Origin of the sequence: Streptococcus caprae (assembly GCF_042649745.1) — a bacterium.
Classification (GTDB): domain Bacteria; phylum Bacillota; class Bacilli; order Lactobacillales; family Streptococcaceae; genus Streptococcus; species Streptococcus caprae.
Window position 1 is genome coordinate 278,583 of the sequence record NZ_JBHRZV010000049.1, and the last position, 57,671, is coordinate 336,253.

Annotated in this window: 56 protein-coding genes, 1 tRNA gene, 2 pseudogenes and 1 other annotated feature (1 of these 60 only partly in view); of the genes and pseudogenes, 49 read left to right on the top strand and 10 right to left on the bottom strand. The window is 42.5% G+C overall.

Translation table 11 applies throughout. The features are described from left to right. Window positions 1–379: 379 nt before the first annotated feature. Window positions 380–709: a helix-turn-helix domain-containing protein gene (locus ACFORF_RS07605; protein WP_380426954.1), complete on the top strand. Its 330-nt coding sequence runs from the start codon at window positions 380–382 to the stop codon at window positions 707–709. Window positions 710–766: 57 nt separating this feature from the next. After that, complete coding sequence (locus ACFORF_RS07610) at window positions 767–1,909, top strand: site-specific integrase (RefSeq protein WP_380426956.1); 1,143 nt, start codon at window positions 767–769, stop codon at window positions 1,907–1,909. A 100-nt stretch (window positions 1,910–2,009) separates the two neighbouring features. Here ACFORF_RS07610 and ACFORF_RS07615 read toward each other — a convergent pair whose 3' ends face one another. The 3 genes and pseudogenes from ACFORF_RS07615 to ACFORF_RS07625 all read right to left on the bottom strand — a co-directional run. Next, entirely contained in the window at window positions 2,010–2,252 is a 243-nt protein-coding gene (locus ACFORF_RS07615; RefSeq protein WP_380426958.1) for a type B 50S ribosomal protein L31, read from the bottom strand. A 123-nt stretch (window positions 2,253–2,375) separates the two neighbouring features. Next, a complete protein-coding gene (locus ACFORF_RS07620) occupies window positions 2,376–3,311 on the bottom strand; it encodes a DHH family phosphoesterase (protein ID WP_380427099.1) in 936 nt (311 codons plus the stop codon). 57 nt (window positions 3,312–3,368) lie between these two features. Further along, a pseudogene (locus ACFORF_RS07625) lies at window positions 3,369–3,782 on the bottom strand (GNAT family N-acetyltransferase); the annotation flags it as partial. A 301-nt stretch (window positions 3,783–4,083) separates the two neighbouring features. Between ACFORF_RS07625 and add the strand changes: the two are divergent. The 4 genes and pseudogenes from add to ACFORF_RS07645 all read left to right on the top strand — a co-directional run bounded on the left by add (window position 4,084) and on the right by ACFORF_RS07645 (window position 6,613). Beyond that, a pseudogene (add, locus tag ACFORF_RS07630) lies at window positions 4,084–5,102 on the top strand (adenosine deaminase). Window positions 5,103–5,143: 41 nt separating this feature from the next. Further along, window positions 5,144–5,587, top strand: coding sequence for a flavodoxin (locus tag ACFORF_RS07635; RefSeq protein ID WP_380426960.1), 444 nt, complete (start codon window positions 5,144–5,146; stop codon window positions 5,585–5,587). 62 nt (window positions 5,588–5,649) lie between these two features. Further along, window positions 5,650–6,357, top strand: coding sequence for a TVP38/TMEM64 family protein (locus ACFORF_RS07640; RefSeq protein WP_380426961.1), 708 nt, complete (start codon window positions 5,650–5,652; stop codon window positions 6,355–6,357). Continuing rightward, window positions 6,338–6,613: a chorismate mutase gene (locus ACFORF_RS07645; protein WP_380426963.1), complete on the top strand. Its 276-nt coding sequence runs from the start codon at window positions 6,338–6,340 to the stop codon at window positions 6,611–6,613. Before ACFORF_RS07640 ends, ACFORF_RS07645 begins: the two co-directional genes overlap by 20 nt. 121 nt (window positions 6,614–6,734) lie before the next feature. Here the strand turns inward: ACFORF_RS07645 and ACFORF_RS07650 are convergent, their stop codons facing one another. Continuing rightward, window positions 6,735–7,589 carry an excalibur calcium-binding domain-containing protein gene (locus ACFORF_RS07650; protein WP_380426965.1) on the bottom strand — a complete coding sequence of 285 codons (855 nt, stop codon included), beginning with the start codon at window positions 7,587–7,589 and terminating at the stop codon, window positions 6,735–6,737. A gap of 94 nt (window positions 7,590–7,683) precedes the next feature. Here ACFORF_RS07650 and ACFORF_RS07655 point away from each other — a divergent pair, with 94 nt between their 5' ends. The 13 genes from ACFORF_RS07655 (at window position 7,684) to ACFORF_RS07715 (ending at window position 21,705) form a co-directional block, all read left to right on the top strand. Beyond that, complete coding sequence (locus tag ACFORF_RS07655; protein ID WP_380426967.1) at window positions 7,684–8,790, top strand: MmcQ/YjbR family DNA-binding protein; 1,107 nt, start codon at window positions 7,684–7,686, stop codon at window positions 8,788–8,790. Between the two features lie 89 nt (window positions 8,791–8,879). After that, window positions 8,880–9,872: an aspartate--ammonia ligase gene (gene asnA / locus ACFORF_RS07660; RefSeq protein ID WP_380426969.1), complete on the top strand. Its 993-nt coding sequence runs from the start codon at window positions 8,880–8,882 to the stop codon at window positions 9,870–9,872. A gap of 136 nt (window positions 9,873–10,008) precedes the next feature. Further along, a complete protein-coding gene (gene rsmD, locus ACFORF_RS07665) occupies window positions 10,009–10,548 on the top strand; it encodes a 16S rRNA (guanine(966)-N(2))-methyltransferase RsmD (protein WP_380426971.1) in 540 nt (179 codons plus the stop codon). Beyond that, window positions 10,538–11,038: a pantetheine-phosphate adenylyltransferase gene (gene coaD / locus ACFORF_RS07670; RefSeq protein ID WP_380426973.1), complete on the top strand. Its 501-nt coding sequence runs from the start codon at window positions 10,538–10,540 to the stop codon at window positions 11,036–11,038. The genes rsmD and coaD overlap by 11 nt, the downstream gene beginning before the upstream one ends. Before the next feature lie 34 nt (window positions 11,039–11,072). Further along, complete coding sequence (locus ACFORF_RS07675) at window positions 11,073–12,086, top strand: SepM family pheromone-processing serine protease (RefSeq protein WP_380427101.1); 1,014 nt, start codon at window positions 11,073–11,075, stop codon at window positions 12,084–12,086. Between the two features lie 181 nt (window positions 12,087–12,267). Next, window positions 12,268–12,915 carry a YutD family protein gene (locus tag ACFORF_RS07680; RefSeq protein ID WP_380426975.1) on the top strand — a complete coding sequence of 216 codons (648 nt, stop codon included), beginning with the start codon at window positions 12,268–12,270 and terminating at the stop codon, window positions 12,913–12,915. Between the two features lie 3 nt (window positions 12,916–12,918). After that, window positions 12,919–14,007 (top strand): 23S rRNA (adenine(2503)-C(2))-methyltransferase RlmN, encoded by a 1,089-nt coding sequence (gene rlmN / locus ACFORF_RS07685; protein ID WP_380426977.1) that lies wholly within the window; start codon window positions 12,919–12,921, stop codon window positions 14,005–14,007. A gap of 1 nt (window position 14,008) precedes the next feature. After that, window positions 14,009–14,542 carry a VanZ family protein gene (locus ACFORF_RS07690; RefSeq protein WP_380427103.1) on the top strand — a complete coding sequence of 178 codons (534 nt, stop codon included), beginning with the start codon at window positions 14,009–14,011 and terminating at the stop codon, window positions 14,540–14,542. A 310-nt stretch (window positions 14,543–14,852) separates the two neighbouring features. Beyond that, complete coding sequence (locus tag ACFORF_RS07695) at window positions 14,853–16,604, top strand: ABC transporter ATP-binding protein (protein ID WP_380426979.1); 1,752 nt, start codon at window positions 14,853–14,855, stop codon at window positions 16,602–16,604. Beyond that, on the top strand, window positions 16,594–18,339 hold the full coding sequence (locus ACFORF_RS07700) for an ABC transporter ATP-binding protein (RefSeq protein ID WP_380426981.1): 1,746 nt from the start codon (window positions 16,594–16,596) through the stop codon (window positions 18,337–18,339). Before ACFORF_RS07695 ends, ACFORF_RS07700 begins: the two co-directional genes overlap by 11 nt. A gap of 732 nt (window positions 18,340–19,071) precedes the next feature. Continuing rightward, on the top strand, window positions 19,072–20,262 hold the full coding sequence (trpB, locus tag ACFORF_RS07705) for a tryptophan synthase subunit beta (protein WP_380426983.1): 1,191 nt from the start codon (window positions 19,072–19,074) through the stop codon (window positions 20,260–20,262). Window positions 20,263–20,284: 22 nt separating this feature from the next. Beyond that, complete coding sequence (gene trpX, locus ACFORF_RS07710; RefSeq protein WP_380426985.1) at window positions 20,285–21,283, top strand: tryptophan ABC transporter substrate-binding protein; 999 nt, start codon at window positions 20,285–20,287, stop codon at window positions 21,281–21,283. Window positions 21,284–21,501: 218 nt separating this feature from the next. Then, window positions 21,502–21,705: a hypothetical protein gene (locus ACFORF_RS07715; protein WP_380426987.1), complete on the top strand. Its 204-nt coding sequence runs from the start codon at window positions 21,502–21,504 to the stop codon at window positions 21,703–21,705. An 89-nt stretch (window positions 21,706–21,794) separates the two neighbouring features. Here the strand turns inward: ACFORF_RS07715 and ACFORF_RS07720 are convergent, their stop codons facing one another. Then, complete coding sequence (locus ACFORF_RS07720) at window positions 21,795–22,448, bottom strand: prepilin peptidase (protein ID WP_380426989.1); 654 nt, start codon at window positions 22,446–22,448, stop codon at window positions 21,795–21,797. A 165-nt stretch (window positions 22,449–22,613) separates the two neighbouring features. On the opposite strand from ACFORF_RS07720, the gene ACFORF_RS07725 reads away from it, so the two are divergent. The 13 genes from ACFORF_RS07725 to ezrA all read left to right on the top strand — a co-directional run bounded on the left by ACFORF_RS07725 (window position 22,614) and on the right by ezrA (window position 36,110). After that, window positions 22,614–23,312 carry an N-acetylmannosamine-6-phosphate 2-epimerase gene (locus tag ACFORF_RS07725; protein ID WP_380426991.1) on the top strand — a complete coding sequence of 233 codons (699 nt, stop codon included), beginning with the start codon at window positions 22,614–22,616 and terminating at the stop codon, window positions 23,310–23,312. A gap of 110 nt (window positions 23,313–23,422) precedes the next feature. Continuing rightward, a complete protein-coding gene (locus ACFORF_RS07730; protein WP_380426993.1) occupies window positions 23,423–24,739 on the top strand; it encodes an ABC transporter substrate-binding protein in 1,317 nt (438 codons plus the stop codon). 291 nt (window positions 24,740–25,030) lie between these two features. Then, entirely contained in the window at window positions 25,031–25,897 is an 867-nt protein-coding gene (locus ACFORF_RS07735) for a carbohydrate ABC transporter permease (protein ID WP_380427105.1), read from the top strand. 14 nt (window positions 25,898–25,911) lie between these two features. Beyond that, window positions 25,912–26,742, top strand: a complete 831-nt coding sequence (locus tag ACFORF_RS07740; RefSeq protein ID WP_380426995.1) for a carbohydrate ABC transporter permease — start codon at window positions 25,912–25,914, stop codon at window positions 26,740–26,742. Between the two features lie 101 nt (window positions 26,743–26,843). Then, window positions 26,844–27,290 (top strand): YhcH/YjgK/YiaL family protein, encoded by a 447-nt coding sequence (locus ACFORF_RS07745; RefSeq protein WP_380426997.1) that lies wholly within the window; start codon window positions 26,844–26,846, stop codon window positions 27,288–27,290. A gap of 32 nt (window positions 27,291–27,322) precedes the next feature. Then, on the top strand, window positions 27,323–27,973 hold the full coding sequence (locus tag ACFORF_RS07750) for a YesL family protein (RefSeq protein ID WP_380426999.1): 651 nt from the start codon (window positions 27,323–27,325) through the stop codon (window positions 27,971–27,973). 20 nt (window positions 27,974–27,993) lie between these two features. Next, window positions 27,994–28,911, top strand: a complete 918-nt coding sequence (locus tag ACFORF_RS07755) for a dihydrodipicolinate synthase family protein (RefSeq protein WP_380427001.1) — start codon at window positions 27,994–27,996, stop codon at window positions 28,909–28,911. A gap of 15 nt (window positions 28,912–28,926) precedes the next feature. After that, on the top strand, window positions 28,927–29,823 hold the full coding sequence (locus tag ACFORF_RS07760) for an ROK family protein (RefSeq protein ID WP_380427003.1): 897 nt from the start codon (window positions 28,927–28,929) through the stop codon (window positions 29,821–29,823). Window positions 29,824–30,094: 271 nt separating this feature from the next. Further along, window positions 30,095–30,442, top strand: coding sequence for a 50S ribosomal protein L19 (gene rplS / locus ACFORF_RS07765; protein WP_380427005.1), 348 nt, complete (start codon window positions 30,095–30,097; stop codon window positions 30,440–30,442). Between the two features lie 218 nt (window positions 30,443–30,660). Further along, window positions 30,661–30,732 (top strand) — tRNA-Arg (locus tag ACFORF_RS07770). A gap of 123 nt (window positions 30,733–30,855) precedes the next feature. Further along, on the top strand, window positions 30,856–32,022 hold the full coding sequence (locus ACFORF_RS07775; protein WP_380427007.1) for an FtsW/RodA/SpoVE family cell cycle protein: 1,167 nt from the start codon (window positions 30,856–30,858) through the stop codon (window positions 32,020–32,022). A 230-nt stretch (window positions 32,023–32,252) separates the two neighbouring features. Continuing rightward, a complete protein-coding gene (gyrB, locus tag ACFORF_RS07780) occupies window positions 32,253–34,205 on the top strand; it encodes a DNA topoisomerase (ATP-hydrolyzing) subunit B (protein WP_380427009.1) in 1,953 nt (650 codons plus the stop codon). A 180-nt stretch (window positions 34,206–34,385) separates the two neighbouring features. Beyond that, entirely contained in the window at window positions 34,386–36,110 is a 1,725-nt protein-coding gene (gene ezrA, locus ACFORF_RS07785) for a septation ring formation regulator EzrA (protein WP_380427010.1), read from the top strand. A gap of 111 nt (window positions 36,111–36,221) precedes the next feature. Here ezrA and ACFORF_RS07790 read toward each other — a convergent pair whose 3' ends face one another. Further along, window positions 36,222–36,728 (bottom strand): NUDIX hydrolase, encoded by a 507-nt coding sequence (locus ACFORF_RS07790; RefSeq protein ID WP_380427012.1) that lies wholly within the window; start codon window positions 36,726–36,728, stop codon window positions 36,222–36,224. 64 nt (window positions 36,729–36,792) lie between these two features. On the opposite strand from ACFORF_RS07790, the gene ACFORF_RS07795 reads away from it, so the two are divergent. Beyond that, window positions 36,793–37,914, top strand: coding sequence for a glycerate kinase (locus ACFORF_RS07795; RefSeq protein WP_380427014.1), 1,122 nt, complete (start codon window positions 36,793–36,795; stop codon window positions 37,912–37,914). Here the strand turns inward: ACFORF_RS07795 and ACFORF_RS07800 are convergent. Continuing rightward, on the bottom strand, window positions 37,911–38,357 hold the full coding sequence (locus tag ACFORF_RS07800) for a YueI family protein (protein ID WP_380427016.1): 447 nt from the start codon (window positions 38,355–38,357) through the stop codon (window positions 37,911–37,913). The two genes, ACFORF_RS07795 and ACFORF_RS07800, sit on opposite strands and share 4 nt — an antisense overlap. A gap of 195 nt (window positions 38,358–38,552) precedes the next feature. Here ACFORF_RS07800 and eno point away from each other — a divergent pair, with 195 nt between their 5' ends. The 4 genes from eno (at window position 38,553) to ACFORF_RS07820 (ending at window position 44,906) form a co-directional block, all read left to right on the top strand. Continuing rightward, window positions 38,553–39,860 (top strand): surface-displayed alpha-enolase, encoded by a 1,308-nt coding sequence (gene eno / locus ACFORF_RS07805; RefSeq protein WP_380427018.1) that lies wholly within the window; start codon window positions 38,553–38,555, stop codon window positions 39,858–39,860. 296 nt (window positions 39,861–40,156) lie between these two features. Next, entirely contained in the window at window positions 40,157–42,919 is a 2,763-nt protein-coding gene (locus ACFORF_RS07810) for a GBS Bsp-like repeat-containing protein (RefSeq protein WP_380427020.1), read from the top strand. Between the two features lie 134 nt (window positions 42,920–43,053). Next, window positions 43,054–44,280, top strand: coding sequence for a peptidase T (gene pepT / locus ACFORF_RS07815; protein WP_380427021.1), 1,227 nt, complete (start codon window positions 43,054–43,056; stop codon window positions 44,278–44,280). Between the two features lie 137 nt (window positions 44,281–44,417). Next, a complete protein-coding gene (locus tag ACFORF_RS07820) occupies window positions 44,418–44,906 on the top strand; it encodes an EbsA family protein (RefSeq protein WP_380427023.1) in 489 nt (162 codons plus the stop codon). Here the strand turns inward: ACFORF_RS07820 and ACFORF_RS07825 are convergent. After that, on the bottom strand, window positions 44,901–45,092 hold the full coding sequence (locus ACFORF_RS07825) for a ferredoxin (RefSeq protein ID WP_380427025.1): 192 nt from the start codon (window positions 45,090–45,092) through the stop codon (window positions 44,901–44,903). The genes ACFORF_RS07820 and ACFORF_RS07825 overlap by 6 nt on opposite strands. Before the next feature lie 45 nt (window positions 45,093–45,137). Here ACFORF_RS07825 and ACFORF_RS07830 point away from each other — a divergent pair, with 45 nt between their 5' ends. From ACFORF_RS07830 to ACFORF_RS07870, 9 genes are all read left to right on the top strand, one after another. Continuing rightward, window positions 45,138–45,650 (top strand): SAG1386/EF1546 family surface-associated protein, encoded by a 513-nt coding sequence (locus ACFORF_RS07830; protein ID WP_380427027.1) that lies wholly within the window; start codon window positions 45,138–45,140, stop codon window positions 45,648–45,650. An 11-nt stretch (window positions 45,651–45,661) separates the two neighbouring features. After that, window positions 45,662–46,351 (top strand): (d)CMP kinase, encoded by a 690-nt coding sequence (cmk, locus tag ACFORF_RS07835; protein WP_380427029.1) that lies wholly within the window; start codon window positions 45,662–45,664, stop codon window positions 46,349–46,351. 44 nt (window positions 46,352–46,395) lie between these two features. After that, window positions 46,396–46,521, top strand: a sequence feature (ribosomal protein L20 leader region). A gap of 14 nt (window positions 46,522–46,535) precedes the next feature. Next, window positions 46,536–47,066: a translation initiation factor IF-3 gene (infC, locus tag ACFORF_RS07840; RefSeq protein ID WP_380427031.1), complete on the top strand. Its 531-nt coding sequence runs from the start codon at window positions 46,536–46,538 to the stop codon at window positions 47,064–47,066. A 34-nt stretch (window positions 47,067–47,100) separates the two neighbouring features. Continuing rightward, the gene (gene rpmI, locus ACFORF_RS07845; RefSeq protein ID WP_380427033.1) at window positions 47,101–47,301 is read left to right on the top strand and encodes a 50S ribosomal protein L35; all 201 of its coding nucleotides are present in this window, start codon (window positions 47,101–47,103) and stop codon (window positions 47,299–47,301) included. Between the two features lie 49 nt (window positions 47,302–47,350). Further along, window positions 47,351–47,710 (top strand): 50S ribosomal protein L20, encoded by a 360-nt coding sequence (gene rplT / locus ACFORF_RS07850; protein ID WP_380427035.1) that lies wholly within the window; start codon window positions 47,351–47,353, stop codon window positions 47,708–47,710. A 523-nt stretch (window positions 47,711–48,233) separates the two neighbouring features. Continuing rightward, entirely contained in the window at window positions 48,234–49,193 is a 960-nt protein-coding gene (locus ACFORF_RS07855) for an ABC transporter substrate-binding protein (RefSeq protein ID WP_380427037.1), read from the top strand. A 20-nt stretch (window positions 49,194–49,213) separates the two neighbouring features. After that, window positions 49,214–50,188: an ABC transporter substrate binding protein gene (locus ACFORF_RS07860; protein ID WP_380427039.1), complete on the top strand. Its 975-nt coding sequence runs from the start codon at window positions 49,214–49,216 to the stop codon at window positions 50,186–50,188. A 120-nt stretch (window positions 50,189–50,308) separates the two neighbouring features. Beyond that, window positions 50,309–51,199: an ABC transporter permease gene (locus tag ACFORF_RS07865; protein WP_380427041.1), complete on the top strand. Its 891-nt coding sequence runs from the start codon at window positions 50,309–50,311 to the stop codon at window positions 51,197–51,199. Between the two features lie 15 nt (window positions 51,200–51,214). Further along, window positions 51,215–52,021, top strand: a complete 807-nt coding sequence (locus ACFORF_RS07870; protein WP_380427042.1) for an ABC transporter ATP-binding protein — start codon at window positions 51,215–51,217, stop codon at window positions 52,019–52,021. 40 nt (window positions 52,022–52,061) lie between these two features. Here ACFORF_RS07870 and ACFORF_RS07875 read toward each other — a convergent pair whose 3' ends face one another. Both ACFORF_RS07875 and ACFORF_RS07880 read right to left on the bottom strand, forming a co-directional pair. After that, a complete protein-coding gene (locus ACFORF_RS07875) occupies window positions 52,062–52,892 on the bottom strand; it encodes an amino acid ABC transporter substrate-binding protein (protein ID WP_380427044.1) in 831 nt (276 codons plus the stop codon). A gap of 166 nt (window positions 52,893–53,058) precedes the next feature. Continuing rightward, window positions 53,059–55,230 carry an LTA synthase family protein gene (locus ACFORF_RS07880; RefSeq protein WP_380427046.1) on the bottom strand — a complete coding sequence of 724 codons (2,172 nt, stop codon included), beginning with the start codon at window positions 55,228–55,230 and terminating at the stop codon, window positions 53,059–53,061. 458 nt (window positions 55,231–55,688) lie between these two features. Between ACFORF_RS07880 and ACFORF_RS07885 the strand changes: the two genes are divergently transcribed. From ACFORF_RS07885 to aroD, 3 genes are all read left to right on the top strand, one after another. Next, complete coding sequence (locus ACFORF_RS07885; RefSeq protein WP_380427048.1) at window positions 55,689–56,069, top strand: HIT family protein; 381 nt, start codon at window positions 55,689–55,691, stop codon at window positions 56,067–56,069. A 73-nt stretch (window positions 56,070–56,142) separates the two neighbouring features. Then, entirely contained in the window at window positions 56,143–57,300 is a 1,158-nt protein-coding gene (locus tag ACFORF_RS07890; protein WP_380427050.1) for a class I SAM-dependent rRNA methyltransferase, read from the top strand. A 2-nt stretch (window positions 57,301–57,302) separates the two neighbouring features. Beyond that, window positions 57,303–57,671, top strand: the 5' portion of a protein-coding gene (aroD, locus tag ACFORF_RS07895; protein WP_380427052.1) for a type I 3-dehydroquinate dehydratase. The gene runs 309 nt beyond the window's last position; only the first 369 of its 678 coding nucleotides appear in the window; it begins with the start codon at window positions 57,303–57,305; its stop codon lies off the right edge, out of view.

The following is a 57,671-nucleotide window of genomic DNA, read 5'->3' on the forward strand; positions in this document are numbered from 1 at the left end:
AATAAGAGAAATCGAATCCCGAGGAAGTCCTTGAACTACCAAACGCCATATCAAGTTTTTCTGAGTCAGGTGAAATTGTCTAGCTTAATTTGACAAATGAGGATTTCATAATTTCAAAACTTGCCATGCTTTACTCCTCTAAATTCCTATTTTAAGATAGACCCAACTTTGATTATAAAACGGCTTAAAAACAAGGTTATTCAAGCCCTTGCTTAAATGGAAATTATTGTAATAGGGGCTTCTCTTAAAACTTCATCTATTCTATTTCTACATTATAGCACAAAAGTTCTGTAAACAGAACTAAAAATAAAAATTGTTCTGAAATTATGGATATGTTTTAATCAAAGTCGGTGTTATTCTAAAACTAGAGGATAATATCATGGAGAATAACAACAATTTATCACGGTTTGTAGCCGATAGAGTTAAAGAGTTACGAAAGCATAAAGGATTAACCCAAGAAGCCCTTTCTCATGCTTCAGGGCTAGATGTAAAATATGTTAATAAGTTGGAGAACTACAGGCATACAGCACGATTAGAAACCTTGGAACTATTACTAGAATCGTTAGACCTAACATACAGTGAATTTTTCAATTTTGACATTCAGGCTGATACAGCACTTATCGAAGAATTACTTGTAGCTATCGCTAGACTACCTAAGGATAAACAAGAGAAAAAAATTAAGGCCTTTATTAGCCTACTTGAAGAATAGAAAATACCACTTGATGTTCAAATGAATCAAGTGGTATTTTAGATAAAAGATAACATTATGATTAAAAAATATGAACTGAAAGATGGTACTATTCGCTACATGTACCATACATATTTAGGAACTGACCCATTGACAGGGAAACGAATCAAAGCCTGTAAACGAGGTTTTAAGACACATAAAGAAGCTAAACTGGCAGAAAGTCAACTCCTACTTAAAACGGAGGCGGAAGGATTTTCTGAGCCTGTAAAGCATTTGAAGTTCAGAGAAGTTTATGAATTATGGTTATCACATTATAAGAATACTGTTAAAGAAAGTACTTATGTCCGTCAAAAAGCACAAGCTGACTTACATATTCTGCCTGTTTTTGGTGATTACTTTGTGGATAAAATCAGCGTATCCTTTTGTCAAAACCAATCGAATCATTGGTTTACGACATACGCAAAATACGCCAATTTTATGGGCAAGGTGCGTGCTATTTTAGACTATGCTGTCAATCTAGGGTATTTGATGGATAACCCAATGAGAAAAGTCATTAGACCTCGTAAACGCCAAATTATTGATGACGATGAGCAGAAAGATAAAAAATTCTATGGTAAAGATGAACTGCGCCAGTTCTTGGATTGTGTAGAACAAGAAGGTGATTTAGAGCTATCAATTATTTTTCGTATCTTAGCTTATACTGGTTTAAGAAAGAGTGAGTTAATGGCTCTGCGTTGGAAAGATATTGACCTAGAATGTGGTAGTCTATCGGTTAATCAGACCATTGTTTATGGAGAGAATAACCAACAGATTTTTCAAACTCCCAAAACTAAAAGAAGTAAACGTAGCATAGCTTTAGACCCTATCACTGTAGCTAAATTAAAGAAGTGGCAACATTATCGGAAAGAGCAGACCTTTCCTACTCGCTTAAAAGATGATGATTTAGTTTTTGTGAATCTTGATGGTCAGCCCCACAGCTTTGATTACATCAACTATCATCTGAAGGTTATTTTGAAGAAGTACGGTCTCAAAAAGATTACTCCTCATGGATTCAGACATACTCATTGTAGCTTGTTATTTGAAGCAGGAGCTACAATAAAAGAAGTCCAGGAACGTTTAGGTCATGAAGACATTAAAACAACCATGAATATCTATGCTCATGTTACTAAGGAAGTGAAGGAGCAAACCGCTCAAAAATTTGCTCAATTTATGAGTAGCTAGCATGGTGGCAATCAAAATGACAATCACACACCAAAAAAGCCTCTCCCGATTTCTCGGAAAAGGCTTGATTTCAACAGTTTTATTTGGTAAATGCGGATTCTTATTTGAGACCGTATTTTTTGTTGAACTTGTCCACACGACCATCTGCTTGCGTGAACTTTTGACGTCCAGTGTAGAATGGGTGTGAGTCAGATGAAATTTCCACACGGATCAATGGGTAAGTTTCCCCTTCGAATTCAACAGTTTCTTTTGAACTCTTTGTAGATCCACTAAGGAATTGGTAGCCAGTAGTTGTGTCAAGAAAGACAACTGGACGGTATTCAGGATGAATATCTTTTCTCATCGTTAAGGTTTCCTTTCTGCCATAGCTCTCTTGAGCCATAGTTATTAACCATTCTAGTTTATCAAAACTCCTCCATCTTGGCAAGTATTTTTGATTTTTTCTTTTGGGAAATTGCAGAGCTGGTTACTCAGCGAGGTTGTCCCGTAATTCTTGGAAAATTTCTTCGTTTTCTTGGAGGGAGAAGGAGTTGGCACCACTGGCAAGCGGGTGTCCACCACCATCGTGGCGCTTGGCAATCGGACTGATTGGCTGGATCTTAGAGCGGAGGCGAACTCGATAGGTTCCATCAGGTTTTTCGACGAAGATGGCCCAGGATTGAACGCTGTCAATTTTCCCAGGTGCAGAGACAATAGCAGAGCTTTCAGCCTCCGTAACCTCATAGGTTTTCAGGATTTCCTGTGTCAAAACGATGCGGGCTGCCCCTTCTGGACTGACTTCTAGATTGTCGAAGACGTAGCCCTGCAATTTTGCAATCTTATAAGGGAAGGAGTCCAGCTGTCGTCCTAGGCCAGCAAAATCAAAGTCGAATTCACGCAAGTAGGCTGCCATTTGGAAGGTCTTGCTAGTCGTGGCAGAATAGAGGAAGCGTCCTGTGTCCCCGACTATCCCAGCATAGAGGAGCCGGGCTGCTTCAGTGGATAAGTTGAGACAAGTCCCTCTAGCAAAATCAGTGATGATTTCACTGGCACTGGAAGCAGTTGTATCGACATGGAGCAGGTCCCCATAGGGATCCTCGTCGGGATGGTGGTCGATTTTGATCAGGTAATTGCCGCTGGTGTAGCGACTATCATCGATACGCGGGGTATTGGCAGTATCGGTTACGATGACGAGGGCATCGGTATAGGCCGCATCCTCTACCTGATCCATTTTTGCCATCCAGCTTAGACTGGGCTCGTCAAAGCCTACGGCATAGATAGACTTGTCAGGGAAGTTGGTTCTCAGAATCTCTCGAAGTCCGAGTTGGCTTCCAAGAGCGTCGGTGTCGGGATTCTGGTGGCGGTGGATGATGATGGTATCATAAGCTTTGATTTGCTCTAAAATTTGGTTGAAAATGGTCATTGTAGTTTGGACAGATGGGTGATCTGCCGTCCTTTCTGTAGGTGCCTTCAGCATATCGGTATGGGGGATACCGTCTTCAAGGTAGGAGGGACTGATAGGGGAGAAGCCTAGACTGGCATAAAAGGGTGTTAAATGTGTCTGGGCCTGGACGAAGATAGGAAGGTTAGGGAACTGCTCTGCTATGGTCCCAAAGGCCCGTTCCATCAATTTTCGAGCTAGCCCTTGTTGTCTATTGCTCGTAGCGACTAGAACTCGTCCGATTTTAACTTGGTCAGCTAGAGGAATGATTCGGCAGTAGCTTAAGATTTGCCCATCTTCCTCCAGAAAGAGATGGAGGGCGCTTAAATCTAGTTCATCAATCTCCGGATAGAGACAGTCCTGCTCCAGCATGAAAATTTCCATGCGAATCTTGTAAATTCGAAAAATTTCTAGTGCTTCTAGTTCCTCAAAGGTCCTGATTTTCCAGTCCATAAACCCTCCTTTTGGTTATGCTATTTATTATAGCTTAAAATAGAAAAATAAGCGATATTTCGTTATCTGTAATATTAGGAGAAGTTTGAAGGGGAATGGATATTAAAACTCGCTTAATAACCGAACGTTTGACTTGACATCGGCGGTTAATATGATAGGATAGACGACAATATTATTTTTGATACTCTTCCAAAATCAAAACTATAGATTGCTAGGTTTCCTTGCAACGTCAGATATGTCTACGTCAATCTGCATTGTCTTTATTGATTTTGAGGGAGTATGAGTGAGGAGTTTGGACGAGATGACGTTATCAGAATTTCATGAGCTACCAAAGGTTGAGCTACATTGTCATTTGGATGGGTCTTTGCCGCTAGCAACCATAAGGCGACTGGCTGACATGGCTGAGATTGCCCTGCCAGCAGATGAGGCTGAACTCAAGGCCTTGGTCACGGCTCCAGCTCATGTGGAGAGCCTCAACGACTACCTAAAAACCTTTGACTTTGTCCGTCCCCTACTCCAGACCAAGGATGCTCTGCGCTTGGCGGCCCATGATGTGGCAGTAGCTGCTGCCCAAGAAAATGTTCTTTATACGGAAATCCGCTTTGCGCCTGAACTTTCCACGGACCAAGGTTTGTCCGCCTATGAGGTCGTTGAGGCTGTCTTGGCTGGTTTTTCGGATGCCATGGCAGAGCAGGATATCGTCGTCAAAGCTCTGGTTTGTGGACTTAAGCAGACAGCAGCTGAGCAAGCCTTGCCGATCTTTCAGGCGGTGCGTGACCTCCAGACCGTGGTCTAGCAGGCTTTGACTTTGCAGGTAATGAAGTGGATTATCCGATAGAGGAAATCGCAGAGCTGATTAGGGAGACCCAGGACTTGAGGCTACCCATGACCTTCCATGCAGGGGAGTGCGGTTGTGCAGCCAATGTCGCCTACGGGATGGACCTTGGGCTCAAGCGATTCGGTCATGCGACAGCCCTTTATAAAGAGCCAGATTTAATCGAGCACGTGGTAGCTGATGGAGCAACGCTTGAGATGTGTTTGACCAGCAATCTCCAGACCAAGGCGGTTCCTGGCATAGAGGATTTCCCTTATCCTCAGCTCTATCAAGCAGGTGCTAATATCACCATCAACACGGACAATCGGACGGTTTCTGATACCAATTTAACCAAGGAGTATGAACTGTTCTACAAGATCTACGGGACAGCGACAGCGGATTTTCTCCGCTTCAATGAGAATGCCATACAGGCTGCCTTTATCAGTCTAGCTGAAAAAGCTCTGCTATTGCAAAAAATCCGCCAAAACTATCAGCCATTCTTGTAAATTTATGCTAGAATAGAAGTAATTTATTATTGGAGGAAATTATGGCCTTAGCAAAAATTGTTTATGCTAGTATGACAGGAAATACAGAAGAAATCGCCGATATCGTTGCCAATAAGTTGCAGGAACTGGGGCATACCGTGGAAATTGACGAGTGTACGTCAGTGGATGCGGCGGATTTTGAGGATGCAGATTTAGCAGTTATTGCCAGCTATACTTACGGAGACGGTGATCTTCCTGATGAAATTGTGGATTTTTATGAGGATTTAAAGGACCTGGATTTATCTGGTAAGGTTTACGGTGTGGTTGGTTCAGGTGATACCTTCTATGATTATTTCTGTAAGACCGTTGATGATTTTGAGGAAGCCTTCTTCATGACAGGTGCTACCAAGGGTGCAGACTCTGTCAAAGTTGACTTAGCGGCTGAAGATGAAGATATCGAGAAGCTTGAAGCCTTTGCGGAAGCCTTGTCGGCTCATTTTGACTAAACAATGAATTTGAAGAGTGAGCCAAGGGATGCCCAAGGCCACTTTTTTACAAGGGAGAAGGAATGGCAACGAGACCGCAAGGTAGTCTTTTAGAAAAACGTTTTTTCTGCTTAATGGGTTTATTAAGTGTACTAATCGTAGGGTTTTTGGTTTGGAAAAATTGGGAAAAGTTGGGGCAGATGGTTGTTCTTTTTAGCCATCCAGAGATGCTCAAAGAGAGGATTGGGCGCCCAGATGCTTTGGATTTTCTCTTACTTTTGCTTTTGACCGAAGTGATGACGGCTATTCCCTTACTTTCTAGCTCCGTAGCTGCGATTGTAAATGGTTTGGTTTTTGGACCCTGGCTTGGATTTGTTCTTAATCTTATGGGGATGTGCTTGGGGAATGTCTTGGTTTTGCAGATTTTACCTCACCTTGGTGAGGGGCATGCTCACCGTAAGTCCAATCACTTAATGGAGGATTTAAAGACCATCCAAAATCCATTTTTAGGTTTGATGCTGGGTTATATGATTCCCTTTATTCCAACAGTCTTGGTTAATGATTTGGCCGTAGAATTGAAGGTTAGTCGTCAGTCCTTAGGGTTGGCTATGGTCTTGGGTCTACTACCTGCTAGCCTTCTTTATGCTTTTGGGGGTGATGCCGTGATGGTAGGGAACTTTAAGCGTTTAGGAGGAGTTTTTTGGGTTATCCTTGTTGCTCTAATTAGCTATGCAATTTATGAATGGAAAAAGAAAAGAAGGAGGAAAACAAATGGATTTGGATGCAATTAGACGAGAAATTGACAGTGTGGATAGAGAACTCGTTGCCCTGTTCGAAAAACGGATGGATTTGGTTGGTCAGGTTGCGGAATATAAACGGGAAACTGGCAAACCAATCTTTGATCCTGAACGGGAAGCTACCTTGCTAGATAAGGTTGGTCGCTTGGTTGAAAATAAGGCTTACCAAGAGACTATTCAGGCCACTTTTTCAGATATAATGATCCAGTCTCGGCGCTACCAGGCCAAGGCATTGGGACTTAAAGAATAGCAAAAAAGCTGGATGGTTAAGTCCAGCTTTTGTAGTGATAGGTATTGATCCTAGAGATGCTTAGATTGGTAGGTACGATGTGGATTGGGAGGAAAACAAGGCTTAATGGAGACAGAGTTGACTAGCGTTCACAAGCGACTCCATCACCGTCTCTATCCAGTTTTCGACTGTAACCAGGGTCTCCACTATAGATAGGAGCTGCACCAGCGTTTCGGGCTTCAGTACAATTGGCATAATAAACGTTGGCATTTGCTGCAGGCTGTTGGGCGAAGGCTGCGATTTGTGCTTCTTGTGATTGAGCAGCTGCTTGTGCCTGGGCTGCCGCTTGAGCTTCAGCTGCGGCCTTCTCTTCTGCCTCTCGTTTTTCAATGTTAGTTTGCACGGTTGTAATACGATCTTGGAGAGTCTTTTTCTCGGTTTCGTTAGAGACAAGCTTTAGTTTTTCATTAGCCTGATTTAAAGCATCGCGGTTTGGATTGCTTTCGAGACTCGCAACACTGGCCTTGGCCTCTTCAAGTTTTTTGGCATCGGCCTCCTTCTTGTCAATGGTTTCTTTGACGGTATTCCAACGTTTGTTGAGGGCTTCTTTTTGACTGGCATCGGAAATAAGATTGATTTTTTCTTGTGTGGCTGCTAAGAGCTCTTTGTTTTGAGTTTTTTCAAGTTCTTGGATAGCAGTTTCAGCAGTTTTAAGGATTTTTTTCTTTTCTTCCTCAGCTTTTTTTGCTTCCTTGCCGAGTTGGATGATTTCTTTATTTTCTTCTAAAAAGGTCGCATGTTGCTTTTCAATAGTTTCCTTCTCATCTTGCAACTGGCTGATGGTTTTTTCCTGTTGGCTAATCTGATCTTCAAGTTTGGTAATTGTATCTTGTTGAGAATTGTGACTGATTAATGAGCTACTTGCTAGGACAGTCAAGAAGCCGAGGGCAAGATTCTTACCGGTAAATATTTGTTTTAACTGAGATGGTGATGGCATTTTATTCCCTTCCTTTTTGTTTATTGATGATATTGTTATATCAAAAAACATTCTAAAAACTAACTTTTTTTAAAAAATTAAAGGAGATTTTCTAGTGGACGAACAGATTATTTTTCAGGGTAAGACTTTTCAAATTCAAAAGTTGCTCGATTTTGGTTTTAAGAAGAAGCAGGGGTGCCTGACTTATAGCCAGCCTATTTTAGGTGGAGAATTTGAAGTACGGTTACGGGTTGTAGATGGACAGTTGACTGGTCAGGTTTGGGATTGCGACATGAACGAAGAGTATCGTGCCTTTCGTGTGGTTGGAGCTCGTGGGGCCTTCGTCGGCCAGGTGCGGGAGGCTTATTTGGCTCTTTTGGGGCAAATAGCGGAGCTTTGCTGTTTGTCGTCTCCTCTGCTGTCAGACCAGGGTAATCGACTGGTGGCACATCTACAAGCGACCTATGGGGATACCTATGATCATCCCTTTGCCAAATATCCTAACTACACAGCCTTCCGCGAACCGATTCATCATAAGTGGTACGGTCTGGTCACGCAAATCAAGCGTCAGCAACTGGATTTAAGTGGAGAGGACTGGTCAGCAGAACAGCTGGAAGATCTTATCGAGGTCATCAATGTCAAGGTCGAGCCCAATCAACTTGAAAAGTTATTGGGGACCCAGGCCATCTACCCCGCCTACCACATGAACAAAAAATCCTGGGTAACGGTCGTTTTGGATGAAGGAATGTCCGACACGGACCTGTTTGACCTGGTGGCAACCAGCCGTCAACTGACCCTGCCAAAAGGCTATCGTTCTGCGACAGGCCCCGATTATTGGGTCATTCCAGCCAATCCCAAACGCTTTGACATCGATGCTGAGTTTGCCCAGACAGATGATGTCTATTGGACCCAGAAATCTACCATTAAAACTGGTGATCTGGTTTGCATGTATATCACAACACCGATTCAGGCCGTCCGCTATGTCTGCCAGGTCTTGGAGGCTGATATTCCACCTAGTCAGGTGCCTGAAGAAGAGACTGACAAGCCCCTCATGAAGGTGAGAAGAATTCACACTTTCGCGGATACAGTCTTTCCCTTTGACCGCATGAAATCCTTGGGCGTAAGAGCTGTGCGCGGGCCACGTCGGTTGACCAAGGAGATGATGGAGGCGGTTCAAGAGGCAATGGCGTCTAGCTCTGCTATTGCCCAGAAAGAAAAATAGTCAGAAAAAGGTGAAAATTCAGGATTTCATCTTTTCTTTTTTCTGAAAAGTAGTAAAATGGTACTAAGTCAGTTTTGAGAGGACATATTATGAAAAAAAACTTTATACACCAGCAGGGAGAAATTTCCTTTGTGAAAAACACCTTCACCCAATATTTGATTGATAAGTTGGAGATTGTTGAGGTGCAGGGACCTATCCTGAGCCGTGTCGGCGACGGGATGCAGGATAATTTGTCAGGTGTGGAGAATGCGGTAACCGTTAATGTCAAGCTCATTCCGGATGCGACCTACGAGGTGGTGCATTCTCTGGCCAAGTGGAAACGTCACACCTTGGCCCGTTTTGGGTTTAATGAAGGTGAAGGCCTTTTTGTCCACATGAAGGCTTTACGTCCTGACGAAGATGACTTGGATCCAACTCACTCCGTCTACGTGGACCAATGGGACTGGGAGAAGGTTATTCCAGATGGCCGTCGGAACTTAGCCTATCTCAAAGAGACTGTTGAGCAGATTTATAAAGCCATTCGCTTGACGGAGCTGGCAGTAGAGGCCCGTTACGATATTGAGTCTGTCTTGCCTAAGCAAATTACCTTCATTCATACGGAGAAATTGGTGGAACGCTACCCTGACCTGACTCCAAAAGAACGTGAAAATGCAGTCGCTAAAGAATATGGTGCCGTTTTCCTTATCGGTATCGGAGGAGTTTTGGCAGACGGTAAGCCCCACGATGGGCGTGCCCCTGACTACGATGATTGGACTAGCCCTTCAGAGAATGGTTACAAGGGTCTAAACGGTGATATCTTGGTTTGGAATGATCAATTGCAATCTGCCTTTGAATTATCCTCTATGGGGATTCGGGTTGATGAAGATGCTCTTAAACGCCAATGTGCCATTACTGGCGATGAGGATCGTCTAGAATTTGATTGGCACAAGACCTTGCTTCGAGGCTTTTTCCCACTGACAATCGGTGGCGGTATCGGTCAGTCTCGCTTGGCCATGTTCCTCCTTCGCAAAAAACATATCGGTGAAGTGCAGTCTAGTGTCTGGCCTGAAGCTGTCCGTAATGAATTTGAAAATATCTTGTAAGCAAGAACAGAGAGTTGGGCAGGGGCTCAGCTCTTTTTGGTTAACTTGTATGGAGGAGAGTGATGATGAACCTAATATCAAGTGTCTCTTTGCTTCACACTGTCCGCTCTGCTATTTTTCTGCTATAATAGAAAACATGAGAATTGTAGCTGGTGAATTTGGTGGGCGGCCATTGAAGACCTTGGAGGGAAAGACAACTCGTCCGACGTCGGACAAGGTCCGCGGTGCCCTTTTTAATATGATTGGTCCCTTTTTTGAGGGGGGACGAGTTCTGGACCTTTTTGCGGGTTCGGGAGGTTTGTCTATCGAGGCGGTTTCTCGAGGCATGGCAGAGGCTGTTTTGGTCGAGAAGGACCGCAGGGCTCAAGAGATTATTCAGGCTAATATTTCCATGACCCAGGTGGCGGAGCGCTTTACCTTGCTAAAGATGGAGGCCGAGCGGGCCATTAGCCAATTAAGCGGTCAGTTCGATTTGGTCTTGCTGGATCCACCCTATGCCAAGGAGCAGATTGTAGCCAACATCGAGGCGCTGGAAGAAGCTGGCGTCCTGTCTGAAGAGGTCATGATTGTCTGTGAGACGGACAAGGCGGTAGATCTGCCCGAGGAAGTTAGCCATTTCGGAATTTGGAAGCAGAAAACATATGGAATTAGTAAGGTGACGGTTTATGTCAGATAAAATTGGATTGTTCACAGGTTCCTTTGACCCCGTAACCCTGGGCCATTTAGACATTATCATACGGGCTAGTCACCTGGTTGATCAGCTTTATGTGGGGATTTTTTACAATAAGGACAAGGCAGGTCTCTTTAGTGTTGAGTCTCGTCAGTCCATGTTAGAGGCTAGTCTAGCAGACTACCCCAAGATCAAGGTGATTACTGCTAGAGATTCGCTGGCGGTTGATATTGCCAAGCAACTGGGAGTTACTCATTTAGTCAGAGGTTTGCGCAATGCGACGGATTTTGAATATGAGGCAAATCTAGCCTACTACAATCATCATCTGGTAGCGGATTTGGAGACAGTATTTTTATTGACAGCAGACCAGTACCGCCATGTCAGTTCCAGTCGCATTCGCGAACTTATTCATTTTGAAGCGGACATTGCAGCCTTTGTCCCTCAAGCAGTCGTAACAGAAGTGGAGAAACAATTTGGACATCAACAACGCATTTGAAACCCCTAAAAAGCAGAAAGGCTCAGGTCGTAAGATTTGGTTTTTCCTAATCTTGGCCCTAGTGATTGTCGGACTTTTTATTCCGCTTCCTTATTACATAGAGATGCCAGGGGGTGCCTACGATATTCGGACGGTCTTGCAGGTTGAAGACCAAACAGATGATGCTGAGGGGTCCTATAACTTTGTAGCCGTGACCTTATCGGAAGCCAATGCTCTGCAATTGATTTATGCCTGGTTGACCCCTTTTACGGAGATTTCTAGTAAGGAAGATACCACAGGTGGATACAGTTCAGAGGATTACTGGCGGATTAGCCAGTACTACATGGAAACTTCGCAAAATGGGGCTATCTATCAGGCTCTTAGTCTAGCTGGCAAAGAGGTTAGCATGGACTTTATGGGGGTTTACGTCCTATCGGTTAGCGACAATTCAACCTTCCAAGGAGTTCTGAATATTGCTGACACTGTGACAGGTGTCAATGGCAAGACCTTTAAGTCGTCTGCCGATCTTATTGAATATGTGTCAGGTCTAACGATTGGCGATGCTGTGACGGTTCAGTATACGACAAGTGGAGTGGCAACGGAAGCTGAAGGTAAAATTATCAAGCTGGACAATGGTAAAAATGGAATCGGGATTGGTTTGACGGATCATACTGAGGTTAAAACTGATACTGAGGTGACCTTCTCAACAGAGGGCGTGGGTGGTCCGTCTGCTGGACTCATGTTTACCTTGGATATCTACGACCAGCTGGTTGATGAAGATTTACGTAAGGGTCGTGTCATTGCCGGGACAGGAACCATTGAGCAGGACGGTTCAGTTGGTGATATCGGCGGAACTTATCTCAAGGTTAAGGCAGCTGATGATATCGGTGCGGAGATCTTCTTTGTGCCAAATAATCCAGTTGATGAAGCCTACCTCAAGGAAAATCCTGATGCTAAGACGAACTATCAAGAAGCCCTAGAGGCTGCCAAGGAACTGGGAACAGACATGAAAATCGTACCAGTCACCACAGTCCAAGAAGCGATTGATTATTTAAAAGATTCACAGTAAAAAGGGCAAGCAAGTTTAGGCTTGCTTCTTTTTACTTGTAACCTTACAAAATCTGAAAAATAGTGTATAATGGTAAGGTTAGATAAGAATGAAAAATGGGACCTGAGTTAGTTTGTTAGGTTCTCAATAAATCCATAGAAACAGAGAGAGGAAGGCGTGGTTAATCCTACGCTGGTCGTGTATGAAGAAAGAAATTGCACCAGAGCAGTATAATTACAATAAATTCCCTGGGCCTGAATTCATTACCTTTGATCAATTTGTCAAGAGTGACGATATCAGCTTCACAATTTTGGAAAACCACAAGGAGGCCCTAGATGTAACAGCCTTTACCCAACGGTTTTCCGAAATCATGCTCCGCTATGACTACATTGTAGGGGATTGGTCTAATGGCCAACTCAGGCTCAAAGGATTTTTCAAGGATGAAAAGCCTGTTTTAGCAGCTCAAAAAGTTTCTCGGATTGAGGATTATCTCAAGGAGTATTGCTCATTTGGGTGCGCTTATTTTATTTTGGAAAATGCAGAGCCTCGCGAATTACCGAAGGAAGAGGACAAACCTCGTCGTCGCCGTAATCGTCGTCAGAATAATCGTTCTGAACGCCCTGAACGAGACAAAAAGGACAATCGTCAGTGGCGCCAGCAGGCTAGTGAAACTGAGTTAGAGGTTCATTTTGAACCCATCAAAAAACCTCGACGTTCCAAGCCAAAGAATGATTTCAAGAAGATCCAGCGTAAACAGACAGACTCGGCTGCGGTAAACAAGAAGAAGCCAACCAAGCAGAAGGCTGAGAAGGTTCAACAGCATTTCACCATCAGAAAAAAGGAAAACTAAACCATGAAACCATCTATTTACAGTTTGACTCGTGATGAGTTGATTGATTGGGCAGTCGCAAACGGAGAGAAGAAGTTTCGGGCCACCCAAATTTGGGATTGGCTCTATAAAAAACGTGTTCAGTCTTTTGAAGAGATGACGAACATTTCCAAGGACTTCATTGCCAAGCTCAATGACCATTTCTGTGTTAATCCACTCAAGCAACGAATTGTTCAAGAATCAAAGGACGGTACGGTCAAGTATCTCTTTGAGTTACCTGATGGTATGCTGATTGAGACAGTACTCATGCGTCAGCATTACGGTCTCTCAGTCTGTGTGACGACCCAGGTGGGGTGCAATATCGGCTGTACCTTCTGCGCCTCAGGTCTGATTAAGAAGCAACGCGACCTTAATAACGGTGAAATAACAGCCCAAATCATGCTGGTTCAGAAGTATTTTGACGAACGCGGTCAAGGAGAGCGAGTCAGCCATATCGTGGTTATGGGGATTGGTGAACCTTTTGACAACTATGATAATGTGCTTAAGTTCCTCCGTACGGTCAATGATGACAACGGTCTTGCCATTGGTGCCCGTCATATCACGGTTTCGACATCTGGCTTGGCGCACAAAATTCGTGATTTTGCCAATGAAGGGGTGCAAGTCAACCTTGCGGTCTCTCTCCACGCGCCCAATAACGAGCTTCGCTCGAGCATCATGCGAATCAATCGCTCCTTTCCGTTGGAAAAACTGTTCGCAGCCATTGAATACTACATTGAAACGACCAACCGTCGTGTAACTTTTGAGTATATTATGCTCAATGAAGTCAATGATCATCCTGAGAATGCTCAGGAATTGGCCGACTTAACCAAGAAAATTCGGAAGTTATCCTATGTTAACCTGATTCCCTACAACCCTGTATCAGAGCATGATCAATATTCTCGGAGTCCAAAAGAGCGCGTAGATGCTTTCTATGATGTTCTCAAGAAAAACGGAGTCAACTGTGTCGTGCGTCAGGAGCATGGGACGGATATTGACGCAGCTTGTGGTCAGTTGCGCTCCAATACTATGAAGCGTGACCGTCAAAAAGCTGTCGCAGCAACAGCAGGTCTTTAAAATGTTTGGACTTTGGACAGATGTGGGCGAGCTTACCAGGGGTGGTAGGCGGCTAGTAGGGGGACTGTTGTTACTCTATGTCCTTGCTGTAGGACTGATGTGCTTTAGCCCCCAGATTGATATTAGTGGCATTGAGACACCAGGGATTCACTATTACGGTCGGGTCCCTGTTCTCTTGATGCCCCTTAATTCACTGGTGAGATTTGGAGATGTCAGCTCATTAGGTCAGCTGGTTTGGATTTTTTGTCAAAATGCCATGAACATTTTGCTGCTGTTTCCGCTTGTTTTTTTAGCCCTTTGGCTCTTTCCTGAAATCCGCTCATGGGAAAAATCAGGACTCTTAGCTCTTGCCCTGTCTCTGTGTATCGAGTGTGGTCAGGTCTTGCTGGATGTGCTCTTTGATTTCAACCGTGTTTTTGAAGTTGACGACCTTTGGACAAATACTTTAGGTGGCTTGATTGCCTATCTGCTTTATTCCGGACTGCATAAACGTATTAAGAAAATCCTCCAGTCCAATGCTAATGAAAGCCTATAAAATACCGCTTGTCGGTATTTTTTAAAGGCGTTCAAGCCGTCCTCGGACGATTTGAGCTTGAAATAGGGTGATGAAGTCGCTAGACAAGAAAGAGTATCGCTGGTAGAAGGTTCTACTATGCCACTGAAGAATTTGAAGACAAGGTCCTGAAAATCGGAAGTGAATCCGTGTTGCTTCAACTGATGCTCTACTGACTCAAAACCTAACCAGGCAAGGTGACCTAAAGCACCTATAAGAAAGAGGCAGAAAGGCTTAACGCTGACTTGTGCTGGTTTTAGACGAGTCTAATCTAAACAGAAAAGGAATTCACATGAAAATTATTAAAGATTTGTGGTGGTTTTTCAAACTTGAAAAGCGCCGTTACCTGATTGGGATTTTATCGCTCAGTCTGGTGGCGGTCTTTAATTTGGTGCCACCTCTCATGATGGGTCAGGTCATTGACCACATTACCAATAAAAGTTTAACGCGTTCAAGCCTGTTGTGGGGCTTGCTCTGGCTGATTCTATCGGCTTTTGCTATGTATGTACTGCGTTATATCTGGCGGATGTATATCCTAGGAACGTCTTACCGTCTAGGACAGATTATGCGGTATCGGCTCTTTGAGCATTTTACCCGCATGTCACCGTCCTTTTATCAGAAGTATCGGACTGGTGACCTCATGGCCCATGCGACCAATGACATTAACTCCTTAACCCGCCTAGCAGGTGGCGGGGTGATGTCTGCGGTGGATGCCTCTATTACAGCGGTTGTTACTCTGGTCACTATGATTTTTACAATTTCATGGCAGATGACACTGGTAGCGGTTTTGCCTCTACCCTTTATGGCCCTAGCGACATCACGTTTGGGTCGGAAAACGCATGCGGCTTTTGGGCAATCCCAGGCAGCTTTTTCTGAGCTCAACAACAAGGTTCAGGAATCTGTCTCAGGGATTAAGGTGACCAAGTCCTTCGGTTACCAAGAGCAAGAATTGGCCTCCTTTCAGGAGACCAATCAGATGACCTTTGAAAAAAATATGGTCACCATGAGATATGATGCTCTCTGGGATCCCTTGGTTCTCTTATTTATCGGTGCCTCTTATGTCTTGACTCTGGGACTGGGAGCCTACTTTGTCAACCAAGGGCAGGTTACAGTTGGGAAACTCGTTACTTTTGTGACCTATCTGGACATGCTGGTATGGCCCTTGATGGCGATTGGTTTTCTCTTTAACATGACCCAACGTGGGCGCGTGTCCTACGAACGGATTTCCAGTCTTTTAGACCAGACTTCAGACGTAGAAGACAGTCAGACTCCCCGCTCTGCTATTACCAATGGTCGCCTAGCGTTTGATGTGGACCATTTTCGCTATGACCAAGAGGAGACCTTACAGGCCATTCACTTCGCTTTGGAGAAGGGGCAAACCTTGGGCCTCGTTGGTCAGACGGGTTCTGGAAAAACCAGTATCATCAAGTTGCTCTTGCGTGAATATGATGTCAATGAAGGCCAAATTACCCTAAATGGTCATGATATTCGGGATTATAGCCTGCGTGACCTTCGTAGTTTGATGGGCTATGTCCCTCAGGATCAGTTTTTATTTGCGACCTCAATCTTGGAAAATGTACGGTTTGGAAATCCAGATTTAAGCTTGGAGCAGGTTGAGTCGGCAACTAAACTATCCCAAGTCTACGAAGATATCATGGCCATGCCGGAGCAATTTAATACGGTTATTGGTGAGAAGGGAGTTTCTCTCTCAGGTGGCCAGAAGCAACGGATTGCCATGAGTCGAGCCATGATTCTCAATCCAGATATTTTGATTTTGGATGATTCACTGTCAGCTGTTGATGCTAAGACAGAACACGCCATTATAGAAAATCTTAAAACGACCCGTCAGGATAAGACGACTATTATTACAGCCCACCGCTTGTCGGCAGTAGTACATGCTGATTTAATTCTGGTTTTACAGGATGGACAAATCATTGAGAGAGGCCGACACGAAGACTTGGTGGCCCAGGACGGCTGGTATGCCTCAACCTACGCTAGCCAACAACTTGATTTAGAAGAGGAGGATACGACTGATGAAAACTAACCCTAGCCAATGGGTCGTCTTTAAGCGACTCTTATCCTACCTCAAACCTTATAAATGGTTAACTCTTCTAGCCCTGGGGCTCCTCTTGTCAACTTCAGTTATTAAATCGCTGATCCCCCTCATTGCTAGTCATTTTATCGATAGCTACATGACGGATTTTGGTCATGCAGCTCTTATGCTCCTGATCGGCTATTACGGCATGTATATCTTACAGACACTTGTTCAGTATTTTGGGAATTTCTTCTTTGCGCGTGTTTCCTATAGCGTGGTGCGGGATATTCGTCGAGATGCCTTTGCCAATATGGAACGCCTGGGAATGTCCTATTTTGACAAGACCCCGGCCGGATCGATTGTCTCTCGGATTACCAATGATACCGAGTCCATTTCGGAGATGTTTTCAGGTATTTTATCCAGCTTTATCTCGGCTATTTTCATCTTTACGGTGACTCTCTATACCATGTTAACCTTGGACGCCCGCTTGACTGGTTTGGTCGCGATTTTTTTGCCTTTTATCTTTATATTTGTCAATATCTACCGGAAAAAATCGACAGCTGTTATTGCCAAAACACGGAGTCTCTTGTCAGACATCAATACCAAGCTTTCCGAGTCTATCGAGGGCATTCGGATTATCCAGGCCTTTAACCAGGAGGACCGGCTGAAGGATGAGTTTGATGCGATAAATGAAGAGCACCTGCACTTTGCCAACCAGTCCATGAGGATTGACTCTATTTTCCTGCGTCCAGCCATGTCCCTACTCAAGCTTTTGGCCTATGCTGTTTTGATGGCTTACTTTGGCTTTAGCTGGCAGAAAATCGGGATTTCTGCTGGAATTATGTATGCCTTTATCCAGTACGTCAATCGTCTCTTTGATCCACTGATTGAGGTCACGCAAAACTTCTCAACCCTGCAGACCTCTATGGTCTCTGCTGGTCGGGTTTTTGCCCTTATCGATGAGGATGGTTATGAGCCTCTTCAGGACAATAGCGGAGCAGTAATTGAACAGGGTGATATTGAGTTTAAGCACGTTAGTTTTTCATACGACGGTGTTAATCCAATCCTGGATGATATCTCCTTCAGTGTTAAGAAGGGTGAAACCATTGCCTTCGTCGGCTCGACTGGATCAGGTAAGTCCTCTATTATCAATGTTTTTATGAGATTTTATGAGTTTCAGTCAGGACAGGTTCTCTTGGATGGACGAGATATTCGGACTTACTCTCAAGATCAGCTCCGTCAAAATATAGGGCTTGTCTTGCAGGACCCCTTCCTCTATCACGGAACGATTGCTTCTAATATCAAGATGTATCAAGAACTTACGGACGAGGAAGTCAAGGCTGCCGCAGAGTTTGTCGATGCGGACCAGTTCATTCAGAAATTGCCAAATGGTTACGACGAACCGGTTACAGAACGTGGATCAACCTTCTCGACAGGACAACGTCAATTGCTCGCCTTTGCCCGCACGGTTGCCAGCCAGCCTAAGATCTTGATTTTGGATGAAGCAACGGCCAATATTGACTCAGAGACCGAAGGAATTGTTCAGCATTCCTTAGCGAAGATGCGTCAAGGTCGGACGACGATTGCCATCGCCCATCGCCTCTCCACCATTCAGGATGCCAATTGCATCTACGTCCTTGATAAGGGCCGCATCATCGAGAGTGGTAGTCACGATGAACTCCTTGCTCTTGGTGGGACCTATCATAAGATGTATCAGCTCCAAGCAGGCATGATGGAGAACTAATTGGAAAACCTTAGTCTTTTGGAGAGTCAGCAACATCTCATTCTCTAACTAATAAATAGCCCAAATAGGTATGGAATTCATGTTTTTGAGAACAGTTTTCCATACCTTTTCTTTCATGTATTTTTCTCTAAGTCTAACATCTCGTTTGTAGACGGCTCCTTGGTTTATTGTTGACTAATTTTTAAGAAGCGACAAGCCATCACGTTGGCCAAAGTTGGTCGATTGGTTCTTTATTTTTGGGAGAGGGACCGTGAGGAGTGTTTTCGAGTAATTGTAACCCCTCTCAATTTTTTGAAAATTTTTACAAAAAATTGTTGACAGGTCAAAAAAAATCTTGTAAGATATTTGTAAATCAGGAGAAGTACATCAGGAAAGTTTTCAGGGAGCTGACGGATATTGCGAGTCAGTAGCGGACTTGGTCGAAATGGGCTGATTCTATAAATCGAGGATAAGCAATATTCCTCAGGTGTGTACCCCTTACCGTACGACTCCTTGTTAGAGGAGGATGAGATGACAGCTGGTTTTTAGGACCGTCATAGGAGCTGTTAATGGAGGTGGCACCGCGTTAGTGTTGACTAGACGCCCTCACATGTTTTAGGACATGTGAGGGCTTTTTTCTATCTTAGAGCTCAGAAAAGGAGAAGAAGGATGAAAAAACGATGGCGTAACTGCTTAGATTTAATCAAAATTTACTAGCATTATCATTCAGTTACAAAAAGAAAGAGGTCTTCTATGACAAACACAGTTGAAAAAGGTTATTTTGGTCAATTTGGTGGCTCCTTCGTTCCCGAACCCATTCAAGAGTTACTGGATCAGCTTGAGGCTGCTTTTGAGCAATATAAAAATGATCCAGAGTTTATTGCAGAATATGAATATTATCTCAAGGACTATTCAGGTCGAGAAACCCCGCTCTACTTTGCGGAGAGTTTAACAGACCATCTAGGAGGTGCAAAAATCTACCTCAAGCGTGAAGATTTAAACCACCTTGGATCCCACAAACTCAATAACGTGCTCGGTCAAATTCTTCTAGCCAAACGGATGGGCAAGACCCGAGTCATTGCGGAAACTGGAGCCGGTCAGCATGGGGTTGCTACAGCCGCTGCGGCAGCGAAATTTGGAATGGCCTGCGATGTTTACATGGGGGCTGAAGATGTCCGTCGCCAAAGGCTCAATGTTTTCCGTATGGAGATGATGGGAGCGACTGTTCATGCTGTTGAAGAAGGAACTCAGACCCTCAAAGAGGCTGTCGATGCTGCCTTTGGAGCATGGATGGCTGACTTAGATGCCTTCTATGTATTAGGCTCTGCTGTTGGTCCCCATCCTTATCCAACGATCGTTCATGAGTTCCAAAGTGTTATCTCTAAGGAATCTCGTCGTCAAATTTTGAACAAGGAAGGTCGATTACCGGACTATGTGATTGCCTGTGTAGGTGGTGGGTCCAATGCTATCGGGGCCTTCTCAGAGTACCTAGCTGACGAAAGTGTCAAACTAGTCGGTGTTGAGGCTGCTGGAAAGGGGATTGATACAGATCAGCACGCAGCAACCTTGACCCTGGGTGAAGTCGGTGTGATTGATGGCATGAAAACGATCGCTTTGTTCAATGAGGATGGTTCTGCCGCACCCGTTTATTCTATCTCAGCCGGTCTTGACTACCCAGGTATTGGTCCAGAACATGCCTTCTTTAAGGAATCTGGTCGCGTAGATTATGTTTCTGCTACGGATGAAGAAGCAGTACAAGCTCTCTTGACACTCAGCCGTACGGAGGGAATTCTTCCAGCTATTGAGAGTTCACACGCTCTGGCCCAAGTCATCAAGTTGGCACCAACCTTGGACAAGGATACCATCATTATCGTCAATGTTTCTGGACGTGGCGACAAGGACGTTGCATCAGTTGCAGAATATCTCGGTCAAACCATTGACTAATAAAAAAAGAAAAGGAAAAGTTATGAAAAATAAAGGTTTACTCGCAGTTTTAGCTGCCATCGTTATTCTTGTTTGTGGCGCAGTCTTCTTCCAAAATAAGGGAACAGAAGACGCTACGACAACAAAAGAAAATACCATTAAAAAGGTTGGGGTACTTCAGTTTGTAACCCATGAAGCTCTGGATGAAATCTACCGTGGAATCCAAGATGGTTTGGCTGAAGCGGGCTATTCTGGAGATAATGTTGAAATTGACTTCCTCAACTCAGAAGCAGACCAATCTAAGGTCCAAACTATGAGTCAGCAACTTGTTAGCAATGGCAACGATGTCCTCATCGGAATTGCAACACCAGCTGCGCAAGGATTGGCTTCAGCCACGAGTGACATCCCAGTTATCATGGGAGCTGTGACAGATCCTGTTGGCGCAAACTTGGTCAGCGATTTGAAACACCCAGATAAAAATATTACAGGTGTTTCAGATGTGACACCTATTGACAAGCAGGTTGAGTTGATGCAAGAATTAACTCCAAACGTTAAAACTGTTGGAGTTATCTACTCAAGCAGCGAAGATAACTCAGCTTCTCAGGTTGCAGAATTTAAGGAATTAGCAGCAAAAGCAGGCTATACAGTTGAAGAATATTCTGTTCCATCTACCAATGAAATTGCAACCAGTATGAGTGTCATGGTGGGCAAGGTAGATGCAATCTGGTTGCCACTTGATAACACAGTTGCCTCAGCTTTTAGCACAGTTGTTCAAGCTGCCAAAGAAAAGAAAATTCCAATTTATACTAGTGTCCAAACCATGGTGGAAGAGGGAGGTCTAGCTTCTGTTGCCATCGACCAATATCAACTCGGTGTTTCGACAGGTAAAATGGCTGCTCGTATCTTGGCTGGTCAAACCGTTGCTGAAAACCCTGTTGAAGTCGTGACAGAAGGTAGCCCAGTAATCAACATTAAGGTTGCTGCTGAACTCGGCCTCACCGTTCCAGACAGCCTTCTCAAAGACGCTCAAGTTGTAGAATAAGTGAAACAGGAGCCCTTGCCGATTGGTGAGGGTTTTTAAGGTCTTCAATTTATTCGCTTATCGGCAAGGATTGCCCTATACTGAAGGTGCAAAAAGCAAATTATCCTCTTCCAAAAATCACAACAATAGGTCGTTAGGCTTCCTTGCCTAACTTTCTTATGTCTATGTCAACCTGTCCTGTCTATTAAGATTTTGAGTGAGTATTAGGAGGTTTGGAGATGATCGTTTTAAGTCAATCGTTTTTAATCATTGCCACACTCTGGATCGCATTTTTGGTCTTAGGGATAGCAGTATTTCATCACCATGGACGTTTACCTTTAAAGAATCCTGTGAAGATTCTATTAGCCTTTCTTTTTCTCTTAATTATGGCAGGGATGGCCTATGTTCTCCTATTTTTAGGATTTTTTGGTTATAATTCTTAGTATTTTCCTTTTACAATTTATCAATTCATAAAAAATGGACCAACTTTCCACTCATCTTGGGTTTGGTTCTATTTATTTTTAGTTTTTCTTCATAGGAAGCTGACACACATGTAACCAATCAGTAAGAAGGGAACGAAGGGGATTGGACTCTGCGGGCCCTTTTTGAGTTGATAGAGTGCAACAAAGAGTGCGGTGAGGGAGCCGATTTGGATGGTCCATAGGAGGTCTGTCAGACCGAGCGTGAGCGAGAGACTTGCTAGGTAGAAGAGGTCACCGGAACCAATCTTGATGTCTTTGAACTCTGCTAGAAGGGCTAGGGATAGTAGAGTGACTGCTCTGCTATTGAACCCAAAATAAAAGAGGATGGGTAAACTAAAGGCTAGCCAGATGATGAGGGGAAAGGAGCGAGTCTTGAGGTCGTAGATAGTGAGGGTTAGGGAAAAGACTAGGCAATAGGCCAACCAGAAATCAAGGTAGTTCAGGTAGGTTAGCAGGGCTAGACAACCGATGATGGCCTCAAAAAGAGCGTACCAGGGCGGAATCTTGATCTGGCAATAGCGACAACGAAAACCTGATAGGAGCTGGGAGAAGATTGGGATGAGATCATACCAGGCTAGTTTGTGGCGGCAACGATCACAGTGACTAGCGGGAGTCACGATGGATTGTTGGGGGAAGCGCTCGATGACGACGCCTAGAAATGAGGCAATTGAAGCTCCTAAGCTAAAGATTAAAAGATATTCCATACTTGACTATTCGTAAGTTCTTCTGAAAGTACTTTCAGAAGATATTGAGTTTTCACTTGAATGATGAAATTAAAATCTAAAACTTTGAAACCCCTTGCAAGATTTTTTTAATATCATATAATAAAAAATGTAAACGTTATCAAAAAAATAAAAGGAGTACTGATCATGTCAAAAGTGACTAAAGAAGAGTTGATAGACTTGATCAGAGATGGGATTATCGTATCCTGCCAAGCCCTACCAGGTGAGCCACTTTATACTGAAGAAGGAGGCATCATGCCCCTCATGGTAAAAGCGGCAGAAGAAGGTGGAGCGGTTGGGATTCGGGCCAACAGCGTGAGGGACATTCGCCAGATTAAGGAAGTCACTTCCCTGCCAATTATTGGGATCATTAAGCGGGATTATCCTCCCCAAGAACCCTTTATTACACCGACCATGCGCGAGGTGGATGAATTGGCAGAGTTGGATATCGAGGTTATCGCCCTTGATTGTACCAAGCGTGAGCGCTTTGATGGTAAGAACATCTCAGACTTCATTCGTGAGGTCAAAATCAAGTATCCTGACCAGCTCTTGATGGCCGATATTTCTACTTATGAAGAGGGAATGACAGCTTTTGAAGCTGGTGTGGACTTTGTTGGAACTACCCTTTCGGGTTATACGAGTTACAGTCGTCAGGCACCTGGACCAGACTTTGATTTGGTTAAGGAATTATGCGAAGCTGGTGTTGATGTCATCGCAGAGGGCAAGGTTCATTCGCCAGAAGATGCTAAGCAGATGATGCAATTAGGCATTCGTGGTCTAGTTGTTGGTGGAGCCATTACTCGTCCAAAAGAAATTACTCAGCGCTTTGTCGCGGGAATTAAATAAGAAAATAAGAATCATACTAAATCTTGGAGGACAATTTATCGAGTTGTTAAGACCCATTATTGCCGTTAACTCATCCAAATGGATATTTTAGGAAAAATAGGAGAAAGAAAATGAAAAAATTCCTACGTTCACTTTTAGTCGGAGCTGCAGTTGTATCTTTGGCAGCTTGTGGTAAGTCTGGTGGTTCAACAGAATCAACTAGCAAATCAGCTGAAAGTTCAGCTGACACAACAGAAATTACTTGGTGGGCCTTCCCTACCTTTGCACAAGAAAACGCTAGCGATGGTGTTGGTACATACGAACAAAAAATTATCGCAGCTTTTGAAGAAGCTAACCCTGGTATTAAGGTGAAATTGGAAACCATTGACTTCACCTCTGGACCAGAAAAAATCACGACAGCTATCGAAGCAGGAACTGCACCAGACGTGCTCTTTGACGCACCAGGTCGTATCATTGACTACGGAAAAAATGGTAAATTGGCTGACTTGAACGACCTCTTTACAGAAGACTTTGTCAAAGATGTTAATAACGACAACATCATCCAAGCCTCTAAAGCAGGCGATACAGCTTACATGTATCCCATCTCATCTGCACCATTTTACATGGCTCTTAACAAGGCGATGTTAAAAGATGCTGGTGTGCTTGACCTCGTTAAAGAAGGTTGGACAACTGAAGACTTTGAAAAAGTGATCAAAGCTCTTAAAGACAAAGGCTACAATCCAGGATCGCTCTTCTCAAACGGTCAAGGTGGTGACCAAGGTACACGTGCATTCATCGCTAACCTTTATAGCGGAAGTGTAACAAACGAAGACTTGTCAGCATACACAACTGATTCACCAGAATTTGTAAAAGGTCTTGAAGCAGCAGCTCAATGGATCAAAGATGGCTCCCTTGCTAACGGTTCACAATACGTTGGTGGTGACGACATCCAAAACTTTGCAAATGGTCAAACTTCATTCACAATCTTGTGGCAACCAGGTTTCAACAACACTAACGCAGAATTGCTTGAAGCATCTCAAGTTGAAGTTGTTGAAGTACCATTCCCATCTGAAGATGGTAAACCAGCTCTTGAATACTTGGTAAACGGTTTTGCAGTCTTTAACAACGGTGATGACGCTAAAGTTGAAGCATCTAAGAAATTCATCCAATTCATTGCTGATGACAGCGAATGGGGTCCTAAGAACGTGAAACAAACTGGTGCTTTCCCAGTTCGTACATCATTCGGTGAACTCTATGATACAGAACGCATGACAACCATCGGCGGCTGGACTCAATACTACACAACTTACTATAACACTATTGATGGCTTTGCTGAAATGCGTACCCTCTGGTTCCCAATGCTCCAAGCTATCTCTAATGGTGAAAAAGAACCAGCAGCAGCTGCAACAGACTTCACAAAAGCAGCTAACGAAACGATTAAAAAATAAGCAATTTCATTTTTAAAATCAGATAAGAAGGTTAGTTGAAAAATTTCTAGAGACTGTCTAGCAGAAGAGGAAAAACTTCTGCAGACGATAGGTCGGTTTCCAACCAGGGGAAAAGTGTAGGAGACCAGCCTATCATAGGCCTCAAGAAATCCTAGCTGACCACCATCTTACTTGATTGGATTGCATTGTATATGACATGGCCCCCTTTCTAGTTGCTGTCATTTCAATTGGAAAAGGGGCTTTCAATTTAACGAAAGAGGGGTATTTCATGTGAAAATCAATAAAATTCGCATGCGAGAAACGCTAGTATCTTATGCTTTCCTAGCTCCTGTTCTCTTCTTCTTTGGCTTATTTGTTCTCTTGCCAATGGGGATGGGGATTGTGACCAGTTTCTTCCACTACACCATGACAGACTTTACCTTTGTCGGTTTGGACAACTATATTCGTCTATTCCATGATGAGGTCTTCTGGAAGTCCTTCATCAATACAGTGATTATCGTAATTGGTTCTGTGCCAATCGTAGTACTCTTTTCACTCTTTGTGGCTTCACAGACTTATCAAAAGGGTGTGATTACGCGTTCATTCTACCGTTTTGTCTTCTTCCTGCCCGTTGTAACCGGTTCTGTTGCGGTAACGGTTGTTTGGAAATGGATCTACGATCCACTGTCAGGTATTCTCAACTATGTCCTTAAAGCAGGTGGCATGATTGAGCAAAACATCTCTTGGTTGGGAGACAAGCAGTGGGCGCTGTGGGCGATTATCATCATCCTCTTGACAACCTCTGTTGGTCAACCGATTATCCTTTACATTGCAGCGCTTGGAAATATTGACAATTCCTTGGTAGAAGCTGCGCGTGTCGATGGTGCCAATGAGTTTCAAGTCTTCTGGAATATTAAATGGCCAAGTCTCTTGCCAACAACACTCTACATCGCAGTGACAACGACCATTAACTCCTTCCAATGTTTCGCCTTGATCCAGCTTTTGACATCAGGTGGACCAAACTACGCGACCAGTACACTCATGTACTACCTTTACGAAAAAGCCTTCAAACTGACAGAATACGGCTATGCCAACACCATCGGTGTCTTCTTGGCAGTCATGATTGCCTTAATTAGTTTTGCTCAATTCAAATTCTTGGGCGATGATGTGGATTATTAGAAAGGAGGAATACCATGAAAAAATCAAACTTCAGTCTCTTTAATGTCGTGACCAACGTGGTCCTCCTAATTTTGACAGTCCTCTTTATCTTCCCATTCTACTGGATTTTAACAGGGGCCTTCAAGGCACAGCCAGACACCATCAAAATTCCACCGCAATGGTGGCCTGCCAATCCGACCATGATCAACTTTGAAAAGTTGATTGTCCAAAACCCAGCCCTGCAATGGTTGTGGAACTCAGTCTTTATCTCTGTGGCAACCATGCTCTTGGTGTGTATTACAGCATCATTAGCAGGCTATGTATTGGCTAAAAAACGCTTCTACGGACAAAAATTGCTCTTCTCAATCTTTATCGCAGCCATGGCTCTTCCAAAGCAAGTTGTCTTGGTGCCGCTGGTACGGATTGTCAACTTTATGGGGATCCACGATACGCTAGCAGCGGTGATTTTACCGCTAGTCGGCTGGCCATTCGGGGTCTTCCTCATGAAGCAATTCTCTGAAAATATCCCGACGGAACTCTTGGAATCCGCTAAGATTGACGGGTGTGGTGAAGTGAGAACATTTTGGAGCGTGGCTTTCCCAATCGTAAAACCTGGTTTTGCTGCACTTGCTATCTTTACCTTCATCAACACATGGAATGATTACTTCATGCAGCTGGTTATGTTGTCTTCACGGCAGAACTTGACCATCTCACTAGGTGTTGCGACTATGCAGGCTGAAATGTCTACCAACTACGGTTTAATCATGGCGGGTGCCTTCCTGGCGGCTGTGCCAATCGTTGCTGTCTTCCTCATCTTCCAAAAATCTTTCACGCAAGGGATTACCATGGGAGCTGTTAAGGGGTAATAGCAGAGCAGTAAGTTTAATTTTAATCAGAAGTTGGAGAGAGCTGGTTATGGACTTGGTTCTCTCTCGGTCATGATATCAGAAGAAGAGGGGATTTGTAGATGATTTTTGATGAATTGACAGCTATTAGACGCTATAAGGGAATCCATCCTAATCTTGATAAGGCTATCAACTATTTTCAAGAGACTGATCTCAGTCAGTTAGAACTGGGTCGGGTCGATATTGATGGAGATGAGGTTTTCTTGCTAGTACAGGAAAATCTGCTCAATCAAGAGCCGACAGATGTCTTTGAATACCACAAGTCTTATATGGATATTCAGATGATCGAGAGCGGTTTGGAGATTATTCGCTATGGCCGTCAAGTGAAGGAAGAAACCCAGACTTTCTCTGGAGATATTGGCTTTGTCACCTGTCACAAGACCTATGATTATGACTTGGACGGTCGCACCTTTGCAGCCTTTTTCCCAGGAGAACCCCATCAACCTAACCAATACCTAGCTGGTCGCCAGCAGGTCAGAAAATATGTTTTCAAGGTTAAGTTAGCCTAGGCTGACCGACCTCAAAAGATAAGGAGTCCTGTATGCAAGATAAAACAAAGGCAATTATTTCAGCAATTTTTAGTTTGGATAGTGGTTTTATGAAGGCCTGTGAGCGCATCTTTGATTTTGCCATGCTCAATCTCCTCTTTGTGGTGTCTTGCTTGCCTGTGGTTACGATTGGTGTTGCCAAACTTAGCCTCTTCACTTGTTTGAATCAGATGGCTGAGACTGGGCATCTAGCTCCTTGGGCAGATTATAGCCAGGCCTTTAAAAGGAATTTTCGAGAAGGAATCAAACTAGGACTTGTAGAAGTGCTGGTGATAGGATTTTGTTTGCTTGATATTATCTTACTCAGCCAAGTCATGAGTCCTGCAGCTCAAGTCATTAAGATCTTGAGTTTTGGAGTTCTGATTTTAGTGACCATGACCAGTCTTTACCTCTATCCAATTGCTAGTCGTTATCAGCTAGGATTGAAAGAGTTGGTTTGGAAAAGTTTTCTCTTAGCCAGTCTCCATACTCCCAAGACCTTACTTATGCTGGCTGTGTTGGGAGGACTCTTTCTGGCAATGACCAGTTCCACTACGGCCCTGCTAGGTGGACTCTCTCTCCTGACCATTATTGGCTGGGTGCTTTTGGCTTACCTTAACCATCATTTGGTCCGTAAAGCCTTGGACCAATCCCTACAATCTTAATCAATAGAAAGAAGTATTACATGAAAGATTTAACCAAATACGAAGGTATTATTCCTGCCTTTTATGCCTGTTACGATGATGAAGGCAATGTCAGTCCTGAGCGCATCCGTACCCTGGTGACCTATTTCATCGACAAGGGTGTTAAAGGAATCTATGTCAATGGTTCTTCAGGTGAATGTATCTACCAATCTGTCGAAGACCGCAAATTGATTTTGGAAGAAGTTATGGTAGTGGCCAAGGGCAAGCTGACCGTTATTGCCCATGTTGCCTGCAATAATACCAAGGATAGTCAAGTGCTGGCTGCTCACGCAGAAAGTTTGGGTGTCGATGCTATTGCGGCTATCCCACCAATCTATTTCCGTCTGCCAGAACATGCCATTGCTCAGTACTGGAATGACATTAGTGCAGCAGCACCGAATACAGACTTTGTCATCTACAATATTCCGCAGTTGGCTGGTGTGGCCTTGACCCCAAGTCTCTACCGTGAAATGTTGAAAAATCCACGTGTTATCGGTGTGAAAAACTCTTCTATGCCGGTACAAGATATTGAAATCTTTAAGAGCCTAGGAGGTCCTGAAAAACTCGTCTTCAACGGTCCGGATGAGCAGTTCTTGGCTGGTCGAGTGATGGGTGCTATTGGTGGTATTGGTGGAACATACGGTGCTATGCCAGAACTCTTCCTCAAATTGGATGAGTTGATCGCAGCAGGAGACTTGGATCGTGCCAAGGACTTGCAATACACGATTAACACTATAATTGGTCACTTGGTTTCATGCCACGGTAATATGTACGGTGTGATTAAGGCCGTTCTTAAAATCAATGAAGGACTGGAACTCGGTAGTGTTCGTCAGCCTCTCGAACCTCTGATTGATAGCGATGAGGAATTGGTGGCAGAAGCAGCTCGCCTTATCCGTGAAGCTAAGGCTAACTTCTGCTAGGACAGGGGGTTGCATATGGACTACTATGTAGCGATTGATATTGGTGGTACCAGTATCAAATATGGTCTGGTGGATAGCCAAGATCAGATTATAGAAGACCATGAAATACCAACGGAGGCTCATTTAGGGGGACCTCATATCCTTGAAAAGGTTAAGGGGATTGTTTCATCTTATGTGGACAAGGCTCCTAAGGGAATTGGTATTTCCTCTGCTGGCATGGTCGACCCTGATGAGGGGGGTATTTTCTATGCAGGGCCTCAGATTCCTAACTATGCGGGTACTCAGTTTAAGAAGGAACTAGAAGCGACCTTTGGGATTCCTTGTGAGATTGAAAATGATGTCAACTGTGCAGGCCTAGCTGAGGTTATCTCTGGTTCTGGGGTCAACAGTCAGGTGGCAGTCTGTCTGACTGTCGGTACTGGCATCGGAGGTTGCTTGGTCATTGACAATAAAGTCTTCCATGGCTTTAGCAATTCTGCCTGTGAGGTGGGCTATTTGCATCTACCTGATGGCGCCTTTCAAGATTTGGCTTCGACAACTGCCCTGGTCCATTATGTGGCGGACCTTCATGGCGATGACCCTGCAGATTGGAATGGGCGTCGGATTTTTGCGGAGGCTACAGAGGGCAATAAGCTCTGCATTCAAGGAATTGACCGCATGGTCGGCTATCTGGGTCAAGGCATTGCTAATATTTGCTATGTTGCCAATCCCGAAGTTGTCATCTTAGGTGGTGGTATTATGGGACAAGAAGCCATTCTACGCCCTCGCATCCAACAAGCTCTCAAAGATGGTTTGGTTCCAAGTCTAGCGGATAAGACGACCCTTGTCTTTGCCAAACATAGAAACACAGCTGGAATGTTAGGTGCCTATTACCACTTTAAGATTAAACAAGAAGAACGCCAGAAAGCCTAGTTGAGATAAAACAGTATTCTGTAGAGGAAAAGCTTCTATATTTTAGTTGTTGACCTCTACAGATTTTCTTTTAAATTTTTTGAAATCAAAAGAAGTTAGGTTCCTAAATACGAGGGAGTTTTAGGACTCTAGAAGAGAATAATGGGTATATCTTTCTTTACAAGCTCTGCTATTTATGGTAAGATAAAAATTGTGTGTAATGGACGCACAAAAATACAGTTTATCCGCTGGGTTTAAAAGCACCTATGATTGACAAAGATAGGAGAAAAACATGAATCCATTAATCCAAAGCTTGACTGAAGGTCAATTGCGTACTGATATCCCTGAGTTCCGTCCTGGTGATACTGTCCGCGTTCACGCGAAAGTTGTCGAAGGTAACCGCGAGCGTATCCAGCTTTTCGAAGGGGTTGTTATCTCTCGTAAAGGTCAAGGTATCTCAGAAATGTACACTGTTCGTAAGATTTCTGGCGGTATCGGTGTAGAACGTACTTTCCCAATCCACACTCCACGTGTTGACAAGATTGAAGTTGTACGTTATGGTAAAGTACGTCGTGCGAAATTATACTACTTGCGTGCGCTTCAAGGTAAAGCAGCTCGTATCAAAGAAATCCGTCGCTAAGATTATTCTTAGTTATGGAAAGAAGGGGCGTCAGCCCTTTTTTTGTTTTCAAAAATTGTAAAGAGGAAAATCTTGACGGATAAGAATAGCAAACTGCCCCTATTTTTGGAGATGTATCAGTTTGCTATTTTTGAAATTTTCTAGACATATTTATGAAATATTTATGTAAAAATTCTTGCTTAAGATAGGTATCTGATGTACAATAGAATTACAATTGAGTTCCCTTAGTTAAATGGATATAACCCCTTCCTCCTAAGAAGTAGTTGCTGGTTCGATTCCGGCAGGGGACATTTAAAAATAGCCTCTTGAGACTCCTAAAGGATGGTCAAGGGCTTTATTTATTGCTTAAAGAGAGTAGAGGAAAAACTGCTTTCTTTTGTTGTAGGTCGCGATTGTTATGGGTGGGGAAAAAGATGACAGAAAAAAAGCTAACCTTTGATAAAAAAATTGATTATGGTTTGGTTATTCCAGTCATTCTCCTTGTGACTATTGGCCTGGTTTCGATTTTTATTTCTGTTGGGAGTGATTATCCAGATCGTGTATATAACACCATGTTTTTACAGATGTTATGGCTCTTTTTAGGTTGTCTGTTGGCAGTTGTTGTCATGAGATTTAAACTTTCTTTTCTCTGGAGGATAACCCCTTGGCTCTATGTACTAGGGTTGGTTTTGATGGTACTCCCCTTATTTTTATATAGTCCAACTTTGGTTGCTTCAACAGGGGCTAAAAACTGGGTCTCCATAGGTTCGGTTACTCTTTTTCAACCCTCAGAATTCATGAAAATTTCTTATATTCTTGCTCTGGCTCGCTTGACACTTTGGGGACAGAATCGTTGGCCTGATCCTAGTCTAAAAGACAATTGGAAGTTACTTGGACTCTATGCCTTAATAAGCCTACCAGTTTTTACTTTGTTAGCTTTACAGAGTGATTTAGGTACAGCCCTAGTCTTTGTTGCAATTTTAGTTGGCTTGATTTTTGTTTCAGGAATCTCATGGAAAATCATTATTCCAGTCGCCCTTGCAGTAATAATCAGTATTGGAGGTTTTCTCTACTTGTTTACCTTTGATGCGGGTAAGGAATGGCTGTTCAATCTTGGTATGGATACTTATCAGATGAACCGAATTTCAGCTTGGTTGGATCCCTTCTCTTATGCTCAAAACATAGCCTATCAACAGACTCAAGCATTAATTTCTATTGGTTCTGGCGGTCTTTTAGGAAAAGGCTTTAATGTTCTTGAGTTGGCTGTTCCTGTACGTGAAAGTGATATGATTTTTACAGTGATTGCTGAGGATTTTGGATTCATTGGTACAGCTGTTGTGTTAAGTCTGTACCTATTCTTAATTTTTAGGATGTTACGTGTGACCATTGCATCTAATAATCGTTTTTATACCTTCATTTGTATCGGTTTTATCATGATGATAGTCTTTCATATTTTTGAAAATATAGGTGCTAATATTGGGATTCTTCCATTGACCGGAATACCATTACCTTTTATTTCACAAGGTGGGTCATCATTAATCTCAAACCTCATAGGTGTTGGTTTAATTCTATCTGTTACTTATAATCGTCAAGAAACATAGCAGAGCACAGTATCGGATTCAAGTAGATTTAAAAGATTGGGAGACCCAGTCTTTTTTTCTTTAAACTTTGTGATGCGAAACTGAATTTTTAGCAAATCTCGTTAAAATTCAAGTAAAATATGGTATAATGAAAGTTATGAAACATTGTAGGATAGAGGTGGAATCTTCAGGGAGATTTTATCATTCTTGATTCGCCTAGGCCTGCAATTTTGAATGGAGAAAATAGTGACATGACACAAGAAGATAAAAATTTAGAAGCTTTGGCCCAAGAGTATGATGCGAGCCAGATTCAGGTCCTAGAAGGACTGGAAGCTGTACGGATGCGTCCAGGGATGTATATTGGCTCAACTTCTAAAGAGGGACTTCATCACTTGGTTTGGGAAATCGTGGATAACTCAATCGACGAGGCCCTGGCTGGTTTTGCCAGCCAGATTGAAGTCTTTATTGAGCCGGATAATTCTATCACGGTTATTGATGATGGACGTGGGATTCCTGTTGATATTCAGGAGAAAACTGGTCGTCCAGCGGTTGAAACGGTCTTCACGGTCCTTCACGCGGGAGGTAAATTTGGCGGAGGCGGCTACAAGGTCTCTGGTGGTCTCCACGGGGTTGGTTCTTCAGTTGTAAACGCCTTGTCAACGCAGTTGGATGTTCGTGTCCATAAAAATGGTCAGATTTACTATCAAGAGTACAAACGTGGTGTGGTCCAAGAGGACTTGAAGGTCATCGGTGATACAGATCGCCACGGAACGACCGTTCACTTTACGCCAGACCCAGAAATTTTTACTGAAACGACAGAGTACGACTTCGATCGTTTGGCTAAACGTATTCAAGAATTAGCCTTTCTCAATAAGGGTCTCAAGATTTCTATCGCGGACAAGCGTGAGGGACAAGAACAGGCTAAGGACTTCCACTACGAGGGTGGTATTGTCAGCTACGTTGAGTTCATCAATGAAAACAAGCAAGCCATCTTTGAAAATCCGATTTACACAGATGGAGAGTTGGAAGGCATTACGGTTGAAGTAGCCATGCAGTATACGGATGGTTACCATGAAAATGTTCTATCTTTCGCCAACAACATCCATACCCACGAAGGTGGAACCCATGAGCAAGGTTTCCGCACAGCCTTAACCCGTGTCATTAACGACTATGCCAAGAAGAATAAAATCCTCAAGGAAAATGAGGATAATCTGACGGGTGAGGATGTCCGTGAAGGGTTGACTGCAGTTATCTCTGTCAAACACCCAAATCCTCAGTTTGAAGGGCAAACCAAGACTAAACTTGGAAACTCTGAAGTTGTGAAGATTACTAACCGTCTCTTCTCAGATGCCTTCAACCGTTTCCTCTTGGAAAATCCGCAGATTGCTCGTAAGATCGTTGAAAAAGGGATTTTGGCCTCAAAAGCGCGCATTGCGGCTAAACGTGCCCGCGAAGTGACTCGCAAGAAATCTGGTCTAGAAATTTCCAACTTGCCAGGTAAATTGGCCGACTGTTCGTCTAATGATCCAACCATGAATGAGCTCTTCATCGTGGAGGGAGACTCTGCCGGTGGTTCAGCTAAGTCTGGACGTAACCGTGAGTATCAAGCTATTCTACCAATTCGTGGTAAAATCCTCAACGTCGAAAAAGCGACCATGGATAAGATTTTAGCCAACGAGGAAATTCGCAGTCTCTTTACGGCCATGGGTACTGGATTTGGTGCAGATTTTGATGTTTCTAAAGCCCGTTACCAAAAATTGGTCATCATGACCGATGCCGATGTTGATGGGGCGCATATTCGTACTCTTCTCTTAACCTTAGTCTACCGCTTCATGCGTCCTGTATTGGAAGCTGGCTATGTCTATATCGCTCAACCACCAATTTATGGAGTCAAGGTTGGTTCTGAAATCAAGGAATACATCCAGCCAGGAGCAGATCAAGAAGAGCAATTGAAAGCTGCTATGGAGAAATACAGCCAAGGTCGTTCTAAACCAACAGTTCAGCGCTATAAGGGATTGGGAGAAATGGATGATCACCAACTCTGGGAAACGACCATGGATCCTGAACGTCGCTTGATGGCACGTGTATCAGTTGATGACGCTGCAGAAGCTGATAAGATCTTTGATATGCTCATGGGAGACCGTGTGGAACCCCGTCGTGAGTTTATCGAAGAAAATGCGGTTTATTCTACGCTAGACGTCTAGTCAAAATTGCTTTGTCAAAGCGGATTAAGTGTGTTATAATCGTAATGTTATAGTGTTTTATATGTTTAAATAGGGAATTTATTGAAGAATGAGTCTCTCTTAGTTTTATATATTGAGAACACTGAGACGGATGAGCAAAAAGCGCAAGCCGTCATCTTACAGTCTATTAAGGAGATTAAGATGCCTACTGGAATCATCTTAACGATAGTTGCTGTTGTCATTATTGTCATCATCATCTATCTTATCGGAGTGCTTATTCGTCGTCGAAATGAGACACTTCTCGAAAAGTTGGAGGAGCGCAAGCAAGCTATTTTTGACCTTCCTATCAATCAGGAGGTAGAGGCCGTTAAGGACCTTCATCTGGTTGGTCAAAGTCAAGTGTCCTTCCGTGAATGGAACCAAAAATGGGTGGACTTATCAACTAACTCATTTAGTGATTTAGAAAATCATATTTTTGAAGCAGAAAATCTTAACGACTCTTTCAACTTTATTAAAGCTAAGCACGAAATCGATAGTATCGAAAGTCAACTTAAGCTAGTTGAAGAAGATACTCAGGCTATCAAAGAAGCACTTTCAGTTTTGAAGGCACAGGAAGAGAAAAACTCGGCACGAGTTAAGTATGCTTTGGATCTTTATGAAGTGCTTGATGGTACGATAACGGAGAACCGTTCTAATTATGGACCAGCTTCTGCCGAACTTGATAAGCAATTAAAAAATATTCAAGCTGAATTTTCTCAATTCGTTGCTTTGAACTCCTCTGGTGACCCTGTTGAAGCCGCAGAAGTACTGGAAAAGGCAGAGGAACATACGATTGCTTTAGGTCAGATTTCTGAGCAGGTTCCTGCTCTTGTTGAAAAGTTGAATGTGAAATTCCCCGACCAACTTGAAGATTTAGAATCTGGATACCGTAAGCTACTGGAAGAGCACTATTTCTTCCCAGAAGATAATATTGAACCACAGTTCCAAAAGATTCGTGAAGGTATAACGGATGCATCTGAGGTCTTGGCGCAACTTCATCTTGATAAAGCAGCGAGTAAATGTGAGGATATTCAAGGTGATGTCGACAAACTCTATGATGTTTTTGAAAAGGAAATTGGTGCTCACAAACACGTAGTCAAGTTAGCCTCAGTCTTGCCAGATTATTTCAAGCATGTATCTGCTAATAATCAACTATTGACAGATGAACTTGCACGTCTCAATCAGTCATTTATCCTTAATGAATCAACGAGTTTATCCCTTAATTCCTTCAAAACAGAGTTGGAAAAATTAGAGGAGACAACATTACCGTCAGCGATTGATTTTGTGACTGAAGAGAAGCCTTACAGTGACCTGCAGAAAACACTGGAATTTGGCCAAACTTCTCTTAAACGTATCGAAGATGGTCAGATGGAAGTCTTTAATAATCTTAAAGGGGTAGAGCAATCAGAGGCGAATAGTCGTCAATTGCTTGATCAGTACATCAATAAACTTCATACCATTAAACGCTATATTGAAAAACGTAATCTGCCAGGAATTCCACAAGATTTCTTGCAAGTTTTCTTCTCAACATCAGCTCAATTGGAAAATCTTAAGGATGAACTGAGCCGTGGACGCATTGATATTGAAATGGTAGAACGTTTGACAACAGCTGCTGAGGGCGGTGTTGAAGTCTTGGAAGAGACGACTTATCAAGTTATTCAGGACGCTGTATTAACAGAACAGCTCTTGCAGTACTCAAACCGTTACCGTAGTTTTGACGCTAATGTTCAAGCAGCTTTTGAACAGTCTCTGCACTATTTTGAAGATAATCTTGATTATCGTTCTTCCTTCGAAGAGATTTCTTATGCTCTAGAAATTATCGAACCAGGTGTAACAGATCGATTTGTTAATGCCTACATTAAGACTCGTGAAGAAATTCGTTTCTAAAACATAATAAAAGTACGTTCGACAGTGAACGTACTTTTTGTTTGTTAGTTGACCTCGGATGGTCTTGCCTTTTAAAGGTTAAACCGCCATAAATAAATTCTTTTGAAGAGATTAGGCATCATTGTTGAGAAATAGTATCTCAAGCATGTTCTGATGACGAGGGATGACCTGATTTTGCTTGAAAAAACTTTTGAGTTCACTCCTTGGGATCCAACGGTAAGCTGTTGTTTCACTTCCCTGCAGTATGACTTCTGGGGCAACCTGACTAAGTTTAGCCGTGAAGCATTGAAAATAACAATGGAATTGCTCATTGAAGAAAGTTTCACGTCGACTTAGTTGGTCTGCCTTGAGATTTATCCCAGTTTCTTCTTCAACCTCACGGATGATAGCTTCAAGGTCAGATTCGCCCAAAAGAGCTGATCCACCAGCAGAAGCTTCGAAGTAGCTAGGGAAGGCAGGTTTATCAGGATGACGTTGGACGAGCAGGACCCGGTCATCTTGGTCTAAAATAAGGCATTCTACCACAAGGTGATAGAGACCGTTTGGGACCTCTTGTCCCCTGATGAGGACTTGGCCAGTAACTTGCCCTTCGCGATTGTAGGCGTCCCATTTTTCCATGTATTTTCCTCCTAAAAGCAGTATAATGGAAGTATTATAACATACGAAAATGGGAGAAGGAAATATGAAAGTTGTCATTGCACCAGATTCATTTAAAGAGTCTTTGACGGCTACAGAAGCAGCTGAAGCCATTTATCAAGGTTTTTATCGTGTTTTTCCGGAAGCAAATTACGACTTAATACCTGTTGGAGATGGTGGTGAAGGCACGGTTGATGCAATCTGCAATGGCCTCAAGCTAACAAAAAAGACCATTTTAGTTGCCGATGGTCTAGGTGGTCAAGTTGAGGCTGAGTATGCCAGAAATGAAGGGGTAGCTGCCTTTGAATGCGCGACGGTCACAGGCTTGGAAAGGATTCCTCTGGAAGATCGTAAACCCCTAAAAATATCAAACAGAGGCATTGGTCAACTAATTTTGTTCTTACTCGATGAGGGCGTCCGAGAATTTTACATCGGGGTCGGTGGCTCTTCTACAACTGATGGCGGTATAGGAGTTGCAGAAGGACTAGGTTACCAGTTTTGGGATAAGGATGGAAATCTGATAAAGGCTATAGGTGCAAATTTGGACAAGATAGCTAGGATGACATCAGATAGGGTCCCCTCTTCCCTAAAAGAAGCAAAGATTCATCTCTTAGTTGACGTTACCAATCCTCTCTGTGGTCCTCGTGGAGCCAGTCCTGTATTTGGTCCACAAAAAGGATTATCTCCTACAGAAGTGACTTGGGCAGACCAGGCCTTGCAGAATTTTTACCAAAATCACCATCCAGCCTTGCTGAACCTACCAGGAGCTGGAGCGGGAGGTGGTTTGGCAGCTGGTTTTGTAGCCTTTACAGGAGCTAGAATTGTATCAGGTATAGATACTGTCTTGGATCTTTTGAAATTTGAGGAGAGAATAGCTGAGGCGGACCTCTTAATCGTCGGTGAGGGCAAGCTAGATCGGCAAAGTTTGTCAGGTAAGGCACCGATTGGCCTAGCTAGACGAACGCCTAATAAGATTCCTATAATAGCCCTCTGTGGGATGCTGGATGAGGATTTACCACTCTTTCCTTGCCAGGGTATCCTTGCCGCTTATGCCGCTATTCCACGCTTACAGGACAAGGAAAAACTTCTCAGTGATGCCAAGAAGGATTTGACTAACCTCAGTCAGCAGGTGGCTCAGACCTTGAAATTAGGCCAGCACCTGTCTTAATTACCAAAAAGCTTCTTCCAGAAGGATTTCTTCTCCTCAGGCTCTTTTTTAGTGGAAGTTGCGGTCTCCTCAGGGATGATAAAGTCGATATTTTCCTTGTCAATAGCATGGTCAGTATGAAGGACGAGTCCGTAAGGTGAGTTGGCACTGGTTTCATCGACAATTGTGGCGTCGATATGGACCTCTTGCGCTAGTTTTAGGTAGGCCATCTGTTTAGCCATGCTTAAGGCAGGAGAGATTTTTAAAGAAAGATTTGGATCGTTAGCACTTTCTTGATTGAGAAAGTTTGGAAAAAAGCGGAGCGTTTCCTCTTGTTGGGCCTGTTCAAGTGAGACAGCTATGACAACCCGCTCTCTAAAGGTCCCTAAAAATTGTCTTTGCTGATCCGGGTCTAAACGATTTTCACCATGGGCTGCTCGGGTCAGTGTTTCATTGATATCCATTTGCTTCTCCTTAAACGATAGATTAACTTGATTATACCCTACTTTATGCGAAATGACTACGTCTAACATCTTCCCTTAAATGAAAATGAAAACAAGATGTCTCATTTTCATTTTTTTCGTTTTTCATTTGCTAAAAAGCCTAGTTTGTGTTATGATTAACTTGTAAAAAATTAAACTCATAAGGAGAGTAATAACATGTCAATTATTACTGACGTTTACGCTCGCGAAGTCCTGGACTCACGCGGTAACCCTACACTTGAAGTTGAAGTTTATACTGAATCAGGTGCTTTCGGACGTGGCATGGTTCCTTCAGGAGCTTCTACTGGTGAACACGAAGCAGTTGAACTTCGCGATGGTGACAAGTCTCGTTATCTTGGCCTTGGTACTCAAAAAGCTGTTGACAACGTAAACAACGTTATCGCTGAAGCTATCATTGGTTTTGACGTTCGTGACCAACAAGGTATCGACCGTGCGATGATTGCTCTTGATGGAACTCCTAACAAAGGTAAATTGGGTGCTAACGCAATCCTTGGTGTGTCTATTGCCGTTGCGCGCGCAGCTGCTGACTACCTTGAAGTGCCTCTTTACAACTACCTTGGCGGATTCAACGCTAAAGTTCTTCCAACTCCTATGATGAACATCATCAACGGTGGATCTCACTCTGATGCTCCAATCGCATTCCAAGAGTTCATGATTATGCCAGTTGGTGCACCTACTTTCAAAGAAGGTCTTCGTTGGGGTGCTGAAGTATTCCACGCCCTTAAGAAAATCCTTAAAGAACGTGGACTTGTTACAGCTGTTGGTGACGAAGGTGGTTTCGCTCCTAAGTTCGAAGGAACTGAAGACGGTGTAGAAACAATCCTTAAAGCTATCGAAGCTGCTGGTTACGAAGCTGGCGAAAACGGCATCATGATCGGTTTCGACTGTGCATCATCAGAATTCTACGACAAAGAGCGTGGTGTATACGACTACACTAAATTCGAAGGTGAAGGCGGAGCTGTTCGTACATCTGCAGAACAAATCGACTACCTTGAAGAATTGGTTAACAAATACCCAATCATCACTATCGAAGACGGTATGGATGAAAACGACTGGGATGGTTGGAAAGCCCTCACAGAACGTCTTGGTGGACGCGTACAGCTCGTTGGTGACGACTTCTTCGTAACAAACACTGACTACCTTGCACGTGGTATCCAAGAAGGTGCTGCTAACTCAATCCTTATCAAAGTTAACCAAATCGGTACTTTGACTGAAACATTCGAAGCGATTGAAATGGCTAAAGAAGCTGGCTACACTGCCGTTGTATCACATCGTTCAGGTGAAACAGAAGATTCAACAATTGCTGACATCGCTGTTGCAACAAACGCTGGCCAAATCAAGACTGGTTCATTGTCACGTACTGACCGTATCGCTAAGTACAACCAATTGCTTCGCATCGAAGATCAATTGGGTGACATCGCTGCCTACAAAGGTATCAAGTCATTCTACAACTTGAAAAAATAATCTCGTAACGAGATAAGAGGCTGTTGAGCCTTGATATGAAGCACTTTGGAATTATATTCCAAAGTGTTTTTTCAATTTCATCGTATTTCCTAACTAAAATATAAAAGTTTTGAAGGAAAATTAGTCTATTTGTATAAAATGAATTATGTCGTTATTACCCTAATTTTTTGTTTGAAAAAGCAAACTATAATTATTCTCTGAGGCTATTTTGTTTGGTTATACGAAATTAATTTGTTGCTTTATTAATTTTATGATATAATAAATTGATTTTTTAATGTAAGAATTGGAGCATTTAAATGGAAATTAGGAAAATTAAAACTTATCTGTCTATTCCGCTCGTTTTGACATTGTTTTCAGCGACACAAGTTGCTGCAGATACGACTACGGGGACAACCACTGAGTCTTCCGCGACTGGTCAAAGTAGGGTTACGACAGCTACAAGCCAAGTGTCTACTGAAGCGACAACGACAACAGAGAGCTTAACGACGGATACTACTACGGAAATGTCAGAGGCTGCTTCTTCAACAGATGAGTCTAGCGCAACAACAGAGTTTCCAAATGTTACAGCATCAACAACGACTTCTCAAGCTGAGACAAATGCTGCAGGACCAGCTTCGTCTACCACTCAAACATCAGCATCGACTTCAACTGATCAAGCAACAACGAGTGATGATGTCGTTACGACTGTAGTGGATAAAGACGGTATCCATTTGAAATATACTCCGACGATTGCAAAAAATGAAAAAATTCTTTTTGCAGTTTGGACACAAGCCAATAACCAAGATGACATCGTTTGGTATGAATCTTCTGCTGCAGGAGCGGCATATGTGGAGTTTTCAAAACATCGGGAATATGGCACCTATATTGTTCACACTTATGCTAATCAATCTGGTAAAATGGTGGCTAAAGATGCTTTAACCTTGACGATTGCTAAACCTGAAGCAAAAGCAACCATTAAACGAACATCTGAAACAAACTATCAAGTTACGGTTACCAATGTACCTGATACTATTAGTCAGGTAAAAATTCCCGTTTGGACTAGTCAAAATGGTCAAGACGATATCAAATGGTATGATGCGACAGCTTCCGGAAAAGGAACATATACCCTTAACCTCTCTACAACAAGCCACCATGCTGAATACGGGACTTATAATGTTCATGTCTATGGTTATAGTTCAGTGACTAAGGGGATGTATGGACTTTTAGCAACCAGCGTTGACCATGTCGATAGTCGAACGGATGCCGTTGTTAGTATCACGGATTATGCAGAGAACAAGACGACCTTTACGGTTAATGTTAAGGGGAGTGAGGCTACAAAGACTATTAGCTCTGTTGCGATAGCTGTTTGGTCACATGAAAATGGACAAGATGACATCAAATGGTATCAACCAGGTATCACCAATAATCAGGCAAGTCAGACGGTCAATATTGCCAATCACGCTAATAAAACTGGGGTTTACGCAGTTCATGTCTACACCAATTATACTGATGGAACGCGTTCAGGAACAATTGCTGGAGACCTAAAAATTACAAAAGCAGCTGTTAAAAATGACGTTTCAACTAACTTGACCAAGGACGGTATTGCTATCAAATTAGACTCCAATACTGTTGCAGATTATACCAAAGTAAGATTTGCAGTTTGGTCTGACGAACATGGTCAAGACGATATTAAGTGGTACCAAGCGGATAGCAAGGGCCAAGCAGTAGCAACTTATGAGAACCATTCCGGATTCGGTAAGTACAATGTTCATACTTATTCTTATGAGACTGGTCAACCTGTAGCCTTAAGTGCTATCAGTTTCACCATCGCTAAGCCATCTGTTACGAGTGTTGTTACTAAGGTAAGTGATACAGAATATACAGTAACGGTCTCTAACGTACCTGTTTATGTGAAGAATGTACTTGTCCCAACCTGGTCAGATGTCAAGGGTCAGGATGATATCATTTGGTACAGCACGACTCAAAAAGATAGCACGACTTATTCAACCACCATTAAACTTAAGAATCATCAGTTTGCGACTGGGCACTACAGTGCTCATATCTATGGGACAAGTCGTTTGGGAAATACAACGGTTGCTTTGGGTGATACAAAGGGATTTGAAGTTGATAAACCTGTTACAACACCTGCAACAATTGAAATTCAAAACTACAATAAAGCCGCAGGTATTTTAACAGTTAAAGTTAGTGAAACGGCAAAATCAAAGGCGATAAGTTCAGTTGCTGTTGCAGTGTGGTCAGAGGAAAAACAGGCTAATATTTATTGGTATAAAGATAATACTGTTACTAATGGTGAGCTTAGTGTAGAGGTTTCCACTAAAAATCATAGTTACAAGTCAGGTTTATACAACATCCATGTCTATACGACCTATGCAGATGGGGAAACGTTGGGAACTGTTTTGGAACAGAAAGAGTTAGCCGCAGCTAAGGTTGTTACTTCAGCTTCCCAAGGTGAGTATGCTGTCATCAATAAAATTGTTTATCTTGACGCTGGACATGGTGGAAGTGATCCTGGAGCTACGTATTTTGGAGTAACAGAAAAATCTTTAAACTTATCAATTCAAAATTTGGTCAAAGCAAAACTAGAAGAACAGGGTTACCAGGTCGTCTTAACTCGATCAACAGATACATTTGTTGGACTTTTAGAGCGGTCTCAAGCAGTTAATGCTAGCCTCTCAGATTTATTTATCAGTATTCATTTTAATGCTTCTGGTTCAACTGCGACAAATGGAATCGAAACTTACTATTATGAGTATGACGCAAATTATCAACCTGCAATTAACAAAACTTACCATAATAATGCTGAACGCTTATCACGTTCTGCCTATCTAGCACAGGCAATACAAAATGCAACGGTCGTCAATACGGGTGCTGCTAATCGAGGTGTTTTGCGAAATACTTTTGCGGTTCTCCGCGAAACAACTGCACCAGCTATTCTCGTTGAGCTTGGATATATGTCTAATACAGAAGAAGCCAAAAAACTACCACAAGCTTCCTATCAAGAAAAATTAGCAAATGGTATTGTCTCTGGGATTCTAAATTACTACGCTAAATACAACTAATTTCCTAATTTTAAAGGAATACTTACCTAAATTCTTACAGGTTAGATAAGTGTTCCTTTTTTGTTTTGTTTTTAAAGAAAAAAGGATGAAATTTTGTTATAATATTTAAAGATAAACTATAGAAATGGGTTCTTATGGCTTACGAAAATCTTTTAAAACGCTTTTTGACTTATGTCAAAGAAAATACACGTTCAGATGAGACTTCACACACGGTTCCTTCTACGCAGAGTCAGGTTGATTTTGCGCTCAATATTTTGCAACCGGAGATGGAAGCTATCGGACTTCAAAATGTTCACTATAATCCTGCCAACGGCTTTTTAGTGGGAACCTTACCTGCTAATGATTCTGGTTATACACGAAAAATAGGCTTTATCTCTCATATGGATACAGCTGATTTTAATGCAGACAATATTAGTCCTCAGATTATTGAAAATTACGATGGTGGCATTATCGCTCTCAGCGATTCAGGCTACTCATTAAATCCAGAGGAATTCCCCCAACTAAATCGTTACATTGGTCAGACGCTTATTACAACTGATGGTCGAACTTTATTGGGTGCTGATGATAAATCAGGTATTGCTGAGATTATGACAGCAATTGAATACTTGGTTCAAAATCCAGATATTAAGCATGGTGAGATTCGTGTTGGTTTTGGCCCAGATGAAGAAATTGGTGTTGGTGCTGATAAGTTTGATGTTGCTGATTTTGATGTTGATTTTGCCTACACAGTGGACGGTGGTCCGCTAGGTGAGTTGCAATATGAAACTTTCTCAGCTGCAGCGGCCCATATTACTTTTCATGGTCGAAATGTCCATCCAGGAACAGCTAAAGGACAGATGGTAAATGCTCTGCAATTGGCGATGGATTTTCATCATCAGCTTCCTGTCGATGATCGCCCAGAGACTACGGAAGGCTACCAAGGTTTTTATCATCTCTCAAGTTTAGAAGGGGTGGTTGAACGAGCTGAATCTTCATACATCATTCGAGATTTTGAAACAGAAGCCTTTGAACAACGCAAAGCATTAATGCTTAAGATTGCGGAAAAAATGAATTTAGATTTTGGAAATGAACGTGTTGTTGTTGCTTTGCATGATCAGTATTATAATATGAAGACGATTATCGAGAAGGATATGACACCGATTGAACTTGCAAAAACAGTTATGGTGGATCTTGATATTGAACCGATTATTGAACCGGTACGTGGTGGAACAGATGGTTCAAAAATATCCTTCATGGGCATTCCGACACCAAATCTGTTTGCGGGTGGTGAAAATATGCACGGACGTTTTGAGTTTGTAAGCCTCCAAACAATGCAACGTGCCGTTGATATTATCGTTGGGATTGTTTCAAAGAAATTCTAATAGCCAGAATATTATTTATATGATAAAATAACTGTTAAGAATGAGAAAAAGTCTATCCCTAATACGATCACTATAAAAGAGTGAGGACTGTATTCTCAAGGACTTAGGATATAATTATCATTGTTGGAGGGAGCGTCATGATAAAACTTTTTGGCAAAATTCGTTATCATTGGCAACCAGAATTTTCTTTGATGCTTATTTATTGGTCCATTACTTTAATTCCTTTTTTCTTCGGTTTGATTCTGTTACTTGAAAAGACAACAGAACCCTGGAAGGTATTCTCACTGGCTGCTTTGACGTTGCTCTTGGGACTCTTGGGTATCCATCGTTATTTTATCATTCATGAGGATGGGATATTAGAGATTGCGAGTTTTAATGTTCTAAAGCCTAAAAAGATAAGCATCAGTCAGATTGAAAAAATGGAAATTACAAAAACCTCTATTAGATTAGTCTTTCTGGACAAGAGCTCACGACTCTACTGTATGAGGAAATGGGATAAGAAATATTTTCTAGATGCATTAGCCATAAATCCTTATTTTAAGGGAGAGGTTGAGTTGCTTGATAATTTCATAGAATTAGACTACTTTGAACATTATAGGGAAGATAAAAAAGCCCCAACATTATAAGTTTAGGGCTTTAGTAGGGCAAGATTTTACAGCCATTAAGGTTTCAGGAGTTTCAGGAACCTCCTGGCTCAGATTTTGACTGTTTGTAAATTTGACGATACCTTCATCGTCGTAATCAAATACTGCTGAATAAGTTTGACAAAGTCCACAGGCGATGCACTTTTCAGGAATTATAGTTACTTTCATAACTTTATTGTAATCAAAAAAACTCAAATATACAAGGGGGACGTCATGTCTGACAACAAAAAACCATGGGAAGCTAAACTGTTTAATACAGAGAAAGAAGGACCGCAATCACGTCGCAGTAAGAAAGGTACCATTATCAGTACACCCTTTTTAACACTTTTGATGTCTATTTTCTTCATTATTATTTTAGTTGTTCTCTTTATTATGTTCTACACCTCAAATGGTGGCGGCGATGCAGCTAAGGATACGACTAATTTCTATGGAGCCAGCACGACACAAGCGACCAATAGCCAGGAAAAGGCAGCTGATCAAACAACAGTAACTCAAGCTGAATCTAGTGAATCAACTGAAGCATCAACACAGGCAGAGGAAACAACAGTTGCAACGGAAGCTTCTAATGGTACAACGATTACTGTGCAAGCAGGAGAGGGAGCAGGTCAAATTGCTGCTCGTGCAGGTATTTCTGTAGATCGCCTCTATCAGCTAAACCCAGATAAGATGGTAGGTCCTGGGGGAACTTGGTGGGCCAATCCAGGCGATCTTGTCATCATTGATTAGAAGAGGCTAATGTGAATACAATACAAATTGCCATTGATGGACCCGCTTCAAGTGGGAAATCAACGGTTGCGAAAATTATTGCGAAAAAACTTGGCTATATCTATTTAGATACGGGTGCCATGTATCGTTGTGTAACCTTACTTGCCTTACGTCAGGGTTATCAAGCTGAGCAGGTTGACCTGATTTTAGCTGATATAGATAGGAATCCTATTTCTTTCGGATTAGCTAAAGATGGCAGTCAGACAGTTTTTCTCGGTGATGAAGATGTGACCCTTGCCATTCGTCAGAATGATGTGACCAATAATGTCTCATGGGTGTCAGCCTTAGCTTCTGTCCGTGAAAAATTAGTTGAGCAACAGCAAAAAATTGCTGAAACTGGTGGCATTATTATGGATGGTCGTGATATCGGGACGGTTGTTTTGCCACAAGCGGAGCTGAAGATTTTCTTGATTGCTTCTGTAGATGAGCGGGCAGAACGTCGCTATAAGGAAAATCTTGAAAAAGGAATTGAGACCGATCTTGAAACCTTAAAAGAAGAAATTGCAGCCCGTGATTATAAGGATAGTCATCGTGAAGTGTCCCCTCTAATTGAGGCAGAAGATGCCATCACTTTTGATACGACGGGTATCTCAATCGATGGAGTTGTGGATTTCATCCTTCAAAAGGCTTTAGCTTTGCAAGAAAAGCAATCAATTAAGTGAAAATTGTTGACAAACATATCTATATAGGTTAGAATGGTTAGTAATGAGAAAAGCAGAAGTGAGAGCTTCTCGCCTTACGACTAACGTTGTCTGGCCCTACAAGATAAGGTTTGTAAAAACTACAATCTAGTACGGGTTTGACGCTGTCGAACTCGTATTTGTTTTTCTCTAAAAAAATGAAGAGGTGAAGAACATAGCTAAGAAGGATTTGTTCATTAATGACGAGATTCGCGTCCGTGAAGTTCGTCTAGTTGGCCTTGAAGGTGAGCAGTTAGGCATCAAGCCTCTGTCTGAAGCGCAAGCTTTGGCAGATGCAGCAAATGTTGACTTGGTTCTCATTCAGCCACAAGCTACACCGCCTGTTGCAAAAATTATGGACTACGGTAAGTTCAAGTTTGAGTATCAGAAGAAGCAAAAGGAGCAACGCAAAAAACAAAGCGTTGTAACGGTTAAAGAAGTTCGTTTGTCGCCAGTAATTGACAAGGGTGACTTTGAGACTAAGCTCCGCAATGGCCGTAAGTTCCTTGAAAAAGGTAACAAGGTTAAGGTTTCTATCCGTTTCAAGGGTCGTATGATTACCCACAAAGAAATCGGAGCTAAGGTGCTGGCTGACTTTGCTGAAGCGACCCAAGATATTGCCATCATCGAGCAAAGAGCCAAGATGGATGGTCGTCAAATGTTTATGCAACTCGCACCAATTCCTGACAAGAAATAGTCAGTTACACATTATTTTATAGGAGAATTTTATAATGCCAAAACAAAAAACACACCGCGCATCTGCTAAACGTTTCAAACGTACTGGTTCAGGCGGTCTTAAACGCTTCCGTGCTTATACATCTCACCGTTTCCACGGAAAAACTAAAAAACAACGTCGTCACTTGCGTAAAGCAGGCATGGTACATGCTGGTGACTTCAAACGTATCAAGTCAATGTTGGCTCAAATGCGTTAATATTACTGATTAAATTACTCGATTGAAGAATATTTGGAGGAAATTATAAATGGCACGTGTTAAAGGTGGCGTTGTATCTCGTAAACGTCGTAAACGTATTTTAAAACTCGCTAAAGGTTACTATGGCGCTAAACATATCTTGTTCCGTACTGCAAAAGAACAAGTAATGAACTCATACTACTATGCATACCGCGATCGTCGTCAGAAAAAACGCGACTTCCGTAAATTGTGGATCGCTCGTATCAATGCAGCTGCTCGTATGAACGGTTTGTCATATTCTAAATTGATGCATGGTTTGAAATTGGCAGAAATCGAAGTTAACCGTAAAATGTTGGCTGATCTTGCTGTCAATGATGCAGCAGCTTTCACAGCTCTTGCTGATGCTGCTAAAGCTAAACTTGGTAAATAATTTATCAGAAGAAGTGGGACCTTGTCTTGCTTCTTTTTACTTTTCTTCAAATAGTGCTTCAATGTTCACTGGTTTAGGCTTTTTGAAAATTGTGTATATTTAATTCTATAAATTGTATAATTTCAAAAAAATTAACCAGAAAAACGAAAAAAGTTGCAAAAGCTGTTGACAATTATTTGAAAATGGTTTAAACTTACATTTATCAAAATAAATATAAATGGAGACAGAAGATGTTAGGAACTGTTCAAATTCAATTGACAGCAACATTTTATTACAGCTATTTTAGATAGTGTTTGTAGACATGCAAGCATGGATACAAACACGAAAACGTAAGTTTGTATCTATGTGGCTGTGTTTTGGGCATGTGTTCACGTAGATGAAAATCTAAATGGACACGCTAGCACCTTCTGTCTTTGATAATAGACAATAAAGGGACCGTTTAGATTTTTATCTAAATGGTCCCTTTTATTTGAACAGGATGGAGCATAGCACTAGTATTTTTTCCAAAGAAAGAAGGTTTTTGATGAAAATGAAACGTCTAATTATGGGCTCAATGGCCTTAATCTCTGGCCTATGTTTGGCTGCTTGTGGTTCAACTAAAACGAATAATGATACCCTTAAGGTTGGCATTATCCAATATGCAGAGCATGACGCCCTAACTTCCGCCCGAGAGGGTTTTCTGGCTGCTCTTGAAGAAGCTGGTTACAAGCAAGGGGAAAATTTAACGGTTGATTACCAAAATGCCCAAGGAGATCAGGCCAATCTTCAAACCATGGTTGATCAGTTAGCTAGGCAAAATGATGTTAATTTTGCCATTGCAACACCTGCTGCCCAGGCCTTAATCAATGTGGATAGTGAGACACCTTCAGTTTTTACAGCTGTGACCGATCCTGTTGAGGCGGGACTGGTTGATAGTTTAAAAAGCCCTGGTGGAAATATGACGGGGTCTGTTGATGCTAATGATGTTGAGGGACAAATTGACATGTTGTTGAAGGTCTTACCAGATGCAAAAACTGTTGGTATTTTCTACAATTCAAGTGAGGTTAATTCGGAAGTCCAAGCCAAGCAAGCTCAAAAAGCCCTTGAGGCAGTGGGACGTAAGGTCGTGATTAAAACGGCAACTTCTTCAAATGATGTGCAGCAGGTTATTACTTCGCTAGCTGGTCAGGTTGATGCAATTTACTTCCCAACGGACAACACGGTTGCTTCAACGGCTTCTACAATTGGTGAGATTCTCAAAGAGAAAAAGGTTCCAGCCATGGGAAGTGATGGGGCTGTACTCGAAGCTGTGCTCTTTACTTACGGAGTTGACTACTATGCCATTGGCCAGCAGGCCGGCCAATTAGCAGCTCAAATCTTAGATGGAAAAGAACCAGCTGATCTAGCTGTTAAGACACCTGATACAGGGGCCGTAGCCGTCAATAAAGAAATGGCTCAAGCCCTCGGAATTGATGAAATAACGATAACATCTATTGCACCATAATTTTAAAAAGGAGATTTATTATGAAACTCACAAAATATCTTACTGCAAGTCTATTACTAGGAACAAGCCTTACTCTAGCTGCTTGTAGCTCAAGTTCTTCAGATTCAGCTAAGTCTTCCGGAGACAGTATCCATATCGGCATTTTGCAGTATATGGAACATGATTCTCTGGCAGCAGCTAAGAAGGGATTTCTAGCTGAATTGGCGGATCAAGGTTATACGGAAGACGATAAAATTGTTGTCGATTATCAAAATGCTCAAGGAGATCAGTCTAATTTGCAAACCATCTCTGAGCAATTGGTGGCGGACAATGACCTCGTTCTAGCGATTGCGACCCCAGCTGCCCAGTCCTTGGCAACAGTTACCATGGATGTACCAGTCTTGTTTACTGCGGTAACAGACCCTGTATCAGCGGATTTAGTGGATACGATTGAAAAACCAGGTGGTCTTCTTACAGGGACAAGCGACCAAGCACCGATTGATAAGCAGGTTGAATTGCTAGGACAGGCTGTTCCTGATGCTAAGACTGTCGGTATTCTTTACACAACAAGCGAACGGAATTCAGAGGTTCAGGTTGAAGAGGCTAAGGCCTTGCTTGAAAAGGCAGGCTACAAGGTTGTGCTCAAGGGAATCAATACGTCTAATGATGTTCAAGATGCCGCAACTAGCTTGATGAAGGACGTGGATGCAGTCTTTGTTCCGACGGACAATACAGTCGCCTCAACTATGACCATGATTGGGGAGTTGTCGAAGGAGTACAAGATTCCAGTTATCGGCGGTTCGACAGATATGGTCGACGCAGGTGGTCTCTTGACTTATGGGACTAATTATGAAGCTCTAGGCAGACAGACAGCAAAGATTGCCATTAAGATTTTAGAAGGGGCTGAACCAGCTGGGTCAGCGGTAGAATATCCAGAAACAGTAGATCTTCATGTCAATGAAGAAATGGCTAAGGAACTTGGTATTGACGTGTCAGCCTTAAGCGTGTCGCAATAAGTGTTGGACTTGGTCGATATAATTGAATGGGCCTAATGGACTGATGCCCTAATTGTAACAAGTTATAGTAAACAGTAATAAGAACGTGTCTAGCTCTGCTATGGCACAAAGGAGTAAACAGTGGATTTAATCTTATCAAGTATGTCGCAGGGGCTTTTGTGGGCCATCATGGCGATTGGGGTCTATTTGACCTATCGAATTTTGGACATCGCGGATTTGACAGCAGAAGGGGCCTATCCTCTCGGTGCAGCGGTCTGTGCTACGACCTTGGTCAATGATGTCAACCCGATTTTAGCGACCCTGGCTGGTTTTGTGGCAGGGATGGGAGCGGGTCTGATTTCAGGCTTGTTGCACACTAAATTGAAAATTCCAGCCCTGTTGACAGGTATTGTAACCTTAACAGGTCTCTATTCCATCAACTTAAAAATTATGGGCAAGGCCAACGTTGCCTTACTCCGCAAGGTGACCTTGGTCACTATGCTGACTAAACAAGGCTTGAGTAAAACGATGGCAGTTTTAATCATTGGGCTTATCTTTGTGGTGATTGTCATTGGTCTATTGACCCTGCTCTTGAAGACTCAGGTTGGTTTGGCTTTGCGTTCGACTGGGGATAATATTCCCATGAGTGAAGCAAACGGGGTGAATGTGGACCGGATGAAGATCTATGGTTATATGCTTTCCAATGGACTGATTGCCCTCAGTGGAGCTCTTTTGACGCAGAATAATGGTTACGCAGATATCAATTCAGGGACTGGGACGATTGTTATCGGTTTAGCCTCTGTTATTATTGCGGAAGTGATTATTCGCAACCTCAGTATTGGTTGGCGTTTGGCTTCTATTGTCCTGGGGGCCATTCTCTATCGTCTCATTATTTTAGCGATTTTGGAAATTCCTGGTATGGATGCTGACTTAGTTCGTCTCTTCTCAGCTATTCTTCTGGCATTGGTACTCTTTGTGCCTGAATTGCAGAAGAAATTCAAAGTTCGTCCCTTGAACGTGACCAGTAAATAAGGAAAGGAGTCACAGATGTCAACTATTTTATCAATTGATGCGATCCATAAGACCTTTGAGGCTGGAACAGTTAATGAAAACCATGTGCTCCGTGGCCTGTCTCTGGATGTGGAAGAGGGAGACTTTATCTCTATCATCGGGGGTAATGGTGCTGGGAAGTCTACCCTTATGAATTCCTTGGCAGGAACCCTATTTGTCGACCAGGGGGATATTCTCTTGGAAGGCAAGTCCATTAAAGCCGTTCCTGCAGCCAAGCGTGCTAAGGATATCAGTCGCGTATTCCAAGATCCCAAAATGGGGACAGCTTCGCGCTTGACCATCGAAGAAAATATGGCCATCGCCTACCGTCGTGGTCTCAAACGCAACCTATCTTGGGGTGTAAAAGAAAGTGAACGCAAGATTTTTGCAAAATCATTAAAGGAATTAGGATTAGGGTTAGAAAACCGTATGAAGGTTGATACGCAATTTCTTTCGGGTGGTCAACGCCAAGCTCTGACCTTGATGATGGCGGCTCTGGTTAAGCCTAAAATTCTCCTGCTGGATGAGCATACGGCTGCCCTTGACCCTAAAACCAGTCAAATGGTTATGGACTTGACCCAGAAAATTGTGACCACCCATCAACTGACAACTCTGATGATTACGCATGATATGAACCATGCCATTACCTACGGAAATCGTCTGGTTATGCTTCATCAAGGGCGAATCGTCATAGATGTCCGTGGAGAGGAAAAAGCTAACCTAACGGTCAACGATCTTATGGACCTCTTTCAGAAGAACAGCGGTGAAAAATTGGTCAGCGATGAGTTGATTTTATCACATTAAGAAAAATGCGACTAAGCTTTGGAGCTTAATCGCATTTTTGCTAGTCAAGTTCACTTTTATCTGGAAGGTAGGATCCTCCGAGGTAAGCTTGGCTGAGTTTTTCTAGGGTTCCATTTTGGTAAAGATTTTGAATAGCCAGATTGAATTGTTCTTGGAGTTCTTGACTATCATCTGAGAAGACGATATAGTTGTTTGGATTTGAATCAGTGTCCAGTTCGATGATTTTAAGGTCGTAGCCCTTTTGGTTAACAATGGTTTCAACAGAAATTTTATCAAAGACTAGATAATCAAATTCTCCGTTTGAAAGGTCATTGAGACGTTTGGACACATCTTCACCGGAATAATTGATGACAGATGGATTGTCAGTATGTTTGGCATTCCAATCATCCACTAATTTGGCTGTCGAAGTTCCTGTATCATCCTGGGTTGTCTTTCCTCCGATATCATCGAGGGAAGTAATGGAAGAATCTGATGCTACGACGAGAACCAGAGGATTCTTAGCAATTGGTAGTGAATAGAGGTATTTGGCTGCCCGCTCTTCAGTGTAGGAAAGATTGTTGGCTGCGGCCTGGAATTTTCCACTATCCATGCCGACAAAGATGGATTCCCAGGCAGTTGTTTTAAAAGTAAATTCATAGTCGTTCAGAAATTCATCTGCTGCCTTGATTACTTCAATATCGTAGCCAGTTAGTTCGCCATTTTCTTCGTAGGCAAAGGGTTTAATATCCCCAGCAGTTGCAACTGTAACAGTTTTAACCTGGGTTTCTTGTGTTGTTTGGTCGGATGTCTCAGTTGAATTTGAGCAGGCAGCTAAGCTGCCTGTTGACAGTAGAGCTAGGCTAGTGATGGCTAAACGTTTTGAAATTCCCATAAATAATCTCCTAAAGTGTTTGTTGACTTAACGTAGATTGTTAAGACTTTATTATCAGTCTAGCATGTGCTGAGATAGGTGACAAATAGATATTTTTAAAGACAGTGATAGGCTATGACTATAGAAAAGACCTGCTGGCCATATGGCATGAGCAGGTCTTAATATTTTAAGGATTAGTTGTGGCTTCAGTGGTCTGACTTGAATCAGCTGTTGTGGTTTCTGTGACTGTTGTCGTTGAATGGAGTTCCTGATAACTTGGAGCCTCATACTTATCCTGAGTTGATTTATTGCCATTCTTGCTGTAGAGGCTGGTTGAAGCAGAACCTAATTCTTTTTCAATCTCTAATAGTTTGCCGTAGGAGTCGTTATAGGAGATGGTAGAAGTATCGACTTTATCAATGCTGGTAGAGAAAAAGCGGAGCAGGTCGCCTGTTTGGACACTGTCACTAGTTGCTAGTTGTTTTTTAACAGCATCTCTAATAGCTTGAATTTCAGCCTGAGTAGTTTCATCGGGATTAGTGATTTCTAGACCAGACTCCGTATAGTAGACCTTGCCACCATAGCTAGTGTATTTTGGAGTTACAAACGTACCTGAACTTCGGAAAGCAACAGTTTGACTATTTTCTGTTGACAGAAGGTCTTGTCCCATCATGATAAACTGGCTAGAATCAATTCCCATAACATCAAGAAGGGTAGGAAGAGCATCTACTTCTCCACCGTAGGTATTAGAAATGAATCCCTTATCCATACCAGGTACATGAATCATGTACGGAACTCGTTGAAGCATAGCAGTGTCATATTCAGTCCAGGTTTCGGCATCTTTACCTAATAATTCTGCGAGTGTTGTGTTACGTGAATTGGAGATTCCGTAGTGGTCCCCGTAGAGTACGATAACCGAATTATCGTAAAGACCAGTTTTCTTCAAGTAATTAAAGAAGTTTTCAAGAGCAGAATCCAAGTAATTTGCTGTTTGGAAATAGCCATTGATGGTTTCATCTTCGGTTTGGGCTAGAGGAAAACCAAGTTCGTCACCAGAAAAGCTTTGGTAGGGGTAATGATTCGAAACCGTGATAAATTTTGCGTAAAACGGTTGTTGAAGGCGTTCAAGATACTTAATAGAATCTCCGAACATAACCTTATCGTTAAGACCATACTGGAAGGAGTTATCATCTGTTCGTTCGGACATATAAGACTGATCAAACCAGTAATCGTAGTCGAATTGCTTGTAGACGTTGTTGCGGTTCCAGAAGGTGCCGACATTACCATGAAAAACAGCTGTGGTGTAGTTGCTAAATGCTGCAAAAATATGGGGTGCAGCATACTGAGTATTGTCACCACCGTATTGGACAAAGAATGAACCTTGGTTGAGACCGAAGAGGGAGGTTTCCATTAAGGTCTCTGCATCAGAGGTTTTACCTGCCTTGACTTGATGGAAAAAGTTAGAAAATGCAAAGGTTTGATTGGAGTGGTAGAGGGAGTTAAGGAATGGAGTAACTTCATAGGATTGTCCATCTACCTCAAGTTTATAATCAATGAGAAATTGTTGGAAGCTTTCCAAGTGGATGACAATGACATTACGCCCTTTTCCGATACCGTAATAATTAGCATTTGCAGCAGCAAAGTGTTCCTTAACATAGGCTTCGACATCATTTATTTCATCGGGATTGGCTTCGTTACGAATTTTTTGTGTTTTGTAGGTTTGAACACCGTCGTAAATCAGAAAGCTTGGTAATCCTAGTCCTTTGACTACGTAAACATTAGAGAATCCTCGGGTCAAAAGTTCTGGACGATCAACCTCAGCCATGAAAAGATTGATAGAGAAGAGCAATCCAGACAAGGCTGTTACGGCAAAGGAAGCGCGTTTGTCAAAGGGCCGTTTATCCGCGAGGATCTTCTTTTGCCAAAAAAGAAAGCCCAATAAAATAAAATCACTAAGATAAAAAATATCCCAAGGAGTTAGTAGTTTGAAGGTTGAGTTACCCAAACCTTCTGAAACCTTAACGCTAGCTAACATAACGCTTAATGTAATAAAATCAGTAAATTCCCTAAAGTAGATGATGTTGGACATCAGCAGAAAATTAAGTAGGGTATAGATGATAATCTCAGTGATATAAAAGGCTTTGGTATTTTTGAGGTAGAGTGGTAAGCCCAAGAGTAGCAATCCAAGTGGTATCGGATTAATAAGGGTCAGCATAAGCTGGTAGGGATTTTCAATCCCCATTTCAAAATCTAACTGGTAAGCGACAATCGTTTTAATCCAATAAAATAGGAGCAAGCTCAAGACGAGGCCCAAACGGGTATTCATCAACTTGCCAAAGGTCTGAAGTATTTTTTTCAATAGAAATAAACCTCAATCTGAAAAGATAATCTTGAAGGATGGTGGTAAAACATTTTTGTTTTTGTCATCCGTCAAGGCACTAAAACTAATTCTTTTTCGTCCATTATATCATAAAAAATTAGGGGTGGAATAGTAGAAACTTTTTGACTTGCATGACTAAGTTGTTAACCCTATAGGTTCTAGTCTTGGAGAAGACGTGATTATAGCTATAAATGAATTTTATGAAATAGAGGACACAGAAATTTAAGGAAAGTTTGGGAATGACTATCCTAAATTTTGTTTTCTATTCCATCAGACTTTTGTCTGAGTTTCAGGAATTTTATGGCCTATTTGTCCCTTAGGAGATAAAGAGATGATAGATAAGAATTTCAAGTTAGACTAAGTTACGATTAAGTCTCCTATGGTATACTGAAGTTATTAAGATTTAGTTGAAATGAATGATAGAGGAGAGTAACCAGATGACGTGTGTATTTTGTAAACTGGTCAAAGAAAAAAGTATTGCTCAATCGAAATGTTTTTATGCTATTTGGGACATTGATCCAATCCAAGAGGGCCACTTGTTGGTGATTGCAAAGTCCCATCGGATGTCCATAGCAGAGCTTTCTAGTGAGGAGCGGTTAGACTTACTAGATTTTCAAGAAAAACTCATCAGTTGTATGGAAAAACAAGCTTCTGTACTGGGAGTGACCGTGGTGGTCAATAATGGAAATGTTATGGATCAAGACTTACATTTTCATAGTCATTTGTTGCCACGATATGTTGAGGATGGTTTTTGGGATAGGGTTCAGCCCGCTCAGAAGATTTTTCCTAAGGAACAATTTGAAGCAGACCTACAGTGAAAATTTAGGCTAGTTTTCCAGCTTTGATAGCGACTTGTAGCAAAATTGAAATAATTCTGATATAATGAATGTCATGAATAAACTTATCGTGGATTCTTCTACCGAAAAACGGATTAAATCTGGTATTCAGCTCTTGTCTGGTAAGGATTTTCCAGATTTGGAACTGACGGATGATGTGGTTTCTATCCAGAGTCGCTCAGGTCAGTTCCTGGGAACAGCTTATCTCTCCCAACAAAATAAGGGAGTGGGATGGCTTATTTCTCGGCAACCCATCCAGGTGGACCAGGAGTTCTTAGTCGCTCTGTTTGAAAAGGCTAAAAGCAAACGCCAGTCTTATGAGCAATCGGAATTGAAGACAGCTTATCGGCTCTTTAACCAAGATGGAGATAACTTCGGTGGCGTGACGATTGATCGCTATGGCGATTATGCACTCTTCTCCTGGTACAATGCCTTTGTCTATGCCCAGCGAGAATTGATTGTCTCCGCCTTTCAAAGGGTTTATCCAGATGTGCTGGGAGCCTATGAGAAAATTCGTTTTAAAGGTCCTGATTATGAGTCAGCCCATCTCTACGGTCAGGAAGCACCAGAAACTTTTCATATTTTGGAAAATGGTGTCGTCTATGAGGTCTTTCTCAACGATGGTCTGATGACTGGAATTTTCCTGGATCAGCACGAGGTCAGAGGTGGCTTGGTCGATGGCTTGGCGGCAGGCAAGAACTTGCTGAACTTATTTTCCTACACGGCAGCCTTTTCGGTGGCGGCAGCTATGGGAGGAGCAGAAGCAACGACTTCGGTGGATTTGGCCAAACGGTCCAAAGAATTATCAGAGGCTCATTTTAGGGCTAATGGTTTGGACTTGGAGAATCACAGGTTCGTGGTGATGGATGTCTTTGAGTATTACAAATATGCCAAGCGTCACGGTCTAACCTATGATGTTATCGTAATTGACCCGCCAAGTTTTGCAAGGAATAAAAAGCAGACCTTCTCTGTTGCTAAGGACTACCACAAGCTAATTGCTCAGGCTGTGGATTTACTCAATCCTGGTGGAACCCTTATCGCTTCAACCAATGCCAGCAATCTAACGATGGGACAGTTTAAAAAGCAAATCGCTAAAGGATTTGGACAGATCAAGTATCGAGAACTCTCTGTTCAACAGCTTCCAAGCGACTTCACGATAAATAATAATGATGAAAGTAGTAATTACCTAAAGGTAATTACCCTAAAGGTTTAAGGATGAGAATCGTAGCACCTATTATGCCAAGAAATTTCGAAGAAGCTAGCCAGATTGAGGTCTCTAAGTACGACTTTGCAGACCTTATAGAATGGCGGGCAGATTACTTGGCCAAGGAAGATATTTTGGCAGTGGCACCTGCTATTTTCGAGAAATTTACGGGACGCGAGGTCATCTTCACGCTTCGCACCAAAAAAGAGGGTGGTGAGATTTGCTTGACAGATGAGGAGTACGTTAGTCTTCTCAAGGAAGTTCAAGCTATCTATCAGCCTGATTATGTGGACTTTGAGTATTTTTCTTACAAGTCTCAGTTTGACCAGATGTTGGAATTCTCAAATCTTGTCTTGTCTTATCACAATTTTGAGGAGACG

Excerpts from the sequence above, each read along its gene's own strand:
- ACFORF_RS07725 (WP_380426991.1), top strand. The coding sequence starts at position 22,614 with ATGTCAAAAGTGACTAAAGAAGAGTTGATAGACTTGATCAGAGATGGG.
- ACFORF_RS07680 (WP_380426975.1), top strand. The coding sequence starts at position 12,268 with ATGAAGAAAGAAATTGCACCAGAGCAGTATAATTACAATAAATTCCCT.
- ACFORF_RS07715 (WP_380426987.1), top strand. The coding sequence starts at position 21,502 with ATGATCGTTTTAAGTCAATCGTTTTTAATCATTGCCACACTCTGGATC.
- ACFORF_RS07650 (WP_380426965.1), bottom strand. The coding sequence starts at position 7,589 with ATGCCATCACCATCTCAGTTAAAACAAATATTTACCGGTAAGAATCTT.
- ACFORF_RS07775 (WP_380427007.1), top strand. The coding sequence starts at position 30,856 with ATGACAGAAAAAAAGCTAACCTTTGATAAAAAAATTGATTATGGTTTG.
- ACFORF_RS07885 (WP_380427048.1), top strand. The coding sequence starts at position 55,689 with ATGACGTGTGTATTTTGTAAACTGGTCAAAGAAAAAAGTATTGCTCAA.
- rlmN (WP_380426977.1), top strand. The coding sequence starts at position 12,919 with ATGAAACCATCTATTTACAGTTTGACTCGTGATGAGTTGATTGATTGG.
- ACFORF_RS07820 (WP_380427023.1), top strand. The coding sequence starts at position 44,418 with ATGATAAAACTTTTTGGCAAAATTCGTTATCATTGGCAACCAGAATTT.
- ACFORF_RS07720 (WP_380426989.1), bottom strand. The coding sequence starts at position 22,448 with ATGGAATATCTTTTAATCTTTAGCTTAGGAGCTTCAATTGCCTCATTT.
- ACFORF_RS07695 (WP_380426979.1), top strand. The coding sequence starts at position 14,853 with ATGAAAATTATTAAAGATTTGTGGTGGTTTTTCAAACTTGAAAAGCGC.
- ACFORF_RS07735 (WP_380427105.1), top strand. The coding sequence starts at position 25,031 with ATGCGAGAAACGCTAGTATCTTATGCTTTCCTAGCTCCTGTTCTCTTC.
- ACFORF_RS07730 (WP_380426993.1), top strand. The coding sequence starts at position 23,423 with ATGAAAAAATTCCTACGTTCACTTTTAGTCGGAGCTGCAGTTGTATCT.
- ACFORF_RS07800 (WP_380427016.1), bottom strand. The coding sequence starts at position 38,357 with ATGGATATCAATGAAACACTGACCCGAGCAGCCCATGGTGAAAATCGT.
- asnA (WP_380426969.1), top strand. The coding sequence starts at position 8,880 with ATGAAAAAAAACTTTATACACCAGCAGGGAGAAATTTCCTTTGTGAAA.
- pepT (WP_380427021.1), top strand. The coding sequence starts at position 43,054 with ATGGCTTACGAAAATCTTTTAAAACGCTTTTTGACTTATGTCAAAGAA.
- ACFORF_RS07610 (WP_380426956.1), top strand. The coding sequence starts at position 767 with ATGATTAAAAAATATGAACTGAAAGATGGTACTATTCGCTACATGTAC.
- ACFORF_RS07605 (WP_380426954.1), top strand. The coding sequence starts at position 380 with ATGGAGAATAACAACAATTTATCACGGTTTGTAGCCGATAGAGTTAAA.
- ACFORF_RS07635 (WP_380426960.1), top strand. The coding sequence starts at position 5,144 with ATGGCCTTAGCAAAAATTGTTTATGCTAGTATGACAGGAAATACAGAA.
- ezrA (WP_380427010.1), top strand. The coding sequence starts at position 34,386 with ATGCCTACTGGAATCATCTTAACGATAGTTGCTGTTGTCATTATTGTC.
- ACFORF_RS07690 (WP_380427103.1), top strand. The coding sequence starts at position 14,009 with ATGTTTGGACTTTGGACAGATGTGGGCGAGCTTACCAGGGGTGGTAGG.
- trpX (WP_380426985.1), top strand. The coding sequence starts at position 20,285 with ATGAAAAATAAAGGTTTACTCGCAGTTTTAGCTGCCATCGTTATTCTT.
- ACFORF_RS07760 (WP_380427003.1), top strand. The coding sequence starts at position 28,927 with ATGGACTACTATGTAGCGATTGATATTGGTGGTACCAGTATCAAATAT.
- ACFORF_RS07855 (WP_380427037.1), top strand. The coding sequence starts at position 48,234 with ATGAAAATGAAACGTCTAATTATGGGCTCAATGGCCTTAATCTCTGGC.
- ACFORF_RS07740 (WP_380426995.1), top strand. The coding sequence starts at position 25,912 with ATGAAAAAATCAAACTTCAGTCTCTTTAATGTCGTGACCAACGTGGTC.
- ACFORF_RS07620 (WP_380427099.1), bottom strand. The coding sequence starts at position 3,311 with ATGACCATTTTCAACCAAATTTTAGAGCAAATCAAAGCTTATGATACC.
- gyrB (WP_380427009.1), top strand. The coding sequence starts at position 32,253 with ATGACACAAGAAGATAAAAATTTAGAAGCTTTGGCCCAAGAGTATGAT.
- ACFORF_RS07870 (WP_380427042.1), top strand. The coding sequence starts at position 51,215 with ATGTCAACTATTTTATCAATTGATGCGATCCATAAGACCTTTGAGGCT.
- ACFORF_RS07790 (WP_380427012.1), bottom strand. The coding sequence starts at position 36,728 with ATGGAAAAATGGGACGCCTACAATCGCGAAGGGCAAGTTACTGGCCAA.
- eno (WP_380427018.1), top strand. The coding sequence starts at position 38,553 with ATGTCAATTATTACTGACGTTTACGCTCGCGAAGTCCTGGACTCACGC.
- ACFORF_RS07750 (WP_380426999.1), top strand. The coding sequence starts at position 27,323 with ATGCAAGATAAAACAAAGGCAATTATTTCAGCAATTTTTAGTTTGGAT.
- trpB (WP_380426983.1), top strand. The coding sequence starts at position 19,072 with ATGACAAACACAGTTGAAAAAGGTTATTTTGGTCAATTTGGTGGCTCC.
- rpmI (WP_380427033.1), top strand. The coding sequence starts at position 47,101 with ATGCCAAAACAAAAAACACACCGCGCATCTGCTAAACGTTTCAAACGT.
- rplT (WP_380427035.1), top strand. The coding sequence starts at position 47,351 with ATGGCACGTGTTAAAGGTGGCGTTGTATCTCGTAAACGTCGTAAACGT.
- ACFORF_RS07795 (WP_380427014.1), top strand. The coding sequence starts at position 36,793 with ATGAAAGTTGTCATTGCACCAGATTCATTTAAAGAGTCTTTGACGGCT.
- ACFORF_RS07825 (WP_380427025.1), bottom strand. The coding sequence starts at position 45,092 with ATGAAAGTAACTATAATTCCTGAAAAGTGCATCGCCTGTGGACTTTGT.
- ACFORF_RS07830 (WP_380427027.1), top strand. The coding sequence starts at position 45,138 with ATGTCTGACAACAAAAAACCATGGGAAGCTAAACTGTTTAATACAGAG.
- ACFORF_RS07615 (WP_380426958.1), bottom strand. The coding sequence starts at position 2,252 with ATGAGAAAAGATATTCATCCTGAATACCGTCCAGTTGTCTTTCTTGAC.
- ACFORF_RS07745 (WP_380426997.1), top strand. The coding sequence starts at position 26,844 with ATGATTTTTGATGAATTGACAGCTATTAGACGCTATAAGGGAATCCAT.
- ACFORF_RS07640 (WP_380426961.1), top strand. The coding sequence starts at position 5,650 with ATGGCAACGAGACCGCAAGGTAGTCTTTTAGAAAAACGTTTTTTCTGC.
- ACFORF_RS07860 (WP_380427039.1), top strand. The coding sequence starts at position 49,214 with ATGAAACTCACAAAATATCTTACTGCAAGTCTATTACTAGGAACAAGC.
- rplS (WP_380427005.1), top strand. The coding sequence starts at position 30,095 with ATGAATCCATTAATCCAAAGCTTGACTGAAGGTCAATTGCGTACTGAT.
- ACFORF_RS07700 (WP_380426981.1), top strand. The coding sequence starts at position 16,594 with ATGAAAACTAACCCTAGCCAATGGGTCGTCTTTAAGCGACTCTTATCC.
- ACFORF_RS07755 (WP_380427001.1), top strand. The coding sequence starts at position 27,994 with ATGAAAGATTTAACCAAATACGAAGGTATTATTCCTGCCTTTTATGCC.
- coaD (WP_380426973.1), top strand. The coding sequence starts at position 10,538 with ATGTCAGATAAAATTGGATTGTTCACAGGTTCCTTTGACCCCGTAACC.
- rsmD (WP_380426971.1), top strand. The coding sequence starts at position 10,009 with ATGAGAATTGTAGCTGGTGAATTTGGTGGGCGGCCATTGAAGACCTTG.
- ACFORF_RS07890 (WP_380427050.1), top strand. The coding sequence starts at position 56,143 with ATGAATAAACTTATCGTGGATTCTTCTACCGAAAAACGGATTAAATCT.
- ACFORF_RS07810 (WP_380427020.1), top strand. The coding sequence starts at position 40,157 with ATGGAAATTAGGAAAATTAAAACTTATCTGTCTATTCCGCTCGTTTTG.
- ACFORF_RS07645 (WP_380426963.1), top strand. The coding sequence starts at position 6,338 with ATGGATTTGGATGCAATTAGACGAGAAATTGACAGTGTGGATAGAGAA.
- ACFORF_RS07875 (WP_380427044.1), bottom strand. The coding sequence starts at position 52,892 with ATGGGAATTTCAAAACGTTTAGCCATCACTAGCCTAGCTCTACTGTCA.